The 57,113-nt window shown below is 71.8% G+C and carries 50 protein-coding genes and 1 riboswitch (2 of these 51 running past the window's edge); of the genes, 17 read left to right on the top strand and 33 right to left on the bottom strand.

The window, feature by feature from the left end:
• The 4 genes in view from PH203_RS11440 to PH203_RS11425 are tightly spaced (at most 51 nt apart) and all read right to left on the bottom strand, a layout consistent with a single transcriptional unit that may run on beyond the window.
• On the bottom strand, positions 1-2,101 hold the 5' portion of the coding sequence (locus PH203_RS11440) for a hydantoinase B/oxoprolinase family protein (RefSeq protein ID WP_289919389.1). It extends 1,631 nt beyond the left edge of the window; only the first 2,101 of its 3,732 coding nucleotides appear in the window; it begins with the start codon at positions 2,099-2,101; its stop codon lies off the left edge, out of view.
• 51 nt (positions 2,102-2,152) lie between these two features.
• Positions 2,153-2,548, bottom strand: coding sequence for a DUF742 domain-containing protein (locus tag PH203_RS11435; protein ID WP_289919387.1), 396 nt, complete (start codon positions 2,546-2,548; stop codon positions 2,153-2,155).
• Between the two features lie 9 nt (positions 2,549-2,557).
• On the bottom strand, positions 2,558-2,995 hold the full coding sequence (locus tag PH203_RS11430) for a roadblock/LC7 domain-containing protein (protein WP_289919383.1): 438 nt from the start codon (positions 2,993-2,995) through the stop codon (positions 2,558-2,560).
• Complete coding sequence (locus tag PH203_RS11425; protein ID WP_289919379.1) at positions 2,992-5,889, bottom strand: nitrate- and nitrite sensing domain-containing protein; 2,898 nt, start codon at positions 5,887-5,889, stop codon at positions 2,992-2,994. Before PH203_RS11425 ends, PH203_RS11430 begins: the two co-directional genes overlap by 4 nt.
• A 418-nt stretch (positions 5,890-6,307) precedes the next feature.
• Between PH203_RS11425 and PH203_RS11420 the strand changes: the two genes are divergently transcribed.
• Complete coding sequence (locus PH203_RS11420) at positions 6,308-6,850, top strand: hypothetical protein (RefSeq protein WP_289919377.1); 543 nt, start codon at positions 6,308-6,310, stop codon at positions 6,848-6,850.
• A 21-nt stretch (positions 6,851-6,871) separates the two neighbouring features.
• Here PH203_RS11420 and PH203_RS11415 read toward each other — a convergent pair whose 3' ends face one another.
• From PH203_RS11415 to PH203_RS11400, 4 genes are all read right to left on the bottom strand, one after another.
• Positions 6,872-11,560 (bottom strand): hypothetical protein, encoded by a 4,689-nt coding sequence (locus PH203_RS11415; protein WP_289919375.1) that lies wholly within the window; start codon positions 11,558-11,560, stop codon positions 6,872-6,874.
• Between the two features lie 37 nt (positions 11,561-11,597).
• Positions 11,598-12,482 (bottom strand): hypothetical protein, encoded by an 885-nt coding sequence (locus PH203_RS11410; protein WP_289919373.1) that lies wholly within the window; start codon positions 12,480-12,482, stop codon positions 11,598-11,600.
• Positions 12,483-12,513: 31 nt separating this feature from the next.
• Complete coding sequence (locus PH203_RS11405; protein ID WP_289919371.1) at positions 12,514-14,040, bottom strand: hypothetical protein; 1,527 nt, start codon at positions 14,038-14,040, stop codon at positions 12,514-12,516.
• A gap of 91 nt (positions 14,041-14,131) precedes the next feature.
• Positions 14,132-14,827, bottom strand: coding sequence for a GntR family transcriptional regulator (locus PH203_RS11400; protein WP_289919366.1), 696 nt, complete (start codon positions 14,825-14,827; stop codon positions 14,132-14,134).
• A 195-nt stretch (positions 14,828-15,022) separates the two neighbouring features.
• On the opposite strand from PH203_RS11400, the gene PH203_RS11395 reads away from it, so the two are divergent.
• Genes PH203_RS11395 through PH203_RS11375 form a run of 5 tightly spaced genes read left to right on the top strand, consistent with a single transcriptional unit; the run spans position 15,023 to position 19,425 of the window.
• Complete coding sequence (locus PH203_RS11395; protein WP_289919364.1) at positions 15,023-16,318, top strand: MFS transporter; 1,296 nt, start codon at positions 15,023-15,025, stop codon at positions 16,316-16,318.
• Complete coding sequence (locus PH203_RS11390) at positions 16,315-17,136, top strand: putative hydro-lyase (protein WP_289919360.1); 822 nt, start codon at positions 16,315-16,317, stop codon at positions 17,134-17,136. The genes PH203_RS11395 and PH203_RS11390 overlap by 4 nt, the downstream gene beginning before the upstream one ends.
• Before the next feature lie 44 nt (positions 17,137-17,180).
• Positions 17,181-17,939 (top strand): 5-oxoprolinase subunit PxpA, encoded by a 759-nt coding sequence (locus PH203_RS11385; protein ID WP_289919359.1) that lies wholly within the window; start codon positions 17,181-17,183, stop codon positions 17,937-17,939.
• A gap of 2 nt (positions 17,940-17,941) precedes the next feature.
• Entirely contained in the window at positions 17,942-18,559 is a 618-nt protein-coding gene (locus PH203_RS11380; protein WP_289919463.1) for an allophanate hydrolase subunit 1, read from the top strand.
• Positions 18,556-19,425 carry a biotin-dependent carboxyltransferase family protein gene (locus PH203_RS11375; protein WP_289919357.1) on the top strand — a complete coding sequence of 290 codons (870 nt, stop codon included), beginning with the start codon at positions 18,556-18,558 and terminating at the stop codon, positions 19,423-19,425. The genes PH203_RS11380 and PH203_RS11375 overlap by 4 nt, the downstream gene beginning before the upstream one ends.
• Before the next feature lie 86 nt (positions 19,426-19,511).
• On the opposite strand, the gene PH203_RS11370 is transcribed toward PH203_RS11375, so the two are convergent.
• From PH203_RS11370 to PH203_RS11350, 5 genes are all read right to left on the bottom strand, one after another.
• Positions 19,512-20,411 carry an SGNH/GDSL hydrolase family protein gene (locus tag PH203_RS11370; RefSeq protein ID WP_289919355.1) on the bottom strand — a complete coding sequence of 300 codons (900 nt, stop codon included), beginning with the start codon at positions 20,409-20,411 and terminating at the stop codon, positions 19,512-19,514.
• Positions 20,408-21,580 carry a glycosyltransferase gene (locus PH203_RS11365; protein WP_289919354.1) on the bottom strand — a complete coding sequence of 391 codons (1,173 nt, stop codon included), beginning with the start codon at positions 21,578-21,580 and terminating at the stop codon, positions 20,408-20,410. The genes PH203_RS11370 and PH203_RS11365 overlap by 4 nt, the downstream gene beginning before the upstream one ends.
• On the bottom strand, positions 21,577-22,710 hold the full coding sequence (locus PH203_RS11360; RefSeq protein WP_289919352.1) for a glycosyltransferase family 1 protein: 1,134 nt from the start codon (positions 22,708-22,710) through the stop codon (positions 21,577-21,579). Before PH203_RS11360 ends, PH203_RS11365 begins: the two co-directional genes overlap by 4 nt.
• Positions 22,711-22,868: 158 nt before the next feature.
• Complete coding sequence (locus PH203_RS11355) at positions 22,869-24,287, bottom strand: HEAT repeat domain-containing protein (RefSeq protein ID WP_289919350.1); 1,419 nt, start codon at positions 24,285-24,287, stop codon at positions 22,869-22,871.
• Positions 24,288-24,588: 301 nt separating this feature from the next.
• Positions 24,589-24,981, bottom strand: coding sequence for an ankyrin repeat domain-containing protein (locus PH203_RS11350; RefSeq protein WP_289919349.1), 393 nt, complete (start codon positions 24,979-24,981; stop codon positions 24,589-24,591).
• 260 nt (positions 24,982-25,241) lie between these two features.
• On the opposite strand from PH203_RS11350, the gene PH203_RS11345 reads away from it, so the two are divergent.
• Together PH203_RS11345 and PH203_RS11340 are read left to right on the top strand one after the other, a co-directional pair.
• A complete protein-coding gene (locus PH203_RS11345) occupies positions 25,242-25,436 on the top strand; it encodes a hypothetical protein (RefSeq protein ID WP_059196315.1) in 195 nt (64 codons plus the stop codon).
• Between the two features lie 52 nt (positions 25,437-25,488).
• Positions 25,489-27,051: an ABC transporter ATP-binding protein gene (locus PH203_RS11340; protein ID WP_289919344.1), complete on the top strand. Its 1,563-nt coding sequence runs from the start codon at positions 25,489-25,491 to the stop codon at positions 27,049-27,051.
• Positions 27,052-27,152: 101 nt separating this feature from the next.
• On the opposite strand, the gene PH203_RS11335 is transcribed toward PH203_RS11340, so the two are convergent.
• Positions 27,153-28,652 (bottom strand): PLP-dependent aminotransferase family protein, encoded by a 1,500-nt coding sequence (locus tag PH203_RS11335; RefSeq protein WP_289919342.1) that lies wholly within the window; start codon positions 28,650-28,652, stop codon positions 27,153-27,155.
• 99 nt (positions 28,653-28,751) lie between these two features.
• On the opposite strand from PH203_RS11335, the gene PH203_RS11330 reads away from it, so the two are divergent.
• The 4 genes from PH203_RS11330 to PH203_RS11315 all read left to right on the top strand — a co-directional run bounded on the left by PH203_RS11330 (position 28,752) and on the right by PH203_RS11315 (position 32,202).
• On the top strand, positions 28,752-29,405 hold the full coding sequence (locus tag PH203_RS11330) for a hypothetical protein (protein ID WP_289919341.1): 654 nt from the start codon (positions 28,752-28,754) through the stop codon (positions 29,403-29,405).
• Positions 29,402-30,169, top strand: coding sequence for a glycerophosphodiester phosphodiesterase (locus PH203_RS11325; protein WP_289919340.1), 768 nt, complete (start codon positions 29,402-29,404; stop codon positions 30,167-30,169). The genes PH203_RS11330 and PH203_RS11325 overlap by 4 nt, the downstream gene beginning before the upstream one ends.
• Before the next feature lie 56 nt (positions 30,170-30,225).
• Entirely contained in the window at positions 30,226-31,572 is a 1,347-nt protein-coding gene (locus PH203_RS11320; RefSeq protein ID WP_289919339.1) for an MFS transporter, read from the top strand.
• A gap of 255 nt (positions 31,573-31,827) precedes the next feature.
• Entirely contained in the window at positions 31,828-32,202 is a 375-nt protein-coding gene (locus PH203_RS11315) for an RNA polymerase-binding protein RbpA (RefSeq protein WP_010046329.1), read from the top strand.
• Positions 32,203-32,417: 215 nt separating this feature from the next.
• On the opposite strand, the gene fxsA is transcribed toward PH203_RS11315, so the two are convergent.
• From fxsA to PH203_RS11295, 4 genes are all read right to left on the bottom strand, one after another.
• Positions 32,418-32,945 carry an FxsA family membrane protein gene (gene fxsA / locus PH203_RS11310; RefSeq protein ID WP_289919330.1) on the bottom strand — a complete coding sequence of 176 codons (528 nt, stop codon included), beginning with the start codon at positions 32,943-32,945 and terminating at the stop codon, positions 32,418-32,420.
• Between the two features lie 78 nt (positions 32,946-33,023).
• Positions 33,024-33,818 (bottom strand): polyprenol monophosphomannose synthase, encoded by a 795-nt coding sequence (locus PH203_RS11305; RefSeq protein ID WP_289919327.1) that lies wholly within the window; start codon positions 33,816-33,818, stop codon positions 33,024-33,026.
• Positions 33,819-34,354: 536 nt separating this feature from the next.
• Positions 34,355-35,953 carry an amidohydrolase gene (locus tag PH203_RS11300; RefSeq protein ID WP_289919326.1) on the bottom strand — a complete coding sequence of 533 codons (1,599 nt, stop codon included), beginning with the start codon at positions 35,951-35,953 and terminating at the stop codon, positions 34,355-34,357.
• A gap of 47 nt (positions 35,954-36,000) precedes the next feature.
• Positions 36,001-36,441: an Lrp/AsnC family transcriptional regulator gene (locus tag PH203_RS11295; protein WP_004002750.1), complete on the bottom strand. Its 441-nt coding sequence runs from the start codon at positions 36,439-36,441 to the stop codon at positions 36,001-36,003.
• 268 nt (positions 36,442-36,709) lie between these two features.
• Between PH203_RS11295 and PH203_RS11290 the strand changes: the two genes are divergently transcribed.
• Positions 36,710-37,144, top strand: a complete 435-nt coding sequence (locus PH203_RS11290; protein ID WP_289919322.1) for a hypothetical protein — start codon at positions 36,710-36,712, stop codon at positions 37,142-37,144.
• A gap of 43 nt (positions 37,145-37,187) precedes the next feature.
• Here the strand turns inward: PH203_RS11290 and PH203_RS11285 are convergent, their stop codons facing one another.
• From PH203_RS11285 to PH203_RS11275, 3 genes are all read right to left on the bottom strand, one after another.
• Positions 37,188-38,282, bottom strand: coding sequence for a phosphotransferase family protein (locus PH203_RS11285; protein WP_289919320.1), 1,095 nt, complete (start codon positions 38,280-38,282; stop codon positions 37,188-37,190).
• A gap of 98 nt (positions 38,283-38,380) precedes the next feature.
• Entirely contained in the window at positions 38,381-39,526 is a 1,146-nt protein-coding gene (locus PH203_RS11280) for a hypothetical protein (RefSeq protein WP_289919318.1), read from the bottom strand.
• A gap of 341 nt (positions 39,527-39,867) precedes the next feature.
• Complete coding sequence (locus tag PH203_RS11275) at positions 39,868-41,040, bottom strand: acyl-CoA dehydrogenase family protein (RefSeq protein ID WP_289919315.1); 1,173 nt, start codon at positions 41,038-41,040, stop codon at positions 39,868-39,870.
• A gap of 359 nt (positions 41,041-41,399) precedes the next feature.
• On the opposite strand from PH203_RS11275, the gene PH203_RS11270 reads away from it, so the two are divergent.
• Positions 41,400-42,650 carry a glycoside hydrolase family 18 protein gene (locus PH203_RS11270; RefSeq protein WP_289919313.1) on the top strand — a complete coding sequence of 417 codons (1,251 nt, stop codon included), beginning with the start codon at positions 41,400-41,402 and terminating at the stop codon, positions 42,648-42,650.
• A 95-nt stretch (positions 42,651-42,745) separates the two neighbouring features.
• Here the strand turns inward: PH203_RS11270 and PH203_RS11265 are convergent, their stop codons facing one another.
• The 3 genes from PH203_RS11265 to PH203_RS11255 all read right to left on the bottom strand — a co-directional run bounded on the left by PH203_RS11265 (position 42,746) and on the right by PH203_RS11255 (position 45,079).
• The gene (locus tag PH203_RS11265) at positions 42,746-43,408 is read right to left on the bottom strand and encodes a TetR/AcrR family transcriptional regulator (RefSeq protein WP_289919312.1); all 663 of its coding nucleotides are present in this window, start codon (positions 43,406-43,408) and stop codon (positions 42,746-42,748) included.
• A gap of 63 nt (positions 43,409-43,471) precedes the next feature.
• Positions 43,472-43,612, bottom strand: coding sequence for an SCO1431 family membrane protein (locus tag PH203_RS11260; RefSeq protein WP_289919311.1), 141 nt, complete (start codon positions 43,610-43,612; stop codon positions 43,472-43,474).
• Positions 43,613-43,711: 99 nt separating this feature from the next.
• Entirely contained in the window at positions 43,712-45,079 is a 1,368-nt protein-coding gene (locus tag PH203_RS11255; protein WP_289919462.1) for a peptidase C39 family protein, read from the bottom strand.
• A gap of 433 nt (positions 45,080-45,512) precedes the next feature.
• On the opposite strand from PH203_RS11255, the gene PH203_RS11250 reads away from it, so the two are divergent.
• Both PH203_RS11250 and PH203_RS11245 read left to right on the top strand, forming a co-directional pair.
• Positions 45,513-46,133 carry a hypothetical protein gene (locus PH203_RS11250; RefSeq protein WP_289919460.1) on the top strand — a complete coding sequence of 207 codons (621 nt, stop codon included), beginning with the start codon at positions 45,513-45,515 and terminating at the stop codon, positions 46,131-46,133.
• A 432-nt stretch (positions 46,134-46,565) separates the two neighbouring features.
• The gene (locus PH203_RS11245) at positions 46,566-48,431 is read left to right on the top strand and encodes an AAA family ATPase (protein ID WP_289919310.1); all 1,866 of its coding nucleotides are present in this window, start codon (positions 46,566-46,568) and stop codon (positions 48,429-48,431) included.
• A 522-nt stretch (positions 48,432-48,953) separates the two neighbouring features.
• On the opposite strand, the gene PH203_RS11240 is transcribed toward PH203_RS11245, so the two are convergent.
• The 9 genes from PH203_RS11240 to PH203_RS11200 form a co-directional block, all read right to left on the bottom strand.
• Positions 48,954-50,033, bottom strand: coding sequence for a hemolysin family protein (locus PH203_RS11240; RefSeq protein ID WP_289919307.1), 1,080 nt, complete (start codon positions 50,031-50,033; stop codon positions 48,954-48,956).
• Positions 50,030-51,358, bottom strand: coding sequence for a hemolysin family protein (locus PH203_RS11235; protein WP_289919305.1), 1,329 nt, complete (start codon positions 51,356-51,358; stop codon positions 50,030-50,032). The genes PH203_RS11240 and PH203_RS11235 overlap by 4 nt, the downstream gene beginning before the upstream one ends.
• A gap of 174 nt (positions 51,359-51,532) precedes the next feature.
• Complete coding sequence (locus tag PH203_RS11230; RefSeq protein ID WP_289919303.1) at positions 51,533-51,976, bottom strand: PH domain-containing protein; 444 nt, start codon at positions 51,974-51,976, stop codon at positions 51,533-51,535.
• Between the two features lie 14 nt (positions 51,977-51,990).
• Positions 51,991-52,848 carry an ATP phosphoribosyltransferase gene (gene hisG, locus PH203_RS11225; protein WP_289919302.1) on the bottom strand — a complete coding sequence of 286 codons (858 nt, stop codon included), beginning with the start codon at positions 52,846-52,848 and terminating at the stop codon, positions 51,991-51,993.
• A gap of 58 nt (positions 52,849-52,906) precedes the next feature.
• A complete protein-coding gene (locus PH203_RS11220) occupies positions 52,907-53,179 on the bottom strand; it encodes a phosphoribosyl-ATP diphosphatase (RefSeq protein ID WP_067283860.1) in 273 nt (90 codons plus the stop codon).
• Between the two features lie 34 nt (positions 53,180-53,213).
• A complete protein-coding gene (gene ribH / locus PH203_RS11215) occupies positions 53,214-53,699 on the bottom strand; it encodes a 6,7-dimethyl-8-ribityllumazine synthase (protein ID WP_289919294.1) in 486 nt (161 codons plus the stop codon).
• A gap of 20 nt (positions 53,700-53,719) precedes the next feature.
• Positions 53,720-55,009 (bottom strand): bifunctional 3,4-dihydroxy-2-butanone-4-phosphate synthase/GTP cyclohydrolase II, encoded by a 1,290-nt coding sequence (locus PH203_RS11210; RefSeq protein WP_289919293.1) that lies wholly within the window; start codon positions 55,007-55,009, stop codon positions 53,720-53,722.
• On the bottom strand, positions 55,006-55,647 hold the full coding sequence (locus tag PH203_RS11205) for a nicotinamide mononucleotide transporter family protein (RefSeq protein ID WP_289919291.1): 642 nt from the start codon (positions 55,645-55,647) through the stop codon (positions 55,006-55,008). Before PH203_RS11205 ends, PH203_RS11210 begins: the two co-directional genes overlap by 4 nt.
• Positions 55,644-56,249, bottom strand: coding sequence for a riboflavin synthase (locus tag PH203_RS11200; RefSeq protein WP_289919289.1), 606 nt, complete (start codon positions 56,247-56,249; stop codon positions 55,644-55,646). The genes PH203_RS11205 and PH203_RS11200 overlap by 4 nt, the downstream gene beginning before the upstream one ends.
• Positions 56,250-56,395: 146 nt before the next feature.
• Positions 56,396-56,526: riboswitch (FMN riboswitch) on the bottom strand.
• Between the two features lie 280 nt (positions 56,527-56,806).
• Here PH203_RS11200 and PH203_RS11195 point away from each other — a divergent pair.
• A protein-coding gene (locus PH203_RS11195) for an RNA polymerase sigma-70 factor (protein ID WP_289919287.1) crosses the window boundary here: on the top strand, positions 56,807-57,113 show its 5' end (the start). The gene runs 581 nt beyond the window's last position; 307 of the gene's 888 nt are visible here — the first part of the coding sequence; it begins with the start codon at positions 56,807-56,809; its stop codon lies off the right edge, out of view.

The following is a 57,113-nucleotide window of genomic DNA, read 5'->3' as shown; positions in this document are numbered from 1 at the left end:
CCGCCGCGCGTTCCATGACCAGATGCCCGTCGTCTCGCGCCACGGCCTGCCAGCCGTCGTCGACGACGGTCGTCGCACTGGCCTCGGTGATGATCGCGGGGCCGGTGACGGTCTCGCCGGGAGGGAGGTCCTCGCGGCGGTGGAGGGGTACATCGCGCCAGGTTCCGCCGGTGTGGAGGCGGACGGTGTCCGGGGTGGCGGAGCGGCCTTGGTACGGGGCGAGGGCCGAGAGATCGGGGGGTTGTGTGATGCCGGTGGCTTCGACGGAGAGGGCCTCGACGACGATCGGGCGGTCGAGCGTGAAGGAGTACGTGGCGCGATGACGGGCTTCGAAGACCTGCCCCATCTCGCCGGGCTCGGTCAGTTCGACGGTGAGGGTGGTGTCGGTGCCGTCGTAGCGGAGCTGGGCGCGACGGGTGACGCGGATGCGGTCGTCGGGGATGTCCTCGGCGAGGAGTTCGGCGCGGGCTGCGCTCTCCAGGTCGTCGGCGGTCTTGAGGACGCCCGGCATCGAGGCGGCCTCCAGGGGCGCCTCGACGGACTGTTCGCGCATGGCGGTGGTGTCGGCGAGGCCGATGCCGAGTGCGGAGAGGACACCGGCCATGGGCGGCACCAGGACGGTGCGGATGCCCAGCGAGTCGGCGACCATGCACGCGTGCTGCCCGCCTGCGCCACCGAAGGTGGTGAGGGCGTAGCGGGTGACGTCGTGGCCCTTCTGGACGGAGATCCGCTTCACGGCGTTGGCGATGTTGGCGACCGCGATCTGGAGGTAGCCCTCGGCGACCTGTTCGGGGGTGCGGTCGTCGCCGGTCCGCTCGCTGATCTCACGCGCGAGGGCGGCGAAGCGGTCGCGGACGACTTCGGCGTCGAGGGGCTGGTCGCCGTCAGGGCCGAACACCTCGGGGAAATGGGCGGGTTGGATGCGGCCGAGCATGACGTTGGCGTCGGTGACGGCCAGCGGGCCGCCACCGCGGTAACAGGCGGGCCCGGGGTCCGCGCCGGCCGAGTCCGGCCCTACGCGATAGCGGGACCCGTCGAAGTGGAGCACCGAGCCGCCGCCGGCCGCGACGGTGTGGATGTCGAGCATCGGGGCGCGCAGCCGCACGCCGGCGATCTGGGTGGTGAAGACGCGTTCGTACTCGCCGGCGAAGTGGGAGACGTCGGTGGAGGTGCCGCCCATGTCGAAGCCGATGACGCGGTCGAAGCCGGCGAGCTGCGACATACGGGCCATGCCGACGATGCCGCCGGCGGGCCCGGAGAGCACGGCGTCCTTGCCGCGGAACTGCCCGGCCTCGGCGAGACCGCCGTTGGACTGCATGAACATCAGCCGTACGCCTTCGAGTTCGTCGGCGACATGCTGGACGTAGCGGCGCAGCACGGGCGAGAGGTAGGCGTCGACGACGGCGGTGTCCCCGCGCGGGACGAGCTTCATGAGCGGACTGACCTCGCTGGACAGCGAGATCTGTGGGAAGCCGATCCGGGCGGCCAGCTGCCCTACGGCCTGTTCGTGCGCGGGGTGGAGGTGACTGTGCAGGCAGACGACGGCGACGGCGCGGATTCCGTCGTCGTACGCCTCCTGGAGGAGGCCGGTGAGGGCGTCCAGGTCGGGGGCGCGCAGGACGGTGCCGTCGGCGGCGATGCGCTCGTCGACCTCCAGGACGCGCTCATGGAGCAGCTCCGGAAGTTCGATGCGGCGGGCGAAGATGCGGGGGCGGTTCTGGTAGGCGATGCGCAGGGCGTCGCGGAAGCCGCGGGTGACGATCAGGAGGGTGCGCTCGCCCTTGCGTTCCAGGAGGGCGTTGGTGGCGACGGTGGTACCCATGCGGACGGCTTCCACGGGGGCTTCGGAGCCGTCGAGGAGCTCTCGTACGCCGGTGACCGCGGCGTCGCTGTAGCGGGCGGGGTTCTCGGAGAGCAGCTTGTGGGTGAGCAGCCGGCCGTCCGGGCGGCGCGCGACGATGTCGGTGAAGGTGCCGCCCCGGTCGACCCAGAACTGCCAGCCTGTCGTCACGTCCGTCTCCCCGATCGTGCTGTTCGGCACCGTGTCCGCAGAGTGGCGGCAGACCGTCTGCGGATGGTTGTCGACGATCAGTCGGATCATATCGGGAGGGCCGTTCCGGCGCCCGGCCCGCTCAGGGCGCGGGGCGCTCGGTCACAGCGCCCGGAGGCCGTTGATCACATCCCGCAGGATGCTCACGTCCGGCAGCTCGGCGGGCGGTACGGGCCGGTTCACATGGACGAACTCGCCGGCCACGAGGTCGCCCACGAGCACCCGGACCACACCGATGGGCAGGTCGAGTTCGGAGGAGAGTTCGGCGACCGACTGCGGGGCGTCCCGGCACAGGTCGACGATGTCCACATGCTCCGGGGAAAGCGTGTGATCGCCTTCCGGATCGTCCGCCTGGGCTTCCGCCACGACCACCGCGATGAGGTCGAGCCGGTGCTGGCCCGCACTGGTGGTGCGGCCTCGCGTCATGGCGTACGGACGGACGACCGGTCCGGCCTCGTCATCGAACCAGTGGCTTCTTCCCTGACCGTCTGTGCTCATGCCATCTCACTACCCGCCCTGAGGCAGATCGGTGCGCGGAGCGGAGGCCAGATGTGCACCGACCCGCTTGACGAGGAGCGTCATCTCGTAGGCGACCAGGCCGACATCGGAGTCCGCGTCGGCGAGAACGGCGAGGCAGCTGCCGTCGCCGGCGGCCGTCACGAAGAGGAAGGCGTCGTCGAGTTCGACGACCGTCTGCCGGACATTGCCCGCCTCGAAGTGCCGGCCCACGCCCTTGGCGAGGCTGTGGAAGCCGGAGGCGACGGCGGCCAGGTGCTCGCTGTCCTCCCGGGTGAGGTCCTTGGAGGCCCCCGTCGCCAGCCCGTCGCCGGAGAGCACGACGGCCTTGCGGATGCTTGCGACGCGGTCCACCAGATCGTCCAGGAGCCAGTTGAGCTCGCCGGACCTGTTGGTCGCGATGTGGCCGGTCGCCTTCGGTGCGGTCATCGACCGTCCCCCTTAGTTCCTTGTGGTGCTGTGCCGCTGTGGGTGTCTTCGCCCGCGGCGTCGTTCTCCGCACGGCCTCGCTGCCAGCCGCGCTGGAGCGAAGCCATACGGTTGCGTACCTGGTCTGCGTCCCGCTCCTCGAACCCGCTGTCGTGGTCGGTGCGGCGCTCGGCGGGACCCTGCTTCAGCTGCGGGGCCAGATTGGCCTGGCGAACGCGGCGGGGCAGGGGGGCGGTGCCGGGCTCGGTCCCCTGTGCCGCGGGGCCGGGGCCGATCTGCTGGCGCGGGCGGGCCGGGCTGTTCTCCGGCAGCACGGAGGCGGAGCCGCTCCGCTGTTCCGTGAGGGCGCCGGAGGCCGGGTCGTGGGTGGGCTCGCCCGCGCCGCTCGACGCGATCTCGGCGCGCCGGGTGCGCCTCGGGAGGGCCGGGGCACCCGGTGTGCTCCCGCCGAGCTCACGGCCGGTGGCTGCCGGGGTCTCGGCACGCTGCTCGTCGAGTCGGTCGGCGACGCCGGTGGCCCGGAGCTGGGGGCCGGTTGCGCGTCGGCGCGCGGGAAGGGGCGGTGCCGCCGGGGAGAGGGACCGGTTCGAGCCCGTCGAGGACTCGTCCCCCGCCTCGTCGCGCTGCTCGTTCACCGGGCGGCCGTGCGAACTGACCAGCTTGGGGGTGTGGCGGCGGTGCAGCGACACCGGGGCGTTCGGTTCGCCGTCGGGGACATCGCGGGGTTCGTCGCCCGACGTGTCCGTACGGGACAGGGAGCGGCGCGGGCGGAACAGCCCGCCGTGTTCGCTGTCCTCGTCGTCGAGGTCGCCGGGGATGTCGTCGATCGCGTCCAGGTCGACGGGGGCCTCCAGCTCGACGGGGCCGTCCAGGAGTCCGCCGTTGAGACCGGGCAGCTGCACCGGCACATGGGCGAGCTGGGCCCGGCGGGCCTCCTCGAGTTCGGCCTCCTTGGACGGCGTGGGGCGGTCGAGGCGGAAGCCGATGCCGTTGGTGTCGGGGACGTCGTCCGTCAGCAGGGTGACCGGGATGAAGACGACAGCCGTGGTGCCGCCGTACGGCGAGGGCTGCAGCGAGACCCTGACGTTCTGCCGCTGTGCGAGTCGGCTGACGACGAACAGGCCGAGCCGGTCGGTGTCGGAGAGCTCGAACTCCGGTGTCTCGGCGAGCCGGAGGTTGGCGTCGAGCAGGGCGTCGGCCGCCATGCCGAGGCCGCGGTCGTGGATCTCCAGGGTGAAGCCGTTGGCGACGCGCTCGCCCAGGACCTGGACGGCGGTGTGCGGCGGGGAGAACACCGTGGCGTTCTCCAGGAGTTCGGCGACGAGGTGCGTGAGGTCGGCGACGGCCGGTCCGGTGACGGCGACCCTCGGCAGCCGGCGGACCTCGATGCGCTCGTAGTCCTCCACCTCGGCGACGGCAGCGCGTACGACGTCCATGAGCTGGACGGGCTTGCGCCACTGCCGGGACGGGGCGGCGCCGGAAAGGATCACCAGGCCCTCGGCGTGGCGGCGCATACGGGTGGTCAGGTGGTCGAGGCGGAACAGGTCGGCGAGTTCGTCGGTGTCCTCGGTCCGGCGCTCCATCGTGTCGAGCAGGGTGAGCTGCTTGTGCAGGAGCACCTGGCTGCGGCGGGCGAGGTTCACGAAGACCTCGGAGACACCCGCGCGCAGTTCGGCCTGTTTGACGGCGGCCTCGACGGCGGCCCGCTGGAGGGTGTTGAGGGCCTGGCCGACCTCGCCCATCTCGTTCTTGTCGTACTCCAGCCGCGGGACCTCGGTCTCCACGTCGACCTGTTCGCCCGCGGACAGCCTGCGCATGACGCTGGGCAGCCGCACGCCGGACGCCTCATGGGCCTCAAGGCGCAGCTGGCGCAGGTCGCGGATGAGGCCGCGGCCAACACGTACGGAGAGGAAGAGCGAGAAGAGGAGGGCGACCAGACCGAGAACACCGGCGACGGCGGCCTTGACGATGACGTTCATCGCGACCGGCTGCACGCGGTCCTGATAGCGGTCGCCCGCATGGTCGTTGAGGGTGGCGAGTTGGTCGAGCACGCTGCCTGCGGCGGCGTCCCAGCTCTTGGCGGTGACGAAGCGGGACGGGCCGGGCTCCGAGTCGACGACGGCTTCCTCGGCGGAGCGCAGGGATGCGGTGGAGGCGTTCTTCCAGAGCAGTTCGTAGCGGTCGCGCTCCGACGCGGGCAGGACCGGCAGGCTGATGTCGTACAGCACGGTGCGCTGCGCGATCAGGTCGGAGACCGCTTGGATCTCCTTGTGGCTGAGCTGCCCGACGACCAGGGCGGAGCCGAGCAGGGCGTCCTCGCGGGAGAGGATTTCACGGGCGCGTGTGATGTTGACCAGGGCACGGGCCTGCTTGTCCATCTCCACGCTGTCCACCCCGTCGAGGGAGGCCAGCAGGGCGTAGCAGGGGTCCACGAGGCGGTTGTAGCGCTCGAGTGCCTGGAAGCGGTCGACCGCGTCCTCTTCGACGCTGCGGCGCAGGGAGTCGACGCTGTCGAAGGCGTCGAGCATGGCGGTGAGGTGTTCCTCGTCGTCCTGGTCGAGGCCGTCACGGACGTCGGGGTCCGTGGCGTTCTTGCGGAGTTCGGCGATGGCGTCGTCGGTGGCGGTGCGGGTCTCGCGGAGCGAGGCGAGCGCGTCCGAGGCCCGGGGGTCGGCCAGATAGACGAGGGTCTGGCGGCGTTCCTGCTGCAGGACCCGGACCGTGTCCTCGGTGGGATACCCGATGTCCTCGACGACGGCGGACACGTGGAAGAGCTGAGTGACCGCCCTTCCCGTGAGTACCGTGGCGAAGCCCCAGATCGCGGCCAGGGACACCAGCGGCACGAGAAGCAGCGCCACGATCTTCCGGCGGATCGACTTCCCGCGAAAGCGCATGGCCTCCCCCAGCTCGACCCCCATCGGCCGGGGGCACACATGTACGTCAATAAACGGCGCGAGCCTACTACCGTCGCACAGTTAACTCGAAGACCGGTCCGGAGACCGAACTCCCGCACCGGCGGCGCGAGATGGTCGGTTGTCGGGGCATTGCGGCAGATAGCCTCCCCCTTTTCCGCACCAACCGGGTGTACGGATCCGATCGATACGGCTGGGCAGTTGGCCAGAATTTTTCGTTTCCCGGGAATCTTCAGGGCGTGTCATACGTCCTTCTCTTCAGGAAATGGGGGCGGAATCGGCCACACGAGCCGCATCCCGCAACCGGGCGGCGTAAAAGGGCGCAAGCCGGGCAGCCACTGGGGAGCCGTGTGTTCGCACACGGGCGAGGGGTCTGCTGGCGGTGGGGAGTGACACGTTGATGGGCACGGCGGAGCGGCGCGAGGCGCCCGCGGACGGTGCAGTAGGGCAGTTGACAGCCCGACGGAGCCCCGAGGCACTGGATCGCGACATTCCGGAGCGCGGGGAGGGCAGCGGGCTCGCCGAGCACGCAGCGCCCGAAGAGCAGTCGTACTACCGGCAGTTGTGGATCGAGGAGCCCGCGCGCCGACGCCGGATGCCCGATCCGGTGCGCACATCGGCGGTGCGCGCGGTGCTCATCATCGCCGTGACACTGGTCCAGGCGATGGTCGCGTTCCTGTGCACACTGGCCGGATCATGGCTGGCCTTCCCGATGGTCCTCAGCAGCGTGGCCAGCACCGTGGTGGCGACTTGGGGCGCCCTGGACGTCTGGGTGACCCGTCAGGTCTGGAACCAGCGCAACGGCGTCGTGTCGGTCCCGAGCAGCACCGCCCGGGCCCTGCGGCGCGAACGACGCAGGGCCCGACGCCAGACACGGGCCGCGGAGCGGGCGCAGGAGCGGATACGGCGCCGTGGCGGAGCCGGCCGCTTGTCCCACTCCTGACCGGACCAGGCCGACTCCTCCTCAGGGTGCCGTCGGCGCCGGGCGCTTGAACATCCGGGTCGCCGTGATCTCGCTGTGCACCTCCGCCTCGGCCTGCGGCTGCTGCGGCAGGCCCGGGCGCAGGTGCTCCTCGACGCTGATGTACTTGAGACCCGCCCTGAGGTCGGCGTCATTGCGCAGCCGGATCACCAGCGGGAACTCCGCGAGCGCCGTGGTGTCGAACAGGCCGGTGGTGTACAGGAGTTGAACGCCCAGCGCGTCCGACACCGCACGCTGGAGCTCCAGCAGATACGTCGCGTTGGCACGCCCGATGGGGTTGTCGAGGAACAGTGTCCCGGCATGCCGGTGCTTGTCCCGGCCCCGGTCGTTGCTCCGCAGCGCGGCCATCGTGCAGTACAGGGCGATGGCCGCCGTGAGGAGCTGCCCGCCGGAGAACACATCGCCCATCTGCCCGACCGGCACCCGCTCGGCCCGCAGCACCGCGTCCGGCTTGAGGATCTCGACCGCGACCCCCTTGGGCTGCAGCGCGGCCCCGACTCCCCGCAGCAGCAGGGACATTCCGTCACGCCGCAGGTCGGAGTTCTTCTTCACGGCGGCCCTGGTCGCCTCGTCGATGACCTCACCGAGCCGCTCCGTGAGTGTCGCCTGGTCGGGCTCCTCGAACCGGATCCGCAGGAACTCCTGGCCGGACCACTCGCCGAGCCCCTCGGGCAGCCGGGACAGCCGCTGGGCCGACCTCAGGGTGGCGAGCGCGGACTCCACGAGCCCGCGCAGCCGGTCCACGATCGAGTCCCGGTTGCGCTCCAGCTGCGCCAACTCGTCCGTCAGTACCCGGAGTCGGGGAGCGAAGGCGTCCGCCCACTTCTGGGCGTGCTCGGGCAGCGCGGAGGCGGGCAGCTCACGGATCTGCTGCCGCGCCGGGGTCCGGACCTGCTCGTACCGCGTGGAGTTGGCGTGCCGGACGAGCACGTCGCTCGCCTCCCGCACGGCGGACTCCGCGGCGGACAGGTCGGCGGCGCAGCCGCGCAGCGACCGGCGGGCCTCGGCGGCGGACTGCCGGGCCTCCTCCGGGCCGCCGGGGTAGGCCTCGGTCTCCTCCTGCTCCTCCTCCGGCGCATGCTCGCGCAGCAGGTCCCGGAGCATCGCGGCGATCTCGTCGAAGCCCCCGGCCGCGTCCTCGGCGGCGCGGTGGGCGTCCAGGAGCTCGGCGTGCGCCTCCCTGGCCTGTGTCAACGCCTCGGTTCGGGAGGCGAGTTCGGCGGTCGCCGTACGCAGCAGCGCCTGCGCGTGCTCGGCGTCGCGCGGCTCCAGCTCCTCCGACAACTCGGTGTGCGCCTCGCCGTCCTCGGGCGCGTGCCGCTCGGCCTCGCCGCGCAGGCGGCCGAGCTGCTCGCTCGCGGTGGACATCCGCGTCTCCAGGAGCTGCACCAGCTCCTCGGCACGGGCGGCGGCGGCCTGCCGGGACGGGCCGTCGGAGCCGTCGGGCGACTGGAGCAGCTGTTCCGCGCGGGTGCGGACCTTGTTGCTCAGCCGGTCCAGCTCCGCGAGGGCCGCGCTCTCGTCGCCCTCGGCCCGGGCCTGCTCGGCGCGCAGGTCGGCGCCGACGCCGACCTTCTCGTACACCTGCGAGGCCGCCCGGTAGGCCTCCCGCAGCGCGGGCAGTGACGCCTTCGGATCGTCGGCTCCGCTGTCCGGTACGTCGTCGGGGGCACCCGCGATCTCCGAGCGCTCGGCGCGCAGCGCACGCGCGGTGCGGCGGGCGTCGTCGGCGGCCCGCTGGGCGGCACGCCGGTCCTCGTCGGCGGCGCGGGCGCGCTCCAGACAGACCTGGGCGCGGGCCTCCGACTCGATGGCCTCGTCGGCGAGTTCCCGCAGCTTGACCTGCCAGCCGGCCCGCTCGCGCAGCCGGAAGGCGAGCCCGGCCAGGGCGTCGGCGGCCCGCCGGGCCTTCTGCGCGGCCTCCTGGCGCTCGTCGCGCACCTGCGCGGCCTCGGCGGCGGCCTCGTCGGCCTCGGCCCTGACGGTCCGCGCCTCGGCCAGCTCGGCCTCCGACTCCTCGGCGAACGCGCGCGCCTCATGCGCGGTCTGCGCCAGCTCGACCAGCCGTCCGGCCGGACAGCCGGTACGCCAGGAGGCGAGCCGCGCGACCAGCTCCCGGTCCTTGCCGAGCCGGGCCGCGAGCGCCCGGATCTCCTCGTCGCGCTCGGTGGCCCGCGCGCGCAGCGTCTGCCGCTCCTCGTCGGCGGCGTGCTCGTCGTGCATGGCCGGGTTCGGCGGTACGAGGAAGACGGCCTCGCTGCCGGAACCGTCCGCCGGAGTCGGTGCGAGGAGGGCCGCGGCCGTACCGACGGCGACAGCGGACCGCGGAAGCAGTGCCGCCTCGCTCAGCGCCTCACGGGCACGCGCGTGTGTGTCGGGGTCGGTGATGATCACACCGTCGACCAGTTCAGGCCGGGCGGCCAGCACGCGCGCGTGGTCGGCGGGGTCGACGGCCTGGGCGAGATAGCGCCAGCCGGGGAGCGCCGGGATGCCGTGCTCGCCGAGGAACTCCACGGTGGCCAGGACATCCGGGCCGGGCGGCAGCAGCCCGCCGTCACCGAGGGCGCCGAGGATCCGCGAGTCGTCGGCGGCGGCGGTGCGCAGTTCGAAGAGGTGCCGCTCCGCGGCGGCGACGGCGGTGTCGAGCAGCTCGCGCAACTCATCGGCGAACCGGTCGAGTTCCTCAGGGCTGAGGGCGCCGTCGGCCGTGTCATCGGCGCCGTCGCGCCCTGCCGAGCCGTCCCTCTTGGCCCCGTCGCGCCCACCCGAGGCATCGTCGCCCCCCGCCCGAGGCACCGGCACTCCCCCGTGCCCGCCCCCGGACGCCTCGGTCAGGCTCAGCAGCTCCGCGAGCCGCGGTTCCGCCGCCAGGGCCTCGGCGAGCCGCTGCTCGGCCTCGTAGGACCGCTCGGCCGCCGTGGCCGCGTCAGCCGCACGCGCCGCCGTCAGCTCGGCACGGGACTCCGCGGAACCTGCCTCACGCGCGTGCTCGGTGGCCCGCCGGGACGCCTCACGCGCGGTGTCCCAGGCCGCGACGGCGGTCTTCTCGGCGTCGCTCGCCGCGAGGGCCGCCCGCGCCGGGTCGGCGTCGGGTGCGCTGTCGTCGAGCCAGCCGGCCCGCACGGCCTCAGCGGTTTCCTGCTCGACCTCGGTGAGCCGCTGCCGCAGATGCCCGACCTCACTGCGGGCGCGCTGCGCCTCGGTCGCGGCGGCGGTGGAGTCCCGGTACGCGGCCTCGCCGGTCTCCTGGAGGGCGGCGGACCTCTCCTCCTCCTCGTTGGCGAGGGCCTCGGCGCTCTCCGCGGCCGCATGCAGGGCACGTACGAGGTCGACGGCGGCCTTGGCGCGGGCGGCCAGCGCGGGGGCCGCGTCCCGCTCGGCCTCCTGGATCGCGGCGGACACGCGCGCGACGCGGTCGGTGGCGGCGCGGTGCCGCAGGACCGCCTCGGCGGCCTGCCAGGCCGAGTGCAGCGTACGGGCGTCGGCGAGCTCGCGCTTCTGCGCGGCGGCGGACTTCTCGGCCGCGGCGAGCGCCAGCGAGGCGTGCCGGAAGGCGAGTTCGGCGGCGATCAGCGCACTGCGCTCCCGCGAGCCCTCGGCATGCGTGACCGCGTACGCGGCGGCCGTGACCCGCTGGGCGAGGTCGGCGGCCCGCACCCGCTCCTGGGCGCCGCGCGCGGAGAGCCGACGGGCCAGAGTCCGTGTACGGCGTTCGGCCCCGGCGTGGATGTCACGCGCGCGTGAGCGCGCCTCGGAGGCCTCGACGATCCGCCCGAGGAGATCGACCGACCCGGCGGTGAAGTCCCGTTCGGCCATCAGCTCGGCACGCCGGCCCAGCTTGTTGCCGAAGCCGCTGACCAGGTCGGCGAGCCCGTCGGTGTCGCGCGTGTCGGTGACGGCCCGGAGCAGCAGGTCGGTGAAGTCGGAGTCCTTCTTCACCGCGAACAGGCCGGCGGCCTCACCCTCGTCGGCGTTCATCTCCCGCTGGTAGCGGAAGAGCTCCGGGTCGAGGCCGAGGTCGCCGAGGTGCTCGATCCAGCGGTCGTGGATCTCCTCCCAGTGGACCTCCAGGTGCGGATACGCCTTGCCCGCCTCGGTGATGGCGTCCCGGAAGCCCTTCATCGTGCGACGCCGTCCCTGCGCGCCGGACGCGCCCTCGGCGACCGGGCGTACGGCGGTGGACTCGGCGACGGGCAGGTTGTCCAGGGACAGGCCCGGCCCGGGCCGGAAGGAGTACCAGGCCTCGGCGAACTTCCGCGGGTCGTTGGAGACCTGCCGTCCCCGCCACTCGCTCACCTTGCCGACGACGACGCATTCACCGGTCAGGGTGTGCTGCCACTCCAGTGCCACGTGTCCGCAGTCGTCGGCGAGCAGGAACTTCCGCAGCACGCCGGAGCTGGCGCCGCCGAGGGTGTTGCGGTGACCGGGCAGCATCACGGAGAAGATCAGCTTGAGCAGTACGGATTTGCCGCCGCCGTTCTCCAGGAAGAGCACTCCGGCGGGCGCGGGGCGGCGCGGCGGGCCGACGGGCTCCTCCTCGAAGAACTCCGCCTGGGTGGGCGCGGGGTCGGGCACTTCCGCGCCGACGCCCCGCAGGTCCAGCACGGTGTCGGCGTAGCGCGCACCGGCGGGACCGATGGAGTAGAGGCGGACCCGGGACAGCTCGTACATGGCGGACTCTCGTAAGTCTTCGGCAGGTGGGGGGAGTTCAGTTCGAGGAGGCCGTGTGGAACGGCAGGCCGGCGTCGGCCACCAGTTCCTCGGTGTCCTCGGCGGGCAGCAGCGTCGGGGTGCCGTCGGTGACCGGGACGACGCCCAGTTCCAGCAGCTCGGCCATGGCGGCGCTGCCGGCCATGTCCCGTACCTGGAGCTGGTAGCGGGCCGTGGTCCGGTACGTGCCGCCGTTGTCGTCGCCGGTGCGCTGCAGGAATCCGGAGTCGGTGAGGAAGGCGACGGCCTTGCCGACGATGCCGGTCGTCGAACCGGCGAGTCTGCGGGCGTCCTTGGTGGCGCCGGTCGCGCTGCGTCTCATCCAGATCCGCCAGGCCGACTCGAGTCCGGGCGCGTCGGTGGCGGGGTCGGTGTTCTCGCCCACCTCCTCGGCCCGCTCCTCCAGCCGCCGGCAGGCCTGCCGGACGAAGGCGTCGACGCCATTGACGCTGACCCGCCCGATGTACCCGTCGTCGGCGAGGTCCTCGGGCCGCGGGAACGCCATGGCGGCGACGGCGAGGTGGGCCAGCCCGTGCAGGAACCGGTCGGAGCCGTCGGCCGAGGTCCGGCGCGCGTAGTCGCCCATGCGGACGGCGAACACGGAGTCCTCGGCGGCGGTCACCGCCATCCCCGCGCGCGGCGACACCTCAAGGACGACCAGCCCGAGCCCGGCGGCCACGGCATCGGCGAGCCGTGCGAACGGCGGGTCCTCGCGGTAGCGCCGCAGCAGCTCGGTGTACTCCTGGTCGCGGGCGGGCTGCAGCTTGGGCTGAAGGCCGAAGGCGACTAGCCGAGCCGCGTCGGCGGCGTCGGCGGGTGTGACGGCGGCGGAAACGGGGGCGGGCCCGGCTTCCGGCTCACTCCACTCGACGTGCTCGGTCACGGTCGGTCTCCTCGGTCCACTGTTCCTCGACTCATGCTGCTTCCGTCCTGTCCGCCGCCATCCCGACCGCGTCCAGCAAGGCCGTCCCGACGATGAGATCCGCCCCGCCGAACTCGGGATCGTCCAGCTCGGTCCCGTCGTCCACGGCGAACAGGAGCTTCTCCTCGCCCTGCCGATAGGCGGTGCCCACCGCGGGGCTTGCCGCGTGCACGGCCAACAGAGCCACCAGGTACGGCAGATCGGGGTCCTGCCGCCGAGCCTCCGCCAGCAGCCCGGACAGCCGCCGCGGCGCGTCCGCGGGCAGATCCAGCAGCTCCATCGCCGAGGCCAGCTGCTCCGCGCTGAACCGGCTGTCGTCCGGCGTGGCGATGAGGTCCGGTTCCGGCATCTCCGCGCCGAGGTGCTCCCGCTCCACCGGCGGGGTCAGCAGTATGTCGACGAGGTCACCGACCCGGACTGACACCGGCGTACGCAACCCGGTCCCGCGCGCGAAGAACGCGTCGGTGACCCGGACCGCCTGCTCCAGGGGCAGCGGCAGCAGGGGCGAGACCAGGTGCCCGTAGAGGTCTATCCCCGATGTCGTCATGGGCGTGGCGAAGGCCTGCCGGTCCTGCTCCGCGCGGAAGAGCGGCCCCGCCTCCAACAGCCGGGACTGCAGCTGCGTGTGCCGCCGGATGCAGTCCTTGACGATGTCGACGAGTTCGGCGGCCCGCCGCTTCTGCTCGGCGTCCTCCGACTCGTCCCGCGCCTTGCGGATGTTGGTGAGGATCGCGTTCTCGTGCCGATAGCGGTCGGCCACGTGGTCGAGCGCCTCGGTGATCATGTCGGGCACGGCGTTGAGCCAGTCCACCGCCCGGACGTTGCGACGGGTGGCGTCCAGGGCCCGGCGCAGTGTCTCCGAGTACTGCACGGTCCGGTACCGGGCCTGTTCGGCGGCCAGTTGGGCGTCGGCGAGGCGGCCGCGGCTGATCAGCACCTCCAGCTTGACCTCGGCGGCGATCTGGGCGCTGGTGACGTCGGTGTCGAGGGCGCCGACGAGGACGTTGACCGCCTCGTCGGTCGTGCGGAGATACACGGAGCCGCCGGGCCCGGGCACCTCCTCGATCAGCTTGAAGTCGTAGTCGCGCCGGACATATGTGCCGTCCGTCGTGAAAGTGCCGTAGACCGCCCGGAAGCCGCGGTCCACGCTGCCGACGTTGATCAGGTTCTCCAGCACCCAGCGGGCCACGCGCTCATGCTCGGCGACGGGTCGCTGCGGGGCCTGGGCGGCGATGCGCGGGATGAGGCGGGCGACGATCTGGTCGTGGTCGGCGCCGGTGTCGAAGTCCATGTTCAGGGTGACCAGATCGATGGCGGAGAGGGCCACCTCGGCCATGCCGTACACCGAGTACTCACCCGCGAGGTTCGCCTTGCGTGCGTCGAGGTCGTGCAGCGGCGCGGTGCACGCGAGCGCGCGCAGCCGCCGCGCCAGTCCCTCGTCGGCGGCCGGGCCCGGTGCGGGGCGCGGCCCCGCGCTGAGCTGGGGCGGAACACTGTCCGTCGTTGCAGGCGAAGTCACGCTGCACAGACTAGAGCCTCGGTCTGACAACGACCCAAACGTCACAGAAGCGACCCCGCGTCACGGCCGGGACACCGATGCGTTCAGGACGCTAGCCGTCCTCGCCCACCCGCCGCCGGTACACCTCGACCACTCGCTCCAGCGAGTCGTCGAGGTACGTCGCGAGCAGCTTCTCGGCCGCCGCCTTGTCGCCCGCCTCCAGGGCCTGCAGGATCTGCTGGTTCCGCGCCAGGTACGGCTCGTGCAGGGCCTTGGGGTCGTCGACGACGTGGAAGGCGAGGCGGAGTTCGGCGAAGACGCTCCGCATCAGCTCGTCCGTGCGCTCGCTCCCCGCCAGCGCGACCAGCTCCCGGTGGAAGTGGATGTTGGCGGTACCCAACGCTTTCCAGTCACCTTCACGCACCGCCCGCTGCCCGGCGGCGACGGCGTCCGCGAGCCCGTCCCCGGCGTACGGCGGCTCGCCCAGCCCTCGCACCACCGCGCACTCGACGAGGCGCCGGGTGCGGTAGATGTCCTCGACGTCCTCGACCGTGAGGACCCGGACGAAGACGCCCCGGTTGAGCTCGTGGACGAGCAGGCGTTCATGCGTGAGCAGCCGGAACGCCTCGCGCAGTGTGTTGCGGGACACCCCGAGCGCCCCTCCGATGCTGTCCTCCGACAGCCGGGTGCCGGGCGGGAAATAGCCCTCGGCGATGCGGCTTCTGAGGATGTCCGCGACCCGTTCCGCGGTGCTGGTGCGGCCCAGGAGGGCCCGGTCGTCGGCCAGTCCGGTCAGCTGCTCTGCCATGCCCGGAATTCAACCGCAGACACGAGAACGAAACAACAGGGGTATTGAAGGATCGTTCAACGATCCTCTACCTTGCTACGAACCGCACGACACCGCACCCCACGGCACCCCTCGTTCCCGCACCCCACGGCACCGCCCGTTCCCGCACCGCACGGCTCAGTCCCGCACCCTCCGTCCTCCCACTGCGAGGTGCACATGAGCACGACTCCTCCACAGCAGGCCCTCTCCGCTCACCCCACGACCGACGAACGCCCCGCCGACGACGGGGCGTTGGCCTGGTTCCGCGCTCTCGGTCCGCGCGGCCGCCGCGCCTTCGCCGGCGCGTTCGGCGGCTATGCCCTCGACTCGTACGACTACTTCACGCTGCCGCTCAGCATGGTCGCGCTGGCCGCGTACTTCGGCCTGGACAGCGGCCAGACCGGCCTCTTCACCACCGTCACCCTGCTGGCCTCCGGCGTCGGCGGGGCCCTCGCGGGCGTACTGGCCGACCGGGTCGGCCGGGTCCGGGCCCTGATGATCACGGTGATCACCTACGCGGTCTTCACCGTCGCCTGCGGCTTCGCCCCCAACTTCGAGTCGCTGCTGGTCTTCCGCGCCCTCCAGGGTCTCGGCTTCGGCGGCGAGTGGGCGGTCGGCGCGATCCTGGTCGCCGAGTACGCGAGCGCGAAGCACCGGGGCCGCACGCTCGGCGTGATCCAGAGCTCGTGGGCGGTCGGCTGGGGTCTGGCCGTGATCGTCTACACGCTGGTCTTCTCGGTCTTCGACGACGGCACCGCCTGGCGCGTGATGTTCTGGACGGGCGCCCTGCCCGCCCTGCTCATCGTCTGGATGCGCCGCCGTGTGCAGGACGCGCCCGAGGCCGTCGCGGTCCGCGAGAAGAGCGCCGGACAGACCTCCTTCACCACGATCTTCAAGCCCGGCCTGCTGCGGACGACGATCTTCGCGGGCCTGCTCTCCACCGGCGTCCAGGGCGGCTACTACACGCTCGCCACCTGGGTCCCGACGTACCTCAAGAGCGATCGCGGTCTGTCGGTCGTCGGCACCGGCGGCTATCTGACGTTCCTGATCTCCGGAGCCTTCCTCGGCTACCTGACCGGCGGCTACCTCACGGACCGCCTGGGCCGCCGCCGCAACATCTGGCTCTTCGCCCTGCTCTCCGCCCTCTGCATCCTGGCGTACGGCAACATCCCGGAGGGCTCCAACACCCTGCTCCTGGTGCTCGGCTTCCCGCTCGGGTTCTGCATGTCGGCGATCTTCAGCGGCTTCGGCTCCTTCCTGGCCGAGCTGTACCCGACGGCGGTGCGCGGCACGGGACAGGGCTTCACGTACAACGCAGGACGCGCCGTCGGCGCCGTCTTCCCCACCACGGTCGGCTTCCTGGCCGACAGCTGGGGCGTGGGCGGTGCGCTGGTCTTCGGCGCGATCGGTTACGGCATCGCCGCGCTGGCTCTTCTCGGCCTGCCGGAGACGCGTGGAAAGGAGCTCGCGTGAACCGTACGGAAGACCGCTCCCTGACCCTCGTCGACGAGCACGCGCACGCGTGGAGCCCGCGGAACGCCCGGAACCGCTTCCGGGCGGGCCTGACCGGCCCCACCGCGGGGGTCGCGGCGGGCCACACCCAGGTCAACCTGATCTCGGTGCCCGCGGACTGGGCGTACGACATGCTGCTGTTCTGCCAGCGCAACCCGAAGCCCTGCCCGGTGCTCGACGTCACGGACGCCGGTTCGCACACGACCGTGCTGGCCGAGGGCGCCGATCTGCGCACCGATCTGCCGCGCTACCGGGTGTGGCAGGACGGCGAACTGGTGGACGAGCCGACCGACGTCCGGGCGCACTGGCGCGAGGACCTGGTGTCGTTCCTGATCGGCTGCAGCTTCACCTTCGAGTGGGCGCTGAGCGAGGCGGGCGTCCCGCTCCGGCACCTGGAGCAGGGTCGCAACGTCCCGATGTACGAGACCAGCTGGCAGTGCCGCCCGGCGGGACGCCTGCACGGCCCGATGGTGGTGTCGATGCGCCCGGTGCCGCCGCAGCATCTGTCGGCGGCGATCCGGGAGAGCAGTCTGCTCCCGGCGGTGCACGGCGGCCCCGTCCACTGCGGCGACCCGTCGACCCTGGGCATCTTCGACCTGGAGAGCCCCGACTTCGGTGATCCGGTGGAGCTCGCGCCGGACGACATCCCGGTGTTCTGGGCCTGCGGGGTGACCCCGCAGGCCGCGGTGATGGCCTCGCGCCCGCCGTTCGCCATCACCCACGCGCCGGGCCAGATGTTTCTCACCGACGCGCGCGACCAGCAGTACCGCGTGGCCTGAACGACGGCTCACGCAAGGGTCCGAGAAGGAGACACGGAAGTTCCATGACCTCGATCGATCTCAACGCCGACCTCGGCGAGGGCTTCGGCCGCTGGCAGCTCACCGACGACGAACAGCTGCTGTCGGTCGTCACCAGCGCCAATGTGGCCTGTGGCTTCCACGCCGGGGACGCGGCCACCATGCGGCGGGTGTGCGAGCTGGCGGCCGAGCGCGGCGTACGGATCGGCGCCCAGGTCTCCTACCGGGACCTGGCCGGGTTCGGGCGGCGCGCGATGGACGTGCCGCCCGCCGAACTGGCGGCCGAGGTGGCGTACCAGATCGGCGCCCTGGAGGTCTTCGCGCGCGCGGCGGGCACGCGCGTGTCGTACGTCAAGCCGCACGGCGCGCTCTACAACCGGGTCGTGCACGACGAGGAGCAGGCCGGCGCGGTCGTCGACGGCGTGCTCCTGGCGGACCCGGCCCTGCCGGTGCTCGGCCTGCCGGGCTCCCGCCTGCTGGAACTGGCAGGCAAGGCGGGCCTCCCGGTGGTCACGGAAGCCTTCGCGGACCGCGCCTACACCGAGGAGGGCCGACTGGTGCCGCGCGGCGAGGAGGGTGCCGTGGTCACCGATCCGGCGGCCGTCGTGGAGCGCTCGGTGGGACTCGCCCGGGACGGGGCCGTCACCTCGCACTCCGGGACGCGCATCGAGGTCCGCGCGCGCTCGCTGTGTCTGCACGGGGACACACCGGGCGCCGTGGAGCTGGCCCGCCGGGTCCGGGCGCGGCTGGCGGAGTCGGGCGTCCGCGTGGAGGCCTTCGCATGAGCATGAGGGCGCTGCCCGTCGGCGACGGCGCACTGCTCGTCGAGGTCTCCTCGGACGAGGAGGCCCGGGCCCTCCACGCGGAGCTGGTGCGGCGCCGCGCGGAGGGCTCGCTGGCCGCGACCGAGATCGTCCCCGCGGCCCGCACGGTCCTCCTCGACGGCCTCACCGACCCGGCCCGACTGGCCGGCGAACTGACCGCCTCCGCCGTAGCGCCCGCTCCCCCACGCGCGCGTGACGTCGTCGAACTCCCCGTGCGCTACGACGGCCCGGACCTGGCCGACGTCGCCGCCCACTGGGGCGTGGCACCCCACGAGGTGGCCCGCATCCACGCGAACACCGAATTCACCGTGGCCTTCTGCGGTTTCGCCCCCGGTTTCGGCTACCTCACGGGCCTGCCCGCCCACTACGACGTCCCGCGCCGAGCGACTCCACGCACCTCCGTCCCACCCGGTTCGGTAGCCCTCGCGGGCCCCTACACGGGCGTGTACCCCCGCTCGTCCCCGGGCGGCTGGCAGCTGATCGGCACCACGGACACGGTTCTGTGGGACCACGCGCGCGTGCCGGCCGCTCTGCTGTCGCCGGGCACGCGCGTGAAGTTCCTTCCGGTGGGTGCGGCATGACGGACCGCGCGCTCGCCGTCGTACGAGCGGGCGCCCTGACGACGGTGCAGGACCGGGGCCGCCCGGGCCACGCCCACCTGGGTGTCCCCCGCTCGGGAGCCCTGGACGGCCCTGCGGCGACGCTCGTCAACCGCCTGGTCGGCAATCCGCCGGAGGCGGCCGTCCTGGAGACCACCCTCAACGGCTGTGCCGTACGCCCCCGCTCGACGGTCACCGCCGCCGTCGGCGGCGCCCCCTGCCCGGTCACGGTGGACGGCCGCCCGGCCCCCTGGGGAGCGCCGGTCCTGGTCCCCGCAGGCGCCGTCCTGGACATCGGCACCGCCATCTCCGGCCTGCGCACCTATGTGGCCGTCTCCGGCGGCATCACCGTCGACCCGGTCCTGGGCAGCCGCTCCACAGACCTTCTGTCAGGCCTGGGCCCCCCACCCCTGACGGACGGCGCGGTCCTGCCTCTGGGCACCCCGACGGAGCTCCACGCGCGCGTGGACGTCGCTCCCCAGCCGGCGCCCCCGGCGGAACTGGTCCTACGGGTGACGCCGGGCCCCCGCGACGACTGGTTCACGCGCGAGGCGCTCCGCACCTTCATGTCCCGCACCTATCGCGTGTCCCCCGCGAGCAACCGCATCGGCCTGCGCACGGAGGGCCCGGCTCTGGAACGGGCGGTCCCGGGCGAACTCCCGAGCGAGGGCATGGTGTTGGGCGCGATCCAGGTCCCACCGGACGGCCGCCCGGTGGTGTTCCTGGCGGACCATCCGACGACCGGGGGCTACCCGGTGATCGCGGTGGTCCGCACCCAGGACCTCGCAGCAGCGGCCCAGGCCGTACCAGGCACTCCGGTGCGCTTCACAGAAGTAGGCAGGCGATAACAGGCTCAGGGGGGCGGGGCTGTGTCGATGTGCGGCTACCGCCGCGTGAGCGCGACCAGCCCCCACGCACCCGCAGACGAAGACGCTCACGCCGCCTCAGCCACAGACAGAGCAGCCAAAGCCGCCGAGACCGAAGCAGCCGCCCGCAAGTCAAGCCCCGCACTCGTCCCCCGAGCCCGATGCCGCATCTCATCCACCGCCAGCGTCAACAACTGCGGCAACAGATCCGTACACCGCCGAGCCACCCACCCCGTCCCCGCCGTGGCCAGCCACCACAGGCTCGCGGACTTGGTGGGAACGGGAAACTCGGGCTCGGCCGAGGGCGCGGCCCCTGTCGCGAGCCCCGCCTCCACCAGCAACGCGTGAAACCGCACGGCCAGCTGCCGATGTCCCCGCTCTCCCGGATGCAGCCGATCCGCGCTCCACATGGCCCGGTCCATGAGCCAGGCCCCCTCGGCGGCATGCAGATGCACCGCCCCGTACCGCTCGGACAGCGCGTGCACGACCGTGTTGACCGCCCGCTGACGCCGGGCCAGCGGCCGCGCCAACGCCCCCGGCAGCCCGAGCATCGCCCCCGGATCCGGCAGACAGGCCGTGAGGATCACCGCCCCCTGCGCGGCGAAGGCGGAGTACACGGCATCGAGCCGCGAGGCCACCGCGTGGATGTCGAAGGTGCAGCGAAGAGTGTCATTGACTCCGACCACCACGGACACGACATCCGGCCGCAACGCGAGCCCGACGGGCAGCTGCCGCTCCAGCACGTCGCGGGTCTGTGCACCGCTCACCGCGAGATTGGTGAACTCCACGGCCCCGGAGGAGGCCCCGCCACCAGGCCCCTCACCAGGCCCCTCACCAGAACCGTCACCAAGATCACCGCCGAGCCCACCGGCAAGCAGCGCGGCCCATCCCCGCCACCCCTCCCCGACGGGATCACCCACGCCCTCGGTGAGCGAGTCACCGAGGGCGACGAACCGAACGGGTCTCATCGCACGCCCTCGGGCACGGAAACCGGCACGTCGTGCGCGGCGAGGAACGCCTCCACCGCCGCACGCCATCCGAAGCACTCCGCACGCGCGCGTGCGGCGCTGCGCCGGTCGCCCGGCGGCCGTTCCAGCAGCATCTCCACGGCGTCCGCGAACGCACCCCCGTGATCCGCCGCGACGGCCCCCGCGGACCCGATCACCTCGGGCAACGCGGAAGACGCGCTCGCCACGACGGGCGTACCGCACGCCATCGCCTCCAGCGCGGCGAGCCCGAACGTTTCAGCGGGCCCCGGAGCCAGGCACACGTCAGCTGAGGCCTGGAGTGCCCCGAGGAGCCCGCGGTCGGAGACGTGCCCGAGGAAGACGACCGGCAGGCCGCGCTCGCGCGCCCGGTGCTCCAGCCGTGCCCGCAGCGGGCCGTCCCCGGCCACCACCAGCACCGCCCGCCGCCCGCGCCGTACGAGCGCCTCCAGGGCGTCCAGGGCCGTGCCGGGCCGTTTCTCCACCGACAGCCGGGTGCACGTCACGAGCAGCGTCTCGTCCTCGCGCGCGTAGCGGGCCCGCAGCCCCGGGTCGGCCAGCGCGGGGTGCCGTTCGACCAGATCGACGCCCAGCGGGGCCCGTACGACATTGCGTGCCCCGATCCGCACGAACTCGCGCTCGGCGAACTCGGTGGTGCACACCACGCGCGCGTACGTGTGTGCCGTACGGACGTTGAGGGCATCGGCAGCCCTCCGGGCCGCGCCTTCCGGAACGCCCCAGGTGCGCAGTACTCCGTCGGCGGTCTCGTGGGAGACCATCACGGCGGGCACCCGGGCCCGCCGGGCCCACCTGCCGGTCCACCTGAGCGTCGTGCGGTCGGAGACCTCCAGGCGGTCCGGCGCCAGTTCCTCCAGCAGCCGGGCCACCCGCCGCTTGTCGGCGAGCACGCGGTAGCCGCCGGTGCCGGGCAGCAGCGGACCGGGCAGGGTGATCACGCGCCCCTGCTCGGTCTGGACGTCGCTCACCCGCTCGCCCGGCACGACCAGCACGGACTCGTGTCCGGCCGCCCGGTATCCCTTGCCCAGCTCGCGCAGCGCGGTGCGCAGACCGCCCGAGGCGGGCGCGACGAAGTTCGCCAGGCGCACGATCCGCAGCGAAGGCGCGCCGGCGTCCATCCGCGAGGCGCTCATGCCGCCACCGCCGTCCGCCGCCCCGCGAGCACGCTCGCGTAGTGGCCGATCAGCTGGTCGCCGACGGCGGCCCAGGTGCGGCCCTCGACCGTGGCGCGCGCCGCGGAGCCGTAGGCGGCCCGCAGGCCGGGGTCGGCGGCCAGGGCCCACACGGCGTCCCGTACGGCGGCCGCGTCGCGCGGCGGGACCAGCAGGCCGGTGCGCCCGTGGGCGACCAGGTCCAGCGGGCCGCCGGCGGCGGGCGCGACGACGGGCACCCCGCTGGCCATGGCCTCCTGCACGGTCTGGCAGAAGGTCTCGAAGGGACCAGTGTGCGCGAAGACGTCCAAGGAGGCGAAGATCCGGGCGAGTTCGTCGCCGGTACGGCGGCCCAGGAAGACCGCGCCCGGCAAGGACTCCTGGAGCTGGGGCTCGCTCGGCCCGTCGCCCACCACCACGACGCGGACGCCCTCCAGGCCGCACACGCCGGCCAGGAGCTCGACCTGCTTCTCGGGGGCGAGCCGCCCGACATAGCCGACGATCAGCTCGCCGTTCGGGGCGAGTTCGCGGCGCAGGTTCTCGTCGCGCAGCGCGGGGCGGAAGCGGACGGTGTCCACGCCGCGCGGCCAGAGCTTGACCCGGGGGACGCCGTGGGACTCCAGGTCGTGCAGGGCGGCGCTGGACGGGGCGAGGGTGAGGTTGGCGGCGGCGTGGACGGAGCGGATGCGGCGCCAAGCGGCCGCTTCACCGGCGTGCACATAGGTGCGGGCGTAGCCCGCGAGGTCGGTCTGGTAGACGGCCACGGCGGGGATGCCGAGCCGGGCGGCGGCGGCCATGCCGCGCACGCCGAGGACGAAGGGGCTGGCCAGGTGGACGATGTCGGCGCGGTGCTCGGTGATGGCCGCGGCGACGCGTCGGCTGGGGAGGGCGACGCGGACCTGGGGATAGCCCGGAAGCGGTAGGGAGGGGACTCGGACGACAGGGCAGGGCGCGAGGGAATCGGCCCCCGGCCCGGTACCGGCGGCGGTGGCCGGCGCGACGACGAGCGGAGAGTGACCGCGATCCACGAGGTGCCGGGCGGTCTGGAGCGCGCAGTGGGCCACGCCGTTCACATCGGGGGGAAAGGATTCAGTCACGATGACGACACGCATACCGGTGTTGTCGCCGCGCTGGACGTGCTCGCGTCAAAGTGGATCTTTCCGAAGGGGGAACGTCCCATGAGCGTTCCCTCCCACACCCGCGCAGGTCAGGCCGTGTCCATGCCCGCCTGACCCGCGGGTCACCCCGAGTTCACCCTGGAGGTATGCGTTCACATGGTGGTCGCGTCCGGTCCGATGCGGCTGCGGACGGCTGTCTGGACCTCTGCTTCCTCGGCCGGATCGGCGGCGAGGCGGCGCAGCTGTTCCACGACCCGGGCGTCACCGGTCTCGGCGTGCCGGGCGGCGATCTCGCGGGTGGTCTCCTCGCAGTCCCAGAGGCACTCGACGGCGAAGCCGGTGGGGAAGGAGGGGTCGGTGGCGGCGAGGGCCCGGGCGGCCCGGCCGCGCAGATGGGACGAAGCGGTCTCGCGGTAGATGTGGCGGAGCACCGGGGCGGCGCAGGCGATGCCGAGCCGTCCGGTGCCGTCGACGAGGGTCCACAGGGTCGGCGCGTCCGGCCCTTCCCCTCGTACGGCCTCGCGCAGGGCCGCGAGGACCAGGTCGCGGTCCTTCGCGCCGCCGCGGCAGGCGAGCATGCGTCCGGCGGCGGCGCCCAGCTGATCGGGCCGGTGGGCCCAGCTCCGTGCGCGGTCCACGGCGGCGACACTGCACATCCGTTCGAAGGCGTCGACGGCGGCCTCCATGACCGGCGCCGATCCGGTGACCACGGCCGCCTCGATCAGATCGAGGGCATCCGGATCATTGCCATCGGCGAGGTAGCGCAAGGCCGTACAGCGGGCGCCCTCGGTGCCGTCCTTGGCGGCGGCGACGATCTCGGCCCGGTCCTCGGGGCCGGCGACGGCCATGAGGCAGCGGGCGGCGGGCACATGGAGCGCGGCGCCGCGTTCGACGCCCTGCTCGGCCCACTCGAAGACCGCCCGCACGCTCCACCCCGGACGGGGTCCACTGGGTCGCATCTGGCGTTGCCAGCGGTCGAAACAGCCGGCCTCCTGAGCGGCACGCACGCGCGTGGCGATGGATTCGCGCGGATCCTCCGCCCACAGCCGCCAGGGCCGTGGTTCGAAGGAGTCGCGCACGGTGGCGGCCAGTTCGGCCTCACCCTCGGCGTCGGTGGCGAAGCGGGCCAGCACGGGCGCGGCCAGGGCGCGCAGCCCGGCGTCGTCGTCCCTGAGGGCGAGCTCGTCCAGGGCCCAGGCCCAGTTGGAGCCCGTGGCGGCGTACCTGCGCAGCAGTTCGAGCGCGTCCCGCCTGCCGTAGGAGGCGAGGTGCCCGAGGACCGCCAGGGCGAGGCCCGTGCGTGACTCCTCGTCGTCGAAGTGGTCCTCGACGTCGAAGAGGTGGGCCTCGATCTCGTCCAGCTCGCCGTTGAGGTCGAGGTAGAGACGGGCGTAGTAAAGGGAGCGGTTCTCCACCTGCCAGTCGTGGCGGGGGTCCCGCAGCACACAGTGGTTCAGGGCCGCGAGCGCTTCGGCGCGCGGGGCGGTGAGCGCGTGCAGTGTGCCGTCGCCGCGGCCCCGCTGAAGCAGGCCGAGCAGCGTGCCACTGGGCGCTATGACCGGTTCGAACATGGGAAACAGCCTCACATCAAGCGTCGACGCAACCGGGGGTCCTGCTTCACCTGGCCGCGTGACAACACGTCGGGGCGCCCGCCGTTTCCTGCTTGCTGTAGACCATTTTCCTCTGCCTCTCGTCGGTGGCCCATGCGGACCGCATCACGGCCCGCGCGGTGCGGCAACACCTGCCCAGCCATCGCGTCCGTGAATCACGACGTCATGATGACTCGGCACTTACATCTGCCGCGACCGAAATTTCGGCGGCCCTGTACCGCCTCCCCCGTTATCCGTGTTTTCGCTGGTCAGAGCGTTCGGCTCAGTATGCGCCGAACAATTCGAGCAGATCCGTCTTGGCGAACATACGAGCGGTGTCGACGGCCGACGGGGTCCCCGCGGCGGGGTCGGCACCGCTCTCCAGAAGCGCCTTGATGACTTCCGTCTCACCCTTGAAGACCGCTCCCGCGAGCGGGGTCTGGCCTCGGTCGTTGACCCGGTCCGCCTCGGCGCCCCGGGCGAGCAGTGCGCGCACCGCGTCGGCGTGGCCGTGGTAGGCGGCGAGCATCACGAGGGAGTCGCCGCGGTCATTGGTGAGGTTGGCCGGAACACCCGCGTCGACGTACGACACGAGCGCCTCGGTCTGACCCCGGCGGGCCAGATCGAAGATCTTGGTCGCCAGCTCCACGACCTCGGGGTCGGGGGCTTCAGTCATCGGCCGGACCGCCTCTCCTACATCCGTTCAGGTGAATCGCAAGGGTACTGGCTCGCGCGGCACATGACCCGAAGTGCCGGAGGTAAAGATCACCACTGACCCGGTCGGACGCAAGTCCCCTGCTCAACCGGCCTCAGTCGACTCCGCCACTCGTGGGAAATCTCCCGAAATTCACCCAGTTGCACCTTTTATCGTATGGATACATCCTGTGAGCCTGGAAGTACTCATGGTGACTGTCCCCGCGAACCAGGAGATCCCAAATGATCCTGTCCATCTCAGGCGTGGTCCTGCTCGGCATCATCGTCTTCCTCTTCTTCCGCAAGGACGGCCTCAAGGCGTCCCACGCCTTCGTCGCCGCCCTCTTCGGCTTCTACCTGGCGAGCACCGCCATCGCCCCGAGCATCAGAGCCGGCGGCGAGAGCCTCGCGAGCCTCCTCGGCGGAATCAAGTTCTGACGCCGCCTCACGCGGCGTCCCTCCCGTCCGTACGCACCATCAGGAGACAGCAGTGGCCCTGCGCCCCCTCCCCCGCATCCTGAGCACAGGCAGCGCGCAGATCGCCAAGAGCCGGGAGCTGGCCCGGACGGCGGCCGACAGCGCCACCGACGTCCTCCACCCGCTGATCACGATCACTCGCGGTCTGCGCCGGCTGGCCTCGGCCGGGCGGCGCAAGTGGGCCGACACCCCCAAGGACAAGCGCGGGCCGCTGCTTTTCCTGGTGGCCTCGGTGGTCCTGGTCGTGGCCCTCGTGCCGTACGGTCCGCTGCTCGCCGTCATCACCCTGATGGCGGCGGCAGCCTGGCAGGGCCGGGACCGCACCCCACCGGTCCCGGAGGGCCCCGACGACTCGCAGACCGAACGGCTCCAGTCCCTCTACGAAGCCCTGGTGCCCTACTTCTCCACCGCCGAGGACCCGGCTCCCCTCTACGCCCACGGCGGCGAGTGGGAGAAGGCCTTCCCGGCGTACGACTTCGACGAGACGAACCGCATCACCCAGCTCGTGATCCGCTACCCCGCCTACTTCACGGACGGCGAGGCCGACTCACGCGCGCGTATCGAGCAGTTGCTGCACGCCAAGTCGGGCCGCGGCCGCGAGTACCGCTTCGCCTGGGACGAGGAGGGCAACCAGCTCTCCGTCACCGTCCTGCCGCCGCTGCCCACCGACATCGCCGCCCAGCGCTTCGTCACCGCCCCCGGCGAGACGGTCCTCGGCTTCACCGACCCCACCCAGGTCCAGCGCACCCTCCCCCTCTCCCACGGCGAGGAACAGCGCGATGTCCCCCCGGTCGTCTGGCGCACCGGCATCCGCTCCACCGAACCCCACCTGCTGGTCATGGGCCAGCCGGGCAGCGGCACCTCCACCCTGCTCCGCTCCATCGCCCTCCAGGCCCTGCTGTACGGCGATGTCGTCATCGTCGAGGGCGGCGGCACCGGCGAGTACGCGTGCCTCACCGGCCGCAACGGCGTCCTCGCGGTCGAGTGCGGACTGACCGGCGCGCTGGCGAGCCTGGAGTGGGCCGCCACGGAGACGGAGCGCCGCCTGATCGCCATGAACCGGGCCCGCCAGGCCGGCCACCCGCCCCCGGACGACACCAAGCGCCCCCTGTGGATCCTCCTGGACCGCCCGAGCGCCTTCACGCACCTGGCCGCGGCAGACGGCCACCGCGACCCGCAGTCCCTGCTCCAGGTACCGCTCCGGCACGGCCGCGCGGCGAACGTCACGGTCGTGGTGGCCGATCAGTTCGACTACGCGGACGCGCTGAGCGATGCCGTACGACAGCACACACGCGCGCGTGTCGTGCTGGGCCCGGTGACGGCCGGACAGCTGGAGGCGGTCCTGGGTACTCCCCCACGGACGACCCTGATCACCGACGTCCCGCCGGGCCGGGGGTACGCCCGCCTGGGCACGGGCCCGGTGCACCGTCTCCAGGTCCCGTCCACCCCGGACCCGTACGACGACGCGACGAGCGACGCGGACCGGCAGGCGGTGCTGGCGCTGCTGCCGCCGCGGACGACACCGGCCGACGCGGAAACGGTTCCCGTGGAAGCGGTGGTCGCCGAAGCGCCGTAGGTGGTCTTGCGAGTGCGGGTGTGGGGGGGCTGATCGCGCCCGCGCGGCGCCAGCCGCATATCGACACAGCCCCGCGCTCCTTCAGGCAGATCCAGTCGCCGTCATGCCACAAACGTGCGCGGCGACTCCCCACCACCCGACGCTCCGCTCTCCACCAATTGCGCCGCCGTGGCCAGGCGCACCGCCGCCTCCTCAGCCACCGCACCCCCCACAGTGAACGGCAACCGCACATACCCCTCGAAGGCCCCGTCGACCCCGAACCGAGGCCCGGAAGGAACCCGCACCCCGACCCGCTCCCCCACCTCGGCGAGCCGCGACCCGGAAAGCCCCCCGGCCCGCACCCACAACGTCAGCCCACCCCGTGGCACCTCGAACTCCCACGCAGGCAACTCCCGTCGCACCGCAGCCACCAGCGCGTCCCGGTTCTCCCGGGCCTGGGCCCGCCGCACCTCCACGGCCTGCTCCCAACCCCCCGTACTGAAGAGCCAGTTCACGGCCAGCTGCTCGACGACGGGCGTCCCGAGGTCGGCGTACGCGCGCGCGGCGACGAGACTGCGGATGACGTCCGGTGCCGCCCGCACCCACCCGATCCGCATGCCCGCCCAGAACGCCTTGCTCGCGGACCCCACGGTGATCACCGTGGACCCGGCGGGATCGAACCCGCACACGGGCCGTGGCATCTCGACGTCCTCGTCCAGCCACAGCTCGCTCATCGTCTCGTCGGCGACCAGCACGGTCCCCGCCGACCGCGCCGCGTCCACGAGCCGACGCCGCTGGTCGTCGTCGGCGAGCGCGCCGGTCGGGTTGTGGAAGTCGGCGACGATGTAGGCGATCCGCGGTGCCGCGTCCCGCAGGACCTGACGCCAGCGGTCCATGTCCCAGCCGGCCAGCCCGTCGGCCATCGCGACGGGCACCAGCCGGGCGCCCGCCTCCCGCATGAGCTGGAGGATGTTGGCGTAGGAGGGCGATTCGACGGCGATGCGTTCGCCGCGGCCGCCGAAGAGATGACAGATCGCGTCGATGGCGCCCATCGCACCGGTCGTCACCATGATCTGCTCGGGCATGGTGGGGATGCCGCGCGCGGTGTACCGGTCGGCGATCATCGAGCGGAGCGCGGGGAGCCCGGCCGGGTAGTCGCCGTGGGTGTGGGCGTACGGCGGCAGTTCCTCCAACGCGCCCTGCACGGCACGGGTCAGCCATGGCTCGGGGGCGGGAAGGGCCGCGCAGCCCAGGTCGATCATGGAGCCGAGTGCCTCGGGGGGCAGGGGCTCCAGGCCGCGCGCGGGAAGAGGGTTGCCGGCCGGGACCGCGGTCCAGCTGCCCGCACCCCGCCGCGACTCCAGGAAACCCTCCGCGCGCAGGGCTTCGTACGCCGCCGCCACCGTCGTACGGCTGACCGACAGGGACAGGGCGAGTTCGCGTTCGGCGGGCAGGCGGGCGGCCACCGGGACGCGGCCTTCGAGGACCAGGAGCCGGATGCCGTCGGCGAGGGCCCGGTAGGCCGGCGGGCGGCGCGTGCCGGGGCCCGCCGGGCGGTCCTGCTGGGAGTTGAGCAGCCGGGCGAGCTGCGCCGCTCCCACCGCCGAGGTCCACTGCGCCATGGAAATCAGTCCACCTTCCCCGAATTGGCCATGGATGAGGTCTCCACCCAAGCCACAGGGTGTCATGGACCAGGCCACCACGACCACAGGGGGCATCACTTGTCCACAAAGAGCCGGCTCGGGCGCCGGCTGATCCAGCTGTACTTCGGTCTCGCGCTGTACGGAGCGAGTTCCGCACTGCTCGTCGAGGCGGGCCTGGGCCTGGAGCCCTGGAACGTGCTGCACCAGGGCCTCGCCGAGCTGACGGGCCTGACGATCGGCGTCGTGTCGATCGTCGTGGGCGCGGCGGTGCTCCTGCTGTGGATTCCGCTGCGCCAGCGGCCGGGGCTCGGCACCGTCTCCAACGTCTTCGTGGTCGGCATCGCGATGGACGCCACCCTGGCCGCGGTTCCCGAGGCGCACACCCTGGCCGTGCGGATCCCGCTCATGCTGGTCGGCATCCTGCTCAACGGCGTCGCCACCGGCCTCTACATCGCCGCCCGCTTCGGGCCGGGGCCGCGCGACGGTCTGATGACAGGGCTGCACCAGCGCACGGGGCGTTCCATCCGGCTGATGCGGACGGCCGTCGAGATCGCGGTGGTCGTGACGGGCTTCGTGCTCGGCGGCACCATCGGCATCGGCACGCTGCTCTACGCGGTGTCCATCGGCCCGCTCGCACAGCTCTTCCTGCGGGTGTTCGACGTCCCCGCGGCATCGGACAGCAGCACGGTCGTTGCCACCGGGCAACCCCGGGGAGCCATACTGCGTCGGTGAGCACCCGGACACGTCACCCGTACCTCGACCACCCCGGCCCGATCGCCTTCGCCCACCGGGGCGGGGCGGCGGACGGCCTGGAGAACACCCTGCTGCAGTTCCGGCGGGCGATCGAGACCGGCTACCGCTATCTGGAGACGGACGTCCACGCGACGGCGGACGGGAAGCTCGTCGCCTTCCACGACACCACGCTGGACCGGGTCACCGACGGGGCGGGCCGGATCTGCGACCTGCCCTGGGCGGACGTACGGCACGCGCGCGTGGCGGGCAAGGAGCCGGTGCCGCTCTTCGAGGAGCTCCTGGAGGAGTTTCCCGAGGCCCGCTGGAACGTCGACATCAAGGACGAGCCGGCCCTCCGGCCGCTCCTGGACCTGATCGAGCGCACCAGCACCTGGGACCGGATCTGCGTCGGTTCCTTCTCCGAGGCCCGGGTCGTGCGCGCCCAGCGGCTCGCCGGACCACGCCTGGCGACGTCGTACGGCACCCGCGGAGTCCTCAACCTGCGGCTTCGCTCCTGGGGTGTGCCCGCCGCGCTGCGCCGGTCCGCGGTCGCCGCGCAGGTGCCGGAGGCCCAGAGCGGCGTCCAGGTGGTCGACCACCGCTTCGTGCGGACCGCCCACGCGCGCGGGCTGCAGGTGCACGTGTGGACGATCAACGAACCCGAGCGGATGCACCGGCTCCTGGACCTGGGAGTCGATGGCATCATGACCGATCACATCGACACGTTGCGCAAGGTCATGGAGGACCGGGGCGTCTGGGTCTGACGGCCCGCGCACCCCTGGAACCGCGGACTGGGCGCGGGACCAGTGAGGGGGCCGGGTTGGGCACCGACGCCGTGCAGACGAAGAGCGCCGACGAGGCCGCCGACCGGCGGCGCGAGCAGCGCGGCTGGTACTTCTACGACTGGGCGTGCTCGGTCTACTCGACGAGTGTGCTCACCGTGTTCCTCGGCCCCTATCTGACGTCGGTCGCCGAGGACGCGGCGGACGCGGACGGCTATGTCCATCCCCTGGGGATCCCGGTGCGCGCCGGTTCGTTCTTCGCTTACTCGGTGTCCCTGTCCGTGATCGTGGCCGTGCTGCTGATGCCGCTGGTGGGCGCGGCGGCCGACCGCACCGGCCGCAAGAAGCCGCTGCTGGCGACGGCCGCCTACACGGGAGCCGTGGCGACGACCGGCCTGTTCTTCCTCGACGGCCACCGCTATCTGCTCGGCGGCATCCTGCTGATCGTGGCGAACGCGGCGATGTCCGTCGGGATGATGCTCTACAACTCCTACCTCCCGCAGATCGCCGAGCCCGGGGAACGCGACGCGGTCTCCTCCCGGGGCTGGGCCTTCGGATACGCGGCGGGTTCCCTGGTCCTGGTCGTGAACCTGGTCCTCTACAGCGCCCATGACTCCTTCGGCCTCTCCGAGGGCATGGCCGTCCGGATCTGTCTGGCGTCGGCGGGACTGTGGTGGGGCGCCTTCACCCTCGTACCGCTGCGCAGGCTCCACGACCGCCGCATGCCGCCGAAGGAGGCGACCGCGCCCGGCTTCCGGCAGCTCGCGGCGACGGTCCGCGACATGCGCCGCCATCCCCTGACGCTCTCGTTCCTGCTGGCCTACCTCATCTACAACGACGGCATCCAGACCGTGATCTCCCAGGCGTCCGTCTACGGCTCCGAGGAACTCGGCCTCGGCCAGTCGACCCTCATCGGCGCCGTCCTGCTGGTGCAGGTGCTGGCGGTGGCGGGCGCGCTGGGCATGGGCCGACTGGCTCGGATCTACGGTGCGAAGCGCACGATCCTCGGTTCGCTGGTGGCGTGGACGCTGACACTGACGGCCGGCTACTTCCTGCCCGCCGGGGCGCCGGTGTGGTTCTTCGTGCTGGCCGCCGGGATCGGTCTGGTCCTCGGTGGCAGCCAGGCCCTGTCCCGCTCCCTCTTCTCGCATCTCGTCCCGCCGGGCAAGGAGGCCGAGTACTTCTCGGCGTACGAGATGAGCGACCGGGGCATGAGCTGGCTGGGCCCGCTTCTGTTCGGGATCACCTACCAGCTGACGGGAAGTTATCGGGACGCGATCATCTCTCTGGTGGCCTTCTTCGTCCTCGGGTTCGCCCTGCTCGCACGGGTTCCGGTGCGGCGGGCGATCAGCGACGCGGGGAATCCCGTACCCGAGAAGATTTAGCGTTCGACGCGAAAGGGCGGTAGTGTACGCGTTTGGCCTGCCAGGCGTACCGTTACTGCGCGTCAAAGATGCCGAAACGCTGGGTGACATCTGCTAGCAGATGTGACAAACCGGGCGCCGGTGGGTACAACAAGGGGCGGCTACGACGGCGACGCATGACCCGGAACGGGAATCTTTACCGCCGACCGGACGTTGACCGGATGACGACGACAGCGACACCTGTCCTGTGGGCGACAAGCCCGGGAGGCACGATTCATGAGTGAGCGAGCTCTTCGCGGCACGCGCCTCGTGGTGACCAGCTACGAGACGGACCGCGGCATCGACCTGGCCCCGCGCCAGGCCGTGGAGTACGCATGCGAGAAGGGACATCGCTTTGAGATGCCCTTCTCGGTCGAGGCGGAGATCCCGCCGGAGTGGGAGTGCAAGGTCTGCGGGGCCCAGGCACTCCTCGTTGACGGCGATGGCCCTGAGGAAAAGAAGGCCAAGCCCGCGCGTACGCATTGGGACATGCTGATGGAGCGGCGCACCCGCGAGGAACTCGAAGAGGTCCTCGAGGAGCGTCTGGCCGTTCTGCGCTCGGGAGCGATGAACATCGCGATCCATCCGCGGGACAGCCGTAAGTCCGCGTAGTCCCTGCGGGGCCTGAGCGGAAACACAGCGCACGCAATAACCGCGGGCGCCGTACGTGAACTCTGCGTACGGCGCCCGCGGTTGCGTTTTCGGCGGCCGCCGACCCGTCGGCCCATGGCGCCTCGTCCTCGAAAGCCGGACGGGCCCGGTCCGGTAACGCCGGACGGGCCCGGTCCGATCGGGACGCCTCAGCCCGTCAGCGGGCGCCGCGGCTCCTAGGGCGTGTCCCCCGGTTCGTCCCTGATGACCTCGCCCTGGACGACCTTGCCGTCGGGGCGGTGCATGCGGGCCTGCTGGAAGGCGTCGCCGAGGGTGCCCGGGGCGGACTCGCTGAGTTTGCGTTCGAAGGTGCGTTCCGCGCGGCGGGCGATGGTCTTCTGGACCGGCGGGATCAGCAGGAGCAGGCCCACCGCGTCGGAGATCAGGCCGGGGAGCATCAGCAGAAGGCCGCCCAGCATCATCAGGCCGTTGCCACCACCGCTCGCGGGGGCGGTGCCGCGCTGCAGCGCCTCGTTGAGGTTCTTAAAGGCCCGGCGGCCCGCCCGCTTGATGACCACCGCACCGAGCACCAGGCCGGCGAGCAGCAGCAGGAACACCGTGAATCCACCGGCCGCGCCCGCCACCACGGTCAGCAACCAGATCTCCAGCACCAGCCACGCCGCGATCCCCAGCGGCAGGAAGGTGCGCAACCGGGAGCGCGGGGGCCGGGCGGGGTACGTCGGGGGCGGAGCGCCAGTCGTCATGCATCCAGTGTGCCTGGGCAGGGCTCAGCACGGGATAAGGGGGCGATCAACGGGGCCTGTGTGACCGTACGGCCGCTGTCAGGCCTTCTTGCCCCGGCCCGTCACCTTGCCGACCCGCTCCCCCACGCCCCACGTGGTGACCCGCCACAGGGCCTCCACCAGGATGTCGCGGCTCATCTTGGAGTCGCCGTGCTCGCGCTCGACGAAGGTGATGGGGACCTCGACGACGTGGTAGCCGGCCTTGACCGCGCGGCGGGCGAGGTCGACCTGGAAGCAGTAGCCCTGGGAGGCGACGTCGGCGAGGCCGAGGCCTTCCAGGGTTTCGCGGCGGAAGGCGCGGTAGCCGCCGGTGATGTCCCGCAGGGGGAGGTCGAGGGCCACCCGGGAGTAGAGGCTGCCGCCGCGGGAGATGAACTCGCGGGACTTGGGCCAGTTCACGACCCTCCCTCCGGGCACCCAGCGGGAGCCGAGGACGAGGTCGGCGCCCTTGAGGGCGATCAGCAGCCGCGGCAGCTCCTCGGGCTGGTGGGAGCCGTCGGCGTCCATCTCGACGAGGACGCCGTAGCCGTGCTCGAGTCCCCAGGTGAAGCCCGCGAGGTAGGCGGCGCCGAGGCCCTCCTTGCCCTTGCGGTGCAGTACCTGGACCTGGTCGTCCGCCGCGGCGAGTTCGTCGGCGAGTTTGCCGGTGCCGTCGGGGCTGTTGTCGTCGGCGACGAGAACGTGCGCCTCGGGAACGGCCTTGCGTACTCGGTCGACGATCGTCTTGATGTTCTCCGCCTCGTTGTAGGTCGGGATGATCACCAAGGTCGTGCCGAGCGGGCCGAACTGCCTCCCCTGGCTTTGTGCCGCGAGGGTCCCGTCGCCGTCGTTCACTGCTGCCCCTTCACTCCGTACGCAGGCGTCCACCATAGTGGGCGACGCTTGCGCCGACGTGACAGGAGGTTCGTATGGTGGTGTCGTTTTAACAAAAGCGGGGTAAGAACGCTCGTTTGGACAGCTGTGCGGACTGCGGATGGGGGCCCGGCGCCCTTCGGGCCGACCTGGGACCCGCTGGCTGCGGGTCGACCTGAAGCCGTTGTCTACTGAGCGCCCGGGCCCCACCCGGGTCACACCTCCCCGACCGGCCGGAACGTTCCCTCGCAGCGGCGCGGGCGCTGAGCCTGGCTGCCAGTGGCGGTGCCCCGGTGCGGCACACCGTCCCTGACCCAGCGGCGCGGCTTCGAGTTGACGGACGTTCCCCGGTCGGGCGTCCGGTGGTGGACTGGGCCGAACCTACCGGCCCCCTGCCGTCGGCTGTCAACAGCCGTTTGACCTGCGGATCTGCGCTCAATGCCCTGGTCAGGGTCGAGGATGCGCAGGTCGCGAGAGCGGGTCGCGGCGCCCGATCGGAGGCGCGCCACCCCGGGAGATCACTCGCTCGGCCGTACGAACACGGTCCGTCCGCCCACCACGGTGCGCAGGCAGACGGGCAGGTCGGCGCCGGGGGTCAGGTCGGGCAGTCCGGGGGTGCCGGAGCGGGGGTCGGTGGACCAGCGGGCGACCCGGTCGTCGGGGGCCTGGACGACGAGTTCGTCGGTGCGCCACACCGCGTAGTCGGCGGGCGCGCCCGGCACCAGGACACCCGCGTCGTCCCGTCCGATCGCGCGCCAGCCGCCCCGCGTGTGCGCCGTGAACGCGGCACGCACCGAGATCCGGTGCTCCGGCGTGCGGTGGAAGGCGGCGGCCCGGACGGTGCCCCACGGGTCGAGCGGTGTGACCGGGCTGTCGGATCCGAAGGCGAGCGGCACCCCGGCCTTCAGGAGGGCCGCGAAGGGGTTCAGACCGCGCGCTCGCTCCGCTCCGAGCCGCTGGGCGTACATGCCCTCCTCGCCGCCCCACAGCGCGTCGAAGGCGGGCTGCACGGAGGCGGTCAGCCCCAGGTCGGCGAAGGCCGCGATGGTCTCAGGGGTGAGCATCTCGGCGTGCTCGATCCGGTGCCGGGCGGCGCGGACCCGGGCGAGGCCGACCTTCTCGGCGGCGGCGCGCATGCCCTCGACCACGGCGGTCACGGCGGCGTCCCCGATGGCGTGGAAGCCCGCCTGAAGGCCGGCCTCGGTGCAGGCGACGACATGCGCGGCGACGGCGGCGGCGTCCAGGTAGGCGGTGCCGGTGTGGCCGGAGTCGGCGTACGGCTGGTGCAGACAGGCGGTGTGCGAGCCGAGGGCGCCGTCGACGAACAGATCACCGGCCGCGCCCAGCGCGCCCAGCTCCCGCGCCTTCTCGACATCCTGCTCGGCCCAGTACCCGACGACCCGCGGACCGCTCTCCTCGGCGGCGAGCCGCAGCAGGCCCGTGAAGTCGTCCTCGGAGGAGATCTCGGGACCGGCGCACTCATGGACCGAGCCGATCCCGAGGGAGGCGGCGTGGGCGAGGGCGGTGCGCTGGGCCTCGATCCGCTGGGCCGGGGTGACGGCGGCCAGGGCGGTGGCCCGTACGGCGTGATGGGCGTCGGCGGTCAGCGGCCCGTCCACGCGCCCCAGGGAGGTCATGTCGAGCAGGGCCGTCGTCACGACCGCCGAGTGCACGTCGATACGGGACAGGTAGAGGGGGCGGCCTCCGGTGGCCGCGTCCAGCTCCGCGCGCGTGGGCGCCTCGCCGCCGGGCCAGCGGGCCGCGTCCCAGCCGTGGCCGAGCAGGACGCGGTCGTCGGGGCGGGCGGCCGCGAAGTCCCGTACGAGCGCGAGGGCCGCTTCCAGGGAGGGGGCGGCGGACAGGTCGAGGCCGGTGAGGGCGAGCCCGGTGGCCGTGGTGTGGACGTGGGCGTCGGTGAACGCGGGGGTGACCAGGGCACCGTCCAGGTCGACGACCTCGTCGACGCCGTCCGCGAAGGCGTCCGCGGCCCCTTCGGAACCGACCCAGGCGACTTGGCCGCGCTCGACGACCATCGCGGTGGCGAACGGATCGGCGGGGCTGTGGACCTCACCCCGGCGCAGCAGGACGGTCTTGGGCTCGACGCTGGACTCACTCATGGGGAACAGTCTCGCGCCTCGCCCGGGCGCCCCCGCACGCAGGCCCGTCAGATCCTCGGCGGCCGTGCCTCGTACGGCGTCGACAGCACGACCGTGGTCCGCGTGGACACCCCCGCGAGCGACCGCAGCCGGGCCAGCAGCTCCTCCAGTTCGTGCGGCGTGGCCACCCGTACCTTGAGGATGTAGTTCTCGTCGCCCGCGACGCTGTGACAGGCCTCGATCTCCGGCACCCCGGCGAGCCGGTCCGCGATGTCGTCCGGCGCGCTCGGGTCGAACGGCTTCACCGAGATGAACGCGGTCATGGGCAGCCCGACGGCCTCGGGGTCGACGACGGCGGCGTACCCACGGATGACGCCACGCTGCTCCAGCCGCCGCACCCGCTGGTGCACGGCCGACGTGGACAGGCCCGTGGCCTTGCCGAGGTCTGTGTAGCTCATCCGCCCGTCCTTGACGAGCAGCTGCACGATCTGACGGTCCAGCTCCTCCATGGCGCAAGAACCTACAGTGCCCTTGATCTCCTCCGATACCTGAGCAGCCCAGGTCATACCCGGTTCGTGATGTGGCAGAGAGCAGCCTGTGAGCCATCTGGGGGACAAAGCGGCCGCCCCGGGCACCTGCAAGCGGCATGTGACGAACGCCACAGCGCCCGAACAGTCTCCGTGATGTTCTCGTGATTACCGCCGAGACCGGGCGGGAAGTGCTTGCTGTGGTCGAGGCCGCAGCGCCTTCACGGCCCAGCCCGAGGGGGAGAACCCAATGCAGAGTCTTAAGCGCCCTGGTCGTACCGCACCCAAGCGACTCCAGGCGGTCGCCGAGCCCGAGCCGGAGGGCGTCGAACCCGACGCCGTCGACGAGGAACTCGACGCGTACGACACCTTCGAGATGTTCCGGGTCGTGTGCCCGGACTGCGCGCAGCCCATCGCGCTGCTGGCCGACGAGGAGGTGCTGCCGGAGCACGCGCTGTGCGTCTCCCCGTGGAACCCCTTCGGCCTCACGGTCTGCGCCGGCACCGGCCGCCGGGCCTCCGAGGCGCGTGCCGCGGACGAGGACCTGGAGCCCCAGGAGCAGGACACCGCCCTGCTGTTGACGCTCCCTCAGGGGCTCGACTGGCGGACCCAGCCGTTCTCGCACGTCGGCGGACCGGGCTCGCGCCCCATGAGGGTCCCCGTCATGCGGCGCCACGCGGCCTGAGCGCACAGCACAGGGTGCGCCGACAGCGCCCGCACCGCATCGCTCAATCCCAGTAGCTGCCCTGCACCATGGCTCGCAGGCTGCCGTGGTGCAGGATCAGTGTGTCCGGATCCGCCGGGACGACGGCTTCCCCGAAGTGCACCTGCCGATAGGCGACCCGCAGCATGACGACGGCGTGCCGCAGGGCGGCGTACAGCGTGTGGAAGTCCATGTCCCGCGGGGTGTGGCCGGTGAGCCGGGCGTAGCGTGCCTCGACCCGGTCGCGGCGGAAGAAGTCCGGCAGTCCGCGCTGTCCGAAGGCGACCGTCAGGTCCTGGAAGAAGCGGTGCAGATAGATCGCCCAGCCGATGTCCACCTCGCGCGGGGCGAGTGCCGCCATCTCCCAGTCGAGGACGGCCGCGGGTTCGAAGCCGTCGTAGACGACGTTCCCGATGCGCGCGTCGCCCCAGTTGAGGACGGGTGTGCCCGGATCGGCGGGCCAGAGTTCCTCCAGCCGGCCGAAGGCGTCCTCGATGAGGGGCGAGCGGGCGGCGCCGTCGACGACCCATTCGTAGTAGGCGCGTTGGGCCGCAACGTGGCGGCGCAGGGCGTCGCCTTCGCCGTCGTACGCGAGGAACTCGGCTTCCTTCAGGGGCACTTGGTCGTGCAGCCTCGCCAGCAGCCCCACCGAGGCGGCCTCCAGGCCCTCGCGCTCCTCGTCGCTCGCCGCGTGCAGCCAGTTGCCCTCGTAGGTGTAGGGCATGACGTCCGGCGGCACCCGCCCCTCGACGCGCTCCATGACGAAGAAGGGCGCGCCGAGCGGGCCGGGATCCTCCTCCAGCCACACCACCTTCGGCACCGGCAGGTCCGAGTGCTCCCCCACCACGCGCATCGTGCGGTACTGCCGGACCATGTCGTACACGGGGAAGACCGTGTACGCCGCCGGGTCCGCCGCCAGCCTCAACGCGCAGGCGCGCAGGGGTGGTTCGGGGTGCTCGATGTCGAAGAGCAGGGTCTCGCTGGACATGCCGTTGGACTCGGGGACCCGCACGCCGACCGCTTTCGCGCCCGGCAGCCGGGTGCCGAGCCAGGCGGTGAGGCGGCGGGCGATGTCCTCCGGGTCGCGGGTGCTGGTACGCGGGCGCGGTGCCGTCGTCATGTGGTCAACCCCCCCTTGTTGCGCAGTGGAATCACGGTGCGACCGAGCGACGGAGCGATCGAGATCCGCCCGGTGAACTCCCTTGTGGCGCGGCCGATTTACGGTGCGACCGAGTCGAAGCCGATGAACCCGCTCGGGTCGTGCCGTCCGAACGAGCCGTGTTCGAAGATTCCGTGCCCGACCTGTCCGTCGAGGCGGAAGCGGGCGGCGTGGTCGGTGACGCCGTACGCGGCCAGTGCATGCGGTTGCGTGAGGTTGTAGCTGCGCCGGTCGGTCCAGCCGCGGCCGCGCCAGGTGCCGTGCTGCCAGTCTTCGGCGGGCGGGTAGCCGGCCCCGATCGCCAGCGGGGAGGAGGTGAGGATCTCCACTTCCAGCTCCTGGGGTTTGCGTAGGTCGCCGAGGTGGACGACGGCCCCGATCGGAGTGCGGGTCCCGGAGCGGTAGGTGATCTCGGGCTGGGGCCAGCCGAGTTGGCGGTCGGGGTGGCCGTCGCGGACGAGGGTGGCGTCGTTGAGGGTGCGGTAGCCGTCGGCGTCCTCCTGGACGATCACCATCAGGAAGCGGTCCTCGAAGCGGACGGGGCACCAGAGCCAGTGGAAGCCCTCGGTGGGGTGGTCCTCGGCGAGCCTGCCGCCCTCCTCGCCGGGTACGGGGCGCACACCCCAGCTGCGGTCGCGGGTGCCCGTCCACTCCGTGGCATTGACCCGGAACTCCTCGCCCCCGGCACGCACCACGCCCTCCACGCCGCCCGCCTGTACGAAGCGGCGGCCCTCCAGGGTGAGCCGGGCACCACGGCGCTGTACGTGGTGCGGCTCCCACAGGGCCGGGAACTCGGCGGTCCAGGTCAGGTCGTACGACAGGGAGCCGTCCGCCGACGAGCCGTCCCCCGACGGGCCGTCCCCCGGTGAGTCGCCGTCACAGACGAGGCGCAGCCGGCGCAGCGGCTCCTCGACCTCGATCCTCAACGGTCCCACGGCGAGCCGCATGCGGTCCTCGCCGAGGGCGTCCGAGGCACGCACCGCGTGCAGGACGTTCCCGGTGCGCAGGGTCGCGTAGGCGTCGATCACACCCAGGTTGGGGTACACGCCGAGGCCGACGATCAGCAGCACCCGGCCCTCGTGGTCGAGGACGTGGAAGATGCAGCGGTCGTAGGCGTTCCGGTCGCCGGTGGCCACGTGCTTCATGGACAGGGGCACCTGGTGCACCGGGTACTCGTCGAGCGGTACGGGGCGGTCGTCGGCCACGGCAAACCTCCCTGGGGACGGCTGGGCTGACGGTACGTCAGACAGCCGCAGGTGGCCAGATGACGGGGCGGCCGACGTCCGCGAACTCACGGCCGATTCCGTCGGCGGGTGACCTGCCCGACCACCGCCGCGTTGGCCTGGTATGACCCCCACCTATTCAGCGACCGGGCGTCAACGCCAGTTCTTCGTGCCGCCGCCTGCAGAATCGGTTCCGCCGCCGCAGGATCCGCCCATCTACCGGGATCTGATGCGCACCTGGGCCGACCGCGGCCGGACCCTGCCCGGGCGCCACGACCCGGAGTGGGTACGGCTCGCGGCGCCGCAGGTCAGGCCGGGTCAGTTCAGCGCGTCTCCGGACCCGCTAGGTGACGTGCGATGACCATCCGCTGGATCTGGTTGGTGCCCTCGACGATCTGCAGGACCTTGGCCTCGCGCATGTACCGCTCGACGGGGAAGTCGGCGGTGTAGCCGTACCCGCCGAGGACCTGGACGGCGTCGGTGGTGACCTTCATGGCGGTGTCGGTGCAGTGCAGCTTGGCCATCGCGGCCTGCTTGGCGAACGGCCGCCCGGCGTCCCGCAGCCGTGCCGCCGAGAGGTAGAGCGCGCGGCCGGCCTCGATCTGGGTCGCCATGTCGGCGAGCATGAAGCGCAGCCCCTGGAAGTCGGCGATCGGCTTGCCGAACTGCCGCCGCTCGGTCGCGTACGCCACCGCGTCGTCCAGCGCCGCCTGGGCCACGCCGATCGCGCAGGCCGCGATGCCGAGCCGCCCGGAGTCGAGCGCGGACAGGGCGATCGCGAAGCCCTGGCCCTCTTCCCCGATGCGCCGCTCGTCGGGGACGCGGACGCCGTCGAGATGGACCTGGGCGGTGGGCGAGCCCTTCATGCCCATCTTCTTCTCCGGCAGCGCCCCGCTCAGGCCCGCCGCGTCGCCCGGGACCAGAAAGGCGGTGATGCCACGGGGGCCCTCCTCGCCGGTGCGGGCCATGACCGTGTAGAAGTCGGCGATGCCGCCGTGCGTGATCCACGCCTTGGTGCCGGTGATGACCCAGTCCTCGCCGTCCCGGACGGCCCGGGTGCGCAGGGAGGCGGCGTCCGAGCCGGACGAGGGCTCGGAGAGGCAGTACGCGCCGAGGAGGCCGCCGCCGAGCATCGCGGGGAGGTGCTCGACCTGCTGCTGCTTGGTGCCGTAGGCGGCCAGGGCGTAGGAGGCGAGGGTGTGGACGCTGACGCCGAGGCCGACGGTGAGGCGGGCCGCGGCGAGCTCTTCGAGGACCTGGAGGTAGACCTCGTACGGCTGGTCGCCGCCGCCGTACTCGGAGTCGTAGGGCAGTCCGAGGAGTCCGGACCGGGAGAGCAGGGTGAAGACCTCGCGCGGGAAGTGCCCGGCGTCCTCCTCCTCGGCCGCCTTCGGGGCGATCTCGCGCTGCGCGATGTCGCGGACGAGCGAGATCAGCTCCCGGGCCTCGTCCGTGGGCAGTTGACGGTCCACCGGCTGCGGGGCGCGATCGGGCATGGCGACGCTCTCCTCCCTGTGTAGGGCACATCGGCGTGCGCCTTTGGTCGGGGCTGCTCCGCCGGGGTCTTGCTGAGGGCCGGCCGATGATCGCACTTCCGGATCGCGAAAGCTGTTGACCAGCGGCTCTGTGCTGTGAGTATGCCCGATCGGAGGTATTGAGTCACCAGTTAACGACCGCTTACTTCAGGAAACCGTGGACGGCTCCACGCGGCCTGTAGCCGGGCTCCGAAGTTGACCGGAATTGGTCCGAACCATTGACCAAGTGGTCTAGTCCACCTACGGTTTCGGTCCAACGCCTCCCGCGTTCATGCCGATCGGCGTGCGATCCCCTCCCGTCCCCTGCGAGGAGACACCCGATGCACACCCCCCTTCGCCCCGGATCCCGGCTCCGGGCGCTGCTGTCCGCCGGTTGTTGCGCCGTCCTCGGTGCGACACTGCTCGCCGGCGCGGGTACCGCCACTGCCACGGCCGACGAGACCGGCAGCTCCGTCAGCTCCGGCAAGGCCGGCTCCAAGGTCGTGGGCTATTTCACCGACTGGGGCATCTACGGCCGCCAGTACTTCGTCAAGAACATCGAGACCTCCGGCTCGGCCGACAGGCTGACCCATATCAACTACGCCTTCGGCAACGTCACCGACGGCAAGTGCGCGCTCGGCGACGCCTGGGCGGACACCGACAAGCCGTTCACCGCGGAGGAGTCCGTGGACGGTGTCGCCGACACCGCCGGCCAGCCGCTCAGCGGCAACTTCAACCAGCTGCGCAAGCTCAAGAAGCTGCACCCGGGCCTCAAGGTCGTCTGGTCCTTCGGCGGCTGGAGCTGGTCGGGCGGCTTCGGCGAGGCGGCCAAGGACCCGGCGGCCTTCGCCCAGTCCTGCTACGACCTGGTCGAGAACTCCAAGTGGGCCGATGTCTTCGACGGCATCGACATCGACTGGGAGTACCCCAATGCCTGCGGCCTGACCTGCGACACCAGCGGCCGCGAGGCGTTCGTGGACGTCATGAAGGCGCTGCGGGCCAAGTTCGGCAGGCGCGAGCTGATCACCGCGGCGATCACGGCCGACGCCTCGGCGGGCGGCAGGATCGACGCGGCGAACTACGCGGGCGCGGCGAAGTACGTCGACTGGTACAACCCGATGACGTACGACTACTTCGGCACCTGGGCGGCAACCGGTCCCACGGCACCCCACTCGCCGCTGTACTCCTATCCCGGCATCCCGACCCGGGGCAACGACACGGCCACCACCATCGCCAAGCTGAAGAGCCTGGGCATCCCGTCCTCGAAGCTGCTGCTCGGCATCGGCTTCTACGGGCGCGGCTGGACCGGCGTCACCCAGGCGAAGCCGGGCGGTACGGCCACCGGGCCCGCGGCGGGGACGTACGAGGCCGGCTTCGAGGACTACAAGGTGCTGAAGTCCACGTGCCCGGCGACCGGCACGGTCGGGGGCACCGCGTATGCCAAGTGCGGCTCGGACTGGTGGAGTTACGACACCCCGAGGACCATCAGGGGGAAGATGAAGTACAAGGACGCGCAGCGCCTGGGCGGCACGTTCTTCTGGGAGCTGAGCGGGGACACCGCCGACGGTGAGCTGATCAGGGCGATCAACTGAACTGAGCCGTACGGGACTTGGGGCGGGGGCGCGGGAGCCTTCGCCCCTTGCCCTGCGCTTTTGCACCCCTGCTGCGCGTCGGCCCTCGTCGCAGGTCAGGTGTCGCGGCGGGCGGGTGCCGGGGCCGGGTAGGCGGGGTCGAGTTCCTCGATCGCGCGCATGGTGGCGCCGAGCGTCTTCACCAGCAGTTCGCGCATGGTGTCGCGGGAGAGCTGGGGCGGGCTGTCGATCCAGTCGAGGGTGGCGCCCTCGACGCTGCACACCCAGGCGAACAGTCCCATGCGGGCCACCGGGGAGATGTCGGCGCCGCCGTACGCCCCTTCGGCGATGGTCGCGACGATCGCCTCACGGACCCCGTCGCGGATGGCGTGCACCTCGGCGTCGAAGCCGACCCCGCCACTGACGACGGTGCGGTAGGCGGCCTGGTTGTGCTCGGCGAAGCGCAGATAGCTGTCGATGGTGCGGGACACCCGGTCCACCTGGGGCAGTTGGACCCCGCTCGCCGCGAACGTGACCAGGTCGGCGACGGAGTCCTGGATGATCGCCAGGTAGTAGCCGCGCTTGGACTGGAAGTAGTAGTAGATCAGCCCCTTGGCGACATGCGCCTGGCGGGCGATGTCGTCCATCGAGAGCGCGTCGTAGGACGTGTCGGCGAACAACCTCCGCCCGATGGCGATGAGTTCGGCGCGGCGTGCCACCGAACGCTCGGTTCCGCGCGCCCGGGGACGGGCGGCGTCGCGCTGTTGGCTGATATTCAATTTCGACCCTGATCTCAAACGGGGCGGGACACCCGCAGTATGTCAGGTCAACTATGGGTCAGGTCACAGCAGTCCGAGCTGGGTCACGAGCATCGCGACCACCACGACAAGGGTCCAGCCCATGACGTGCTCGAGGATCTTCGGGCCGTCTTCCTTAGGGCCGCCGGTGCGGACATGGGCGGCGGTGGCGGAGTTCGCAGTCATGCGTCCACCTTGCCATCGAGCGGGTCTTTTGCGGCAGAGATGTCGGTCACAGCGGAAAGGCCCCGGTTTCCCGGGGGCCGGAACCGCTCGGTATGTGACTCAGTGCACTCCGACGGCGGCGAGCGCCTTGCGCTGCCGTGCGCTCGGCTGCGCCGGGAAGTAGAGGTAGCAGACCCCTCCGGACCCGGAGACGACCTTGCCGCTTGCGTTGTACCGCTTGGTGCGGAGCCAGATCTTCTCCCACTCGCGCCGCTTGTAGACCCGCCGCACCGCCTCATCGCTCGGCGAGGCGGGGTCGTTGGCGATCACGTCCCCGTCGGCGGTGAAGCCGATCACGGTCATCAGGTGTCCGGAGGTCCCGTACCCCGCACCCGTCAGCTCCTCCTTGCGGAAGGACTGGGACGTCATGGCGGGGATCCCGGCCGCGATCAGGGTCTCCAGGTCGGTGAGCGACCCGAGGCGGGTGACCACTCCCTGCAGCCCGTCGAAGGTGGCGGCGTAGGCGGCGTTGAACGGCCAGTTGCCGCAGCCCGCGTACTGGTGGTCGAACGTGTGCCGGGCCGCGTGGCACACCTGCGGATCGGCATAGGCCGGGTCGACCCAGGCGAGCTGCTGCGGGGTGAGCCGGCCGCCCCAGTACTCGACGATCATCTGCGAGGAGGTGGGGCTGCACCAGGCCTCGCCGCCGTTGTCGTACTGCGGGTACTGGCCGGCGTGGATCTCCTGCGAGTACCGCGGGACGATCAGCTCCCGGGCGAGGCCGGGCTCGGAGGCCGGGACGGTGAACCGGTCGGGGATGTCGGAGCCCATCGCGCCGAGCCGCCACACGGTCGGGGTCTTCGTCGTGCCCGGCTTGCGGTAGAGGGTCAGGCGCAGCCGGTACGAGGCGATGCGCAGGCCGCTCGCCGGGGCGTCGACGGCCAGGGTGTCCGTCCAGACGCTGCTGCGGCCGTCGCTCTGGTCGTCGACGGAGGTCCGCCGGATGTCCCGGTCACCGGCCGCCCAGCGCCCCATGACGTACCAGGGGGTGGTGGTGCCGTCCGAGTACGTGCCCTTCAACTCGACCTGGAGCCAGGTCCCGCCCGGGGTGTGCGCGTTCCAGGACGCGATGGCCTCGGTGGCGGGGACGGCGAGCTCGTGGACCGGGGACGTCCAGGTCGCGTACTCCCAGGCGGCCGCCTTCCCGCTGTGCGGATCCCGGTACTCCACGGTGCCCAGGGCGTCGTCGATCACCAGCCCCGGCCGCTCACCGGCAACGACACGGGTCCCCTTCGCCTTTCCCCGGCGCCAGTCGCCGTACGTCGTCCAGAACCGGTTGTCGACGAGGCGGGCCGGGGCGGCCCGGTCCTCTTCCACGGCGTCGTCCGAACCGTCGGCCGCGGATGCCGGGCTCGCGCCACCTGCCACGGCGGCGGCGACCGCGGCGGCCAGGACGGTTCTGCGGGACGGCTGTTCGGCTCTGCTCATGGGCGGGATGACCCCCAAGTCGTCCAGGTCCGGGCAGGTCCACTGCACGGTGGTGCGGTCGCGGGTGTGGTCGGTCAGCGGTCGAGCGCCGGCCATGGACTCAGCCGACGCGCGGCCGCACACCGGCCTCGTGGTCGTGGCTCGGTGCGCGGTCGTGCGCCGGACCAGGCCATGGCCCGTACACGCTCACGCGCCGATCCGGGACCTCGGCCGGTGCACAGGCGTGCGCCGGCCGTGACCGTGGTCGGTGCACGGTTGTGCGCCCACTATGGCTGCCGTCGGCATGCTCCTGCCAGCACCCCGGGCCGTGCCGCGCCCGGCAATTTCGGCGGGTGGTCATGAGCGTGACCTGCGGTGCGCTGCGGCCGGCGGCGTGTCCGCCTGGCTAGACTCCGTCGCCGTACCCCGCCCAGCGCGCACCCCGGGAACGATCATCGAGCAGCTCGCCGACCACCTCCGCCGCCTTCCGCCGTCGTGCGGCCCGGTCCGTCTGATCGCGGTCGACGGGCACGCGGGCTCCGGAAAGTCCACGTTCGCCGGGCAGTTGGCCGCCGCGCTGGACGGTGCGCCGGTGCTGCACCTCGACGACATCGCCAGCCACGAGGAGCTGTTCGGCTGGACCGGGCGGCTGCTGGCCCAGGTGATCGAGCCGCTGAGCCGTGGCGCGAGCGCGCACTACTCCCCCTACGACTGGCACGCCCGCCGCTTCGGCCCGGCCCGCACCCTGCCGCCGGCACCCGTGATCCTCGTCGAGGGCGTCGGCGCGGGCCGCCGCGTCCTGCGCCCTCATCTCGCACGGCTGCTGTGGATGGAGTTGCCCCACGAGGAGTCCTGGAGGCGCGGGCGGTCACGGGACGGGGAGGAGCAACGGGAGTTCTGGGACGGATGGGTCCGGGCCGAAGTCGAACATTTCGCCGAGGATCCCTCGCGGCCCTTCGCCGATCTTCTGGTTCGGCAGCGCAAGGAGGGGTACGAGTTGCTCGTGGGACCCGCCGGAACCCTTGGACCGGACCGGAAAATCACTCTGGGTGACGAACCATCCGCAATGTGCTGAACTTGTGAAGACCACGGTCCTTGAACTTCCCGGACTGCCCCAACTCGGCTTGACCGACGGGCCGTACAGGACTTACGTTCTCAATGTGCGGCCTTCCAAGACCGCCCTCAGACGCGAAGCCCCCGGTTGTTCCCCCGTGATCGGGGGCTTCGTTCTGCCCTCAACTCCGTTTTGTGGACGCTCCGAGGCGCGATTCGCTCACCCTCGGTCACCTTCGCGTGTGCGCCCCATCTGCTCCCACCTCGCCAAACGGCCTGTGCGGCACCCTTCGAAGGTCCGTACCCCCGCAGGTACGATGCCCTCGGTGCGACCTTCGGACGGCGGCTTCGCGCACCGTTGCAACTCCGGTCCGCAGCAAGGCGGTTCGATCAAGGCAGTCGCGGGCGACGGCCCGGCGGCGAACCAACGGGGGCACGGTTTGTGGGGGACGTGATGGACTTCGGCACGCAGGGCCCGCAGGCCCCGGCCGACCTCGCCTGGCTGCGAGGTGTGGATGCCTACACGATGGGCGCCTATCCGCAGGCGGAGGAGGAGTTCCGCGCCTCGGTGCGGATGGATCCCGGGATGGCCGACGGCTGGCTCGGACTGCACGCGCTGCGCGTCGACACGACGACCGCGCTGCTGCGGATGTTCCGGCACCGGGAGCGCTTCGGGGAACAGCGCGCAAGGCATCGGCGCACTCTCAACTCCTGGTACTGGCTCGGCTGGTGGGTGCAGCCCGTCCTGGAGAGCCCGCGCGATCTGCTGCTCGCGCACGCCTCGCACTGGCTGGACGGCCGCCATGTCCCCGAGCTGGACCGGGCCCTGGCGGGTCTGCCACCGGTGGACGCCGATCCGCAGGTGCGCTTTCTGCACGCCTGCCGCGCCTATCTGGTCAAGGACTGGGACCAGCTCGTCCGGCACACCGACCCGCTGATCGACGATCCCCTGCTGGGCATCGAGGCGGGCCTGTTCGGCGGGATGGCCCGGGTGCGCCTTGAGATGTACGGCCAGGCCGAACCCCTGCTCTCCGCGGCGCTGATGCGCTGCCGCAGCGAGCAGCCGCAGCGCAAGGAGCTGCGCTACTGGCTCGCCCGCGCGCACGAGGGCACCGGACGCTCCGCCGCCGCCCTCCCCCTCTACCGCGCGGTGCACCGCGTCGACCCGGCCTTCATGGACACCTCCGCCCGGCTCGCGGCGATCGCCGAGGGCGACGGATACGACGACGCCGCGGCCGACCTCGCCTCGATCGCCCTCTCCGGCGCCCAGGACGTCCTGGAGGGCCCCGACGGTCTCGACCCGCTCTTCGGCGGCGCCGACGGGCGTGACCTCAAGTTCTCCGACCCCGACCTGCCGCAGGGCGGCCCGCTGCCGTCGGTGACGAACCCTTCGGTGCGCGAGAAGAACTTTCCCGTGCCGCCGTTGCCCGCCGGTCCGACCGACCCCGTCTTACTCGAGGAGGCGCTCACCGAACTCGAGCGCATGGTGGGCCTGGAGCCGGTGAAGCGACAGGTCAAGGCGCTGTCGGCCCAGCTGAACATGGCTCGGCTGCGCGCCGGGCAGGGCCTGCCGGTCCAGCCGCCCAAGCGGCACTTCGTCTTCTCCGGCCCCTCCGGCACCGGCAAGACCACGGTCGCCCGTATCCTCGGCCGCGTCTTCTACGCCCTCGGTCTCCTCGGCGGCGACCATCTCGTGGAGGCCCAGCGGGCCGACCTCGTCGGCGAGTACCTCGGGCAGACCGCCGTGAAGGCCAACGAGCTCATCGACTCCGCGATCGGCGGGGTGCTCTTCGTGGACGAGGCGTACTCGCTGTCCAACTCCGGTTACGGCAAGGGCGACGCGTACGGCGACGAGGCGCTGCAGGTGCTGCTGAAGCGGGCGGAGGACAACCGGGACCATCTCGTGGTGATCCTCGCCGGGTATCCCGAAGGTATGGACCGGCTGCTGGCCGCCAACCCCGGACTCTCCTCGCGCTTCACGACCCGCGTGGACTTCCCCTCCTACAAGCCCCTTGAACTCACTTCCATCGGCGAGGTGTTGGCCGCGGAGAACGGTGACGTCTGGGACGAGGAGTCCCTCGACGAGCTGCGGTCGATCGCCGGGCATGTGGTGGACCAGGGGTGGATCGACGAGCTGGGGAACGGGCGGTTCCTGCGGACGCTGTACGAGAAGAGCTGCGCGTACCGGGATCTGCGGTTGTCGACGTATCCGGGGATGCTGTCGCGGGACGACCTGTCGACTCTGCGGCTGCCGGACCTGATGCAGGCGTACGGGGAGGTTCTCTCGGGCCGGGGCCCTCAGGATCCGTCGACCACGTGAGGCACCGGCACCGGGGCGCGGCACAGGCGGGAACGCCGCCCCCGCGCTGACGGGGAACCGCCTGCGCCCACCCGTGCCGCCCCTAGCGGCACGCCTGCCCGCAGGCTGGGCGGGTCGGGGCAGCACCGGCTGCCGGGGGCGCCGCACCAAGCAGCACGCCCGCCCACCGCCTGGGCAGGCCCGGGGCAGCACCGGCCGCCTGGGTGAACACCGCCCGAAACGGCACGCCCGCCTGCAGACCGGGCGAATCCGGAACGTACCGGCCGCCTCGGGTGGGCGCCGCCCCGAACGGCACGCCCGCCCGCACGCTGGACAGGTCCGGAAGGTGCCGGCCGCCTGGGTGGGCGCCGCACCGAGCAGCATGCCCGTCCACAGGTCGGCCGGATTCGGGAAGCACCGGCCGCCCCCAAGCAGGCGCCGCCCCCGAGCCGTATGCCCGTCGGCACGCCAGGCGGATCCAGAGAGCGCCCGCTGCTCGGGGGCGTCGGGGGCGTCGGGGGCAGGCTGCGTCGTTCTCCTTGGCTACGCCAGTACTTCCTCCGGGTCGCTCGTCCTTGGTTCCGTGAGCTTGGTCTGCGGTGTGTCCCGGTGGGCCGGGTCGGTGACCTCGCCCACCAGCAGTTCCAGTACGTCCTCCAGCGCCGCCAGGCCCAGCACCTTGCCGGACGTGTCCGTGACCTGGGCCAGGTGCGTCGCCGCGCGTCGCATGACCGTCAGGGCGTCGTCCAGCGGGAGTTCGGCCCTGAGGGTCGTCATCGGGCGCCACAGGTGCTGCGGTACGGCCCGCTCGGACTCCTCCAGGTCCAGTACGTCCTTGACGTGGAGGTAGCCCATGAAGGCGCCGTTCTCGGCGACCACCGGGAAGCGGGAGTAGCCGGTGCGGGCGGTCAGCTCGACGACCTGGCCCGGGGTGACCGAGGGGCCCACCGTCACCAGTGACTCGCGCTTCAGCAGGACGTCCGTGACCGGGCGGGAGCCCAACTCCAGGGCGTCCTCGAGGCGTTCCTGCTCCTCGGGGTCCAGCAGGCCCGCCTGGCCGGCGTCCTCCACGAGGCGGTTGAGCTGTTCGCTGGTGAAGACGGCCTCGACCTCGTCCTTGGGCTCGACGTGGAAGAGGCGCAGGATGCCCTGGGCGACGGCGCCGAGGGCGATGGTGATCGGCTTGCAGAAGCGGGCGAAGACGACCAGGCCCGGGCTCAGCCACAGCGCGGCCTTCTCCGGGGCGGCCATCGCGAGGTTCTTCGGGACCATCTCGCCGATGACGAGGTGGAAGAAGACCACCGCCGCCAGGGCGATGACATAGCCGAGCGGGTGGATCATGCCGTGCGGCAGGTGCATCCACACGAAGACCGGCTCCAGGAGCCCCGCGACCGTCGGCTCGGCGACCGCGCCCAGCGTCAACGAGCAGACGGTGATGCCGAATTGGGCCGCGGCCATCATCTGCGGCAGCCGCTCCAGGCCGTACAGCACCTGGCGTGCCCGGGCCGTGCCGAGGGGTTCGATCTGGCTGCGGCGCACGGAGACCAGCGCGAACTCGGCGCCGACGAAGAAGCCGTTGGCGAGGACCAGCAGGGCGGCGAACAGGAGTTGGAGCACGCTCATCGGGCGGCCTCCACAACCGCGGGGGCCGTTCTGACCAGTCGTACGCGCTCGGCGCGGTAGTGGCCGACCTGGCGGACCGAGAGGCGCCAGCCGGGGAGTTCGGCGCGGTCGCCGACGGCCGGGATACGGCCGAGCAGGTCGGCGACGAGGCCTGCGACCGTCTCGTACGGTCCCTCGGGCACGTCGAGGCCTATGCGCTGGAGGATGTCGACGCGGCAGCTGCCGTCGGCGTCCCAGGCGGGCCTGCCGTCCTCCGAGGGGGCGGCGGCGAGTTCGGGGACGTCCTGGCCGTCGTGCTCGTCGCGGACCTCGCCGACGATCTCCTCGACGATGTCCTCCAGGGTGACCACACCGGCCGTGCCGCCGTACTCGTCGACGACGACGGCGATGGGCTGCTCGCTGCGCAGCCGGGCCAGCAGGGGCTGGACCGGGAGGGTCTCCGGGACCAGCAGCGCCGGGCGGGCGATCCGGGCGACCGGGGTGCGCAGCCGGTCGTGGGTGGGGACGGCGAGGGCGTCCTTGAGGTGGACCATGCCGACGATCTCGTCGATCTTCTCGCGGTAGACGGGGAAGCGGGACAGGCCGGTGGCGCGGGTCAGGTTGACCACGTCCTCGGCGGTCGCGGACGCCTGGAGCGAACTGACCTTCACGCGCGGGGTCATGACGTGCTGCGCGGTCAGTTCGGCGAGCGACAGGGTGCGTACGAAGAGGTCGGCGGTGTCCTGTTCCAGGGCGCCGGCCTGGGCCGAGTGCCGGGCCAGGGAGACGAGTTCGCCGGGGGTGCGGGCGGAGGCCAGCTCCTCGGTGGGCTCGACGCCCAGGGCGCGCACGAGTCGGTTGGCGACGGCGTTCAGCGCGGCGATGACCGGGCGGAACAGCCGGGCGAAGGCGTGCTGCGGGCCGGCGACGAAGCGCGCGACCTGGAGCGGCTTGGACACCGCCCAGTTCTTGGGCACGAGTTCGCCGATCACCATCTGCACGGCGGAGGCCAGCAGCATGCCGACGACCACGGTGACCCCGGAGACGGCGCCCTCGGGAACGCCGACCGCGGTGAACGGGCCGTGCAGAAGCTCCGCGAGCGCCGGTTCGGCGAGCATGCCGACGACGAGGGAGGTGATGGTGATGCCGAGCTGGGTGCCGGAGAGCTGGAAGGAGAGCTCCTTCAGCGACTCCACGACCGTTCGGGCTCGCTTGTCGCCCTCGGCGGCGGCCTTCTCGGCGTCCGGCCGCTCGACCGTGACGAGGCCGAACTCGGCGGCGACGAAGAAGCCGTTGGCGAGAATCAGCAGGAAGGCGGCTGCGAGCAGCAGCAGGGGGATGGTCATGCCGCCGCCTCGGTATGTCGGGAGGGGGCGGCGCAGGTACTACAGGACGATCCGTCCATCGCTGGAGGGAATCACTCCTCGGGTGGTAGTGGGCCTCTGAAGACCGGGGGGAACATCAGCGGCGGAGGCGTCACGAAAACGCCTCCGCCAACAGATTAATCAAGACATGGCCCTCTACGGCAGATCCCCCGGGGTGCGGGCCTCGACGAGCGCCCGCAGCGCGCGGGCGTCGGCGATGGCCTGCTGTTTGGCGATGCCCGGCTGAATGCCCAGGGCGGGCAGGCTGGTGCCGTCGGTGAGGTTGAGGAACACCCACGGGTCGCCGGGCCGCAGATTGACCTGGACGATCTCGGCCCAGTCCAGGTGCCGCCTGCTCGCGATGTTCACGACGGTGACACCGGACTGGTCGGCGACCACCTTGACGCGGGCGAGCAGGGCGAGCACCCCGGCGAGGAGCGCCGCCGTGAAGACGAAGCTCAGGCGCTCGCCCGGGCCGAGCTTCTCCAGCAGCAGCGCGATCACGGTGATCGTGACGAAGATCGCGACGGCGGCGGAGAGCAGGACGGCCCGGGTGCGCCCCGGCCGGAAGGTGACGGGGAGGTCAGGAAGGTCGGACATGGCTCCGGGACACCTCAGAGACGGCAGGCGTGGATGGCCGTCGTCAGGATGGCCCGCGCGCCGATGTCGTACAGGTCGTCCATGATCCGCTGCGCCTCCTTGGCGGGGACCATCGCGCGGACGGCGACCCAGCCCTCGTTGTGCAGCGGGGAGACGGTCGGGGACTCGAGACCGGGGGTCAGCGCGACGGCCTTCTCCAGCTGCTCGACGCGGCAGTCGTAGTCCATCATCACGTAGGTCCGGGCGACCAGGACGCCCTGGAGGCGGCGCAGGAACTGCTGGACCTTGGGCTCATTCTCCGAGGAGGTGTCCGCGTCGGTGCGGCGGATCACGACGGCCTCGGACTTCATGATCGGCTCGCCGAAGACCTCCAGGCCCGCGTTGCGCAGGCTGGTGCCGGTCTCGACGACGTCCGCGATGACCTCGGCGACACCGAGCTCGATGGCGGTCTCGACGGCGCCGTCGAGGTGGACCACGGAGGCGTCGACGCCGACGTCGACGAGGTGGCCCTCGACGATGCCCTCGTAGGAGGTGGCGACCGTCTTGCCCTTGAGGTCCTGCACTCCGCTCGCGGTGCCGGGCTTGGCGGCGAAGCGGAACGTGGAGCGGGCGAAGCCGAGCGGGAGGATCTCCTCGGCCCTGGCGCCGGAGTCGATCAGCAGATCGCGGCCGGTGATGCCGATGTCGAGGCGGCCGGAGGAGACGTAGATCGCGATGTCGCGGGGGCGGAGGTAGAAGAACTCGACCTCGTTGCCCGGGTCGACGATCCTGAGCTCCTTGGACTCCCGGCGCTGCTGGTAGCCGGCCTCATGCAGCATCTCCGCCGCAGGGCCTGAGAGGGAACCCTTGTTGGGGACGGCGATGCGCAGCATGAGGTCGGCTTCCTTTGGGTGATGTGCGTGATGGGGATGTCGTGCGGAACTGGCGGGATCACAGATGGGCGTAGACGTCGTCCAGGGAGATGCCGCGGGCGACCATCATCACCTGGACGTGGTACAGCAGCTGCGAGATCTCCTCGGCGGCCGCCTCCTTGCCCTCGTACTCGGCGGCCATCCAGACCTCGGCGGCCTCCTCGACGACCTTCTTGCCGATGGCATGGACACCCTTGCCGACCAGCTCTGCGGTGCGGGAAGTGGCGGGATCGCCGTTGGCGGCCTTGTGCTGGAGCTCGGCGAAGAGCTCCTCGAACGTCTTCTTGGACATGGTGACGCTCAGCCTATGCCACACCCGCCGTCCGTCAGCGCCACGGTTCAGATACTGAGCGGAGGGTGGCCGCGGTCGCCACCGCCGCCGTCACCGCCTCGTGCCCCTTGTCCTCGTGGGAGCCCTCGATCCCGGCGCGGTCCAGGGCCTGCTCCTCGGTGTCGCAGGTCAGCACGCCCATGCCGACGGGGACGCCGGTCTCGACGGAGACCTGGGTGAGGCCCTGGGTCACGCCCTGGCACACGTACTCGAAGTGCGGGGTGCCGCCGCGGATGACGACACCGAGGGCGACGATCGCGTCGTAGCCCCGCCCGGCCAGCACCTTGGCGACGACCGGGAGCTCCCAGCTGCCGGGGACCCTGAGCAGGGTCGGCTCGTCGATCCCCAGGTCGTGCAGGGCGCGCAGGGCGCCGTTCACCAGACCGTCCATCACCTTCTCGTGCCACTGCGCCGCGATGACGGCGACCCGCAGGTCACCCACATTGCGTACGGACAGCTCCGGTGCACCCTTGCCGCTCACGTTCTTCGCTCTCCTAGTGATTACTGGTTGCTGCAGGTGGACACGGGGGCCGTGTCCAGCCAGGGCAGGTCGTGGCCCATCCGGTCCCGCTTGGTGCGCAGGTAGCGGAGGTTGTGCTCGCCCGCCTGTACGGGCATCGGCTCGCGGCCGTTGACCTTGAGTCCGTGGCGCACGAGGGCCTCGGACTTGTCGGGGTTGTTGGTCATCAGGCGCACACTGCGCACGCCGAGGTCGTCCAGGATCTGGGCGCCGGCGCCGTAGTCCCGGGCGTCGGCGGGCAGACCGAGCTCCAGGTTGGCGTCGAGGGTGTCCCGGCCGCGCTCCTGGAGCTCGTACGCGCGGAGCTTGGACAGCAGGCCGATGCCGCGCCCCTCGTGGCCGCGCAGGTACACCACCACTCCCCTGCCCTCGGCCTGGATGCGGTCCAGGGAGGCGTTGAGCTGGGGGCCGCAGTCGCAGCGGGCGGAGCCGAAGATGTCGCCGGTCAGGCACTCGGAGTGGACGCGGACCAGGACGTCCTCGCCGCCGCCGATCTCACCGTGGACGAGGGCGACATGCTCGACGCCGTCGACCGTGGAGCGGTAGCCGTACGCCGTGAACTCGCCGTGGGAGGTGGGGAGCCGGACCTCGGCCTCGCGGCGGACGGTGGGCTCCGCGGTCCGGCGGTAGGCGATCAGGTCCTCGATGGAGATGATCGTCAGGCCGTGCTTGCGGGCGAACGGGATCAGCTCCGGCAGGCGCAGCATCCGGCCGTCCTCGCCGGCGATCTCGACGATCGCACCGGCCGGGCGCAGGCCCGCGAGGCGCGCGAGGTCGACGGCGGCCTCGGTGTGGCCGTTGCGGACCAGCACCCCGCCGGGCTGGGCGCGCAGCGGGAAGATGTGGCCGGGGCGGACGAAGTCGGCCGGCTCGGCGTCACCGCTGGCGAGCAGCTGGAGCGTGGTGGCGCGGTCGGAGGCCGAGATGCCGGTGGTCACGCCGTGGGTGCCGGAGGCGTCGACGGAGACGGTGAACGCCGTCTTCATCTGCTCGGTGTTGTCCTCGACCATCTGCGGCAGCTTCAGCCGGTCCAGTTCCCCGCCCTCCATGGGGGCGCAGATCAGTCCGCGGCACTCGCTCATCATGAAGGCCACGATCTCGGGGGTGACCTTCTCGGCCGCGACGACGAGGTCGCCCTCGTTCTCGCGGTCCTCGTCGTCGACGACCACGATCGGCCGGCCGGCCGCCATGTCGGCGATGGCCTGCTCGATCGGGTCGAGCGCGAAGTCCTCGACGTTGTCCGTGCTGTACAGGATCGGTGCCGCACTCATGCCGGCGCTCCTTCCAGAGCGGGCCGCGTGCCCTGGCGGGAGCGCAGCCACCAGTCGCGCATGCCCCACAGGACGAGCGCGCCGTAGATGACGTAGACGAAGCCGGAGAAGGCGTAGCCGTTGGCGAAGTTCAGCGGGACGCCCACCAGGTCGACCAGCAGCCAGGCGAACCAGAACTCGACCATGCCGCGCGCCTGGGCGTACATGGCGACGATCGTGCCGACGAAGATGTACGCGTCCGGCCAAGGGTCCCAGGACAGGCTCGGGTACGCCTTGAACAGCAGCGCCACCGCGACGGTGCCGGCGGCGGCCGCGCCGACCATGACGCCACGCTCGGTCCAGGTGGCGAAGCGCGGGGTGATGTGGCCCTTGCCGTCCTGGCCCTTGTTGCGGTTCCACTGCCACCAGCCGTACAGGGCGACGACCATGACGATCGCCTGCTTGCCCGCGCTGCCGGTCAGATGGCCGTAGAAGGCGCCGAAGAGGATGAGGCCGGCCAGGAACTGGACGGGCCAGCTCCAGATGGATCGCCGCCAGCCGAGGGCGAGGGCGATCAGGCCTGTGATGTTGCCGATCATGTCCGACCAGAGGATGTGCTGGCCGAAGAGGGTGAAGGCCTCGGAGTTCAGCGAGTTCACCTGCCCGCTCCCTGCGTGCTCGCGAGCAGGCGCTCGACGTACTTGGCGACGATGTCGACCTCGAGGTTGACCGGGTCGCCGGGCTGCTTGATGCCGAGCGTGGTCAGGGCGAGGGTGGTCGGGATGAGGCTGACCGTGAAGTAGTCGGGGCCGGCGTCGACGACGGTGAGGCTGATGCCGTCGACGGTGATGGAGCCCTTCTCCACGACATAGCGCGTGAGGTCCGCCGGGAGGGCGATCTTGATGATCTCCCAGTTCTCGGAGGGCTTGCGCTCCAGGACCTGGCCGGTGCCGTCCACGTGCCCCTGCACGATGTGGCCGCCGAGGCGGGCGCCGACGGCGGTGGGGCGCTCCAGGTTGACGCGGGAGCCGGCGGCGAGGGCGCCGAGGCTGGAGCGGTTGAGGGTCTCCGCCATGACGTCGGCGGTGAACCAGTCGTCCTCGTGCTCCACGACGGTGAGGCACACGCCGTTGACCGCGATGGAATCTCCGTGCTTCGCGCCCTCGGTGACGACGGGGCCCCGCACGCGGAAGCGACACGCGTCGCCGAGGTTCTCGACGGCGGTGATCTCGCCCAGCTCTTCGACGATTCCGGTGAACACTTCCCGGGTCCTCCTGCCACATCGGGGCACGGACTCCGGGGCTGTCGATGACGACAGAAGATACGAGCAGGGGCACCGGGGGCGACGCCGGACAGACCCGTCCGCTCGGACGAGTAGTTACGGCGACGCGCATGAATGCCCGCCCGCCGCGCACTGCCTCCCATCCGGACTTTAACCGTCGGTCCAGGAATTTCACCTGGTCAACCGGCCGCTGGAAGCGGTCGGGTCGCGGACTGTAACCGCCGGTTCGGACTTTCACCGACCCCGGAGTGCGCTGCTTTAGGTACAGAGCCAGTGTGCCACGGCCGATCGAGGTCCATACGGGTGAGTGATGTGGAGTGGCTCACAGGTGCCCTCCCTGGACTTCTCAACCCGGCCCCACCTGTAGGACTCTCTGGTCTAGTCCTTTTTGGATCTCATCCCTTGAGGATCTCCATGGACCGGTCCGGCGGCGGTGACGACGGCCCTTGCCCGCCGCCGGGCCTCTCAGCACCCGTGTCCGGGCACCGGGTCCGGGCACCCGTGTCCGTGCACCCGCGTCTGGCAGGGTGAAACGCATGACGAGCGCGATCGCCGACGAGTTCGAGAGCCACCGCCCCCGGCTGTTCGGCCTGGCCTATCGCATGCTGGGCTCCGCGGAAGAGGCCGAGGACACCGTCCAGGACGCCTATCTCCGCTTCAGCGGCGCCGACCGCGCCGCCATCGAACACCTCGGGGCCTGGCTCGCCAAGGTCGTCACCAACCTCTGCCTCACCCGGCTGACCTCCGCACGGGCACGCCGCGAGCAGTACGTCGGCAGCTGGCTGCCCGAGCCCGTCGTCACCTCCGACGGCACCCTCGGCCCCCTGGAATCCGCCGAACAGC

The organism is Streptomyces sp. S.PB5 (assembly GCF_030403745.1).
Taxonomy (GTDB): Bacteria; Actinomycetota; Actinomycetes; order Streptomycetales; family Streptomycetaceae; genus Streptomyces.
Note: the sequence above shows the minus strand (reverse complement) of the source record. Positions and strands in the feature narration are given on the sequence as shown.

Bases quoted from the DNA above. Each gene is read 5' to 3' on its own strand.
- PH203_RS11350 (WP_289919349.1), bottom strand. From the start codon at position 24,981: ATGACTGAAGCCCCCGACCCCGAGGTCGTGGAGCTGGCGACCAAGATC.
- PH203_RS11260 (WP_289919311.1), bottom strand. From the start codon at position 43,612: ATGACTGCGAACTCCGCCACCGCCGCCCATGTCCGCACCGGCGGCCCT.
- PH203_RS11370 (WP_289919355.1), bottom strand. From the start codon at position 20,411: ATGAGACCCGTTCGGTTCGTCGCCCTCGGTGACTCGCTCACCGAGGGC.
- PH203_RS11400 (WP_289919366.1), bottom strand. From the start codon at position 14,827: ATGGCAGAGCAGCTGACCGGACTGGCCGACGACCGGGCCCTCCTGGGC.
- PH203_RS11245 (WP_289919310.1), top strand. From the start codon at position 46,566: ATGGACTTCGGCACGCAGGGCCCGCAGGCCCCGGCCGACCTCGCCTGG.
- PH203_RS11210 (WP_289919293.1), bottom strand. From the start codon at position 55,009: ATGAGTGCGGCACCGATCCTGTACAGCACGGACAACGTCGAGGACTTC.
- PH203_RS11235 (WP_289919305.1), bottom strand. From the start codon at position 51,358: ATGACCATCCCCCTGCTGCTGCTCGCAGCCGCCTTCCTGCTGATTCTC.
- PH203_RS11425 (WP_289919379.1), bottom strand. From the start codon at position 5,889: ATGCGCTTTCGCGGGAAGTCGATCCGCCGGAAGATCGTGGCGCTGCTT.
- PH203_RS11270 (WP_289919313.1), top strand. From the start codon at position 41,400: ATGCACACCCCCCTTCGCCCCGGATCCCGGCTCCGGGCGCTGCTGTCC.
- PH203_RS11300 (WP_289919326.1), bottom strand. From the start codon at position 35,953: ATGAGTGAGTCCAGCGTCGAGCCCAAGACCGTCCTGCTGCGCCGGGGT.
- hisG (WP_289919302.1), bottom strand. From the start codon at position 52,848: ATGCTGCGCATCGCCGTCCCCAACAAGGGTTCCCTCTCAGGCCCTGCG.
- PH203_RS11385 (WP_289919359.1), top strand. From the start codon at position 17,181: ATGACCTCGATCGATCTCAACGCCGACCTCGGCGAGGGCTTCGGCCGC.
- PH203_RS11430 (WP_289919383.1), bottom strand. From the start codon at position 2,995: ATGACCGCACCGAAGGCGACCGGCCACATCGCGACCAACAGGTCCGGC.
- PH203_RS11315 (WP_010046329.1), top strand. From the start codon at position 31,828: ATGAGTGAGCGAGCTCTTCGCGGCACGCGCCTCGTGGTGACCAGCTAC.
- PH203_RS11395 (WP_289919364.1), top strand. From the start codon at position 15,023: ATGAGCACGACTCCTCCACAGCAGGCCCTCTCCGCTCACCCCACGACC.
- PH203_RS11435 (WP_289919387.1), bottom strand. From the start codon at position 2,548: ATGAGCACAGACGGTCAGGGAAGAAGCCACTGGTTCGATGACGAGGCC.
- PH203_RS11275 (WP_289919315.1), bottom strand. From the start codon at position 41,040: ATGCCCGATCGCGCCCCGCAGCCGGTGGACCGTCAACTGCCCACGGAC.
- PH203_RS11255 (WP_289919462.1), bottom strand. From the start codon at position 45,079: ATGAGCAGAGCCGAACAGCCGTCCCGCAGAACCGTCCTGGCCGCCGCG.
- PH203_RS11295 (WP_004002750.1), bottom strand. From the start codon at position 36,441: ATGGAGGAGCTGGACCGTCAGATCGTGCAGCTGCTCGTCAAGGACGGG.
- PH203_RS11290 (WP_289919322.1), top strand. From the start codon at position 36,710: ATGCAGAGTCTTAAGCGCCCTGGTCGTACCGCACCCAAGCGACTCCAG.
- PH203_RS11220 (WP_067283860.1), bottom strand. From the start codon at position 53,179: ATGTCCAAGAAGACGTTCGAGGAGCTCTTCGCCGAGCTCCAGCACAAG.
- PH203_RS11240 (WP_289919307.1), bottom strand. From the start codon at position 50,033: ATGAGCGTGCTCCAACTCCTGTTCGCCGCCCTGCTGGTCCTCGCCAAC.
- PH203_RS11415 (WP_289919375.1), bottom strand. From the start codon at position 11,560: ATGTACGAGCTGTCCCGGGTCCGCCTCTACTCCATCGGTCCCGCCGGT.
- fxsA (WP_289919330.1), bottom strand. From the start codon at position 32,945: ATGACGACTGGCGCTCCGCCCCCGACGTACCCCGCCCGGCCCCCGCGC.
- PH203_RS11375 (WP_289919357.1), top strand. From the start codon at position 18,556: ATGACGGACCGCGCGCTCGCCGTCGTACGAGCGGGCGCCCTGACGACG.
- PH203_RS11355 (WP_289919350.1), bottom strand. From the start codon at position 24,287: ATGTTCGAACCGGTCATAGCGCCCAGTGGCACGCTGCTCGGCCTGCTT.
- PH203_RS11380 (WP_289919463.1), top strand. From the start codon at position 17,942: ATGAGGGCGCTGCCCGTCGGCGACGGCGCACTGCTCGTCGAGGTCTCC.
- PH203_RS11365 (WP_289919354.1), bottom strand. From the start codon at position 21,580: ATGAGCGCCTCGCGGATGGACGCCGGCGCGCCTTCGCTGCGGATCGTG.
- PH203_RS11345 (WP_059196315.1), top strand. From the start codon at position 25,242: ATGATCCTGTCCATCTCAGGCGTGGTCCTGCTCGGCATCATCGTCTTC.
- PH203_RS11335 (WP_289919342.1), bottom strand. From the start codon at position 28,652: ATGGCGCAGTGGACCTCGGCGGTGGGAGCGGCGCAGCTCGCCCGGCTG.
- PH203_RS11230 (WP_289919303.1), bottom strand. From the start codon at position 51,976: ATGTCCGACCTTCCTGACCTCCCCGTCACCTTCCGGCCGGGGCGCACC.
- PH203_RS11285 (WP_289919320.1), bottom strand. From the start codon at position 38,282: ATGACGACGGCACCGCGCCCGCGTACCAGCACCCGCGACCCGGAGGAC.
- PH203_RS11360 (WP_289919352.1), bottom strand. From the start codon at position 22,710: ATGCGTGTCGTCATCGTGACTGAATCCTTTCCCCCCGATGTGAACGGC.
- PH203_RS11420 (WP_289919377.1), top strand. From the start codon at position 6,308: ATGGGCACGGCGGAGCGGCGCGAGGCGCCCGCGGACGGTGCAGTAGGG.